This is a genomic window from Streptomyces sp. NPDC017676, from assembly GCF_044329325.1.
GTDB lineage: Bacteria > Actinomycetota > Actinomycetes > Streptomycetales > Streptomycetaceae > Streptomyces.
Genome location: NZ_JBIRJA010000032.1, coordinates 1 through 55519 on the forward strand (window position 1 = coordinate 1; position 55519 = coordinate 55519).

Below are 55519 nucleotides of genomic sequence, written 5' to 3' on the forward strand. Positions count from 1 at the left end.
CCCACCAACATCCCCACCGGCTGCCGCTTCCGCACCCGCTGCTGGAAGGCGCAGGAACGCTGCACCCACGAAGACCCACTGCTCGCGGTCCCGGCCGCCTTCAGCGACACGACCGACCCCGCCGCCCACCCCTCGGCCTGCCACTTCGCGGAGGAGAAACAAGTGGTGCCGCCGGAGGAGTCCCGGCTGAACGGCAACGGGCCGGGGTGACATGGCGCACCCCGGCCCGTTCACGGCACCCGCACGGCCGTACGCTGATCAGCCTCCCGTGTCCGTATATCGGTACCGCTTCGGTGAAGTTGCCTGCGTGTTAACGCAGTTCAGGCCCGCCCGCCCGGCTCGGGAGGGAGCGTCGGAGGAAGTCCAGCTGGAGCAGGAGCAGGTTCTCCGCGACCGTCTCCTGCGGGGTCATGTGGGTCACTCCGGACAGGGGCAGCACCTCGTGCGGGCGGCCGGCGGCCAGCAGTGCGGAGGAGAGGCGCAGGGAGTGCGCGACGACCACGTTGTCGTCCGCCAGCCCGTGGATGACCAGCATCGGGCGGTGCGGCTCGGCGGGGTCGACCAGGCCCGCGTCGTCGATCACCGAGTTGCGCCGGTAGACCTCCGGCTGCTCGTCCGGGTCGCCGAGATAGCGTTCCTGGTAGTGGGTGTCGTACAGCCTGAGGTCGGTGACCGGCGCGCCGACCACCGCCGCGTGGAAGACGTCCGGGCGGCGCAGCACCGCCAGTGCCGCCAGGTAGCCGCCGAAGGACCAGCCCCGGACGGCCACCCGGGTGAGGTCCAGCGGGAACCGCTCGGCGAGGGCGTGCAGCGCGTCGACCTGGTCCTGGAGGACGACCGCCGCCACGTCGTCCCGGATCGACTTCTCCCAGGCGGGCGAGCGGCCCGGGGTGCCCCGGCCGTCGGCGACGACCACCGCGAAGCCCTGGTCGGCGAACCACTGGGAGGTGAGGTGGGCGTTGTGGGCGGCGGCCACGCGCTGGCCGTGCGGACCGCCGTAGGGGTCCAGGAGGACCGGCAGGGGAGTGTCACCGGGGTAGTCCCGTGGCATAAGCACGGCGCACGGAATTCGGCGTGCGCCCCCTTGGGTGAGAGTCACCCGGGGGGACAAACCAGGATCTTCGGCGTACGACCGGACAGTGGCCGTCGGTTTTCCGTCACACAGCACCTCGACCCGGGCGCCCGGCCGGTCCAGCGCGGCGGACACGAGGACGGTCACGTTCCCGGAGCGCACCGCCGAGTGCACACCGGGTTCCCGCGACAGGCGCTCCACGCCCAGTTCGTTCACCCGGTACACATGGACTTCGCCAATTTCCGGCGCCTCGGCCTCCGGACCGGAAGAGGCGGAAACCAGTACGTCGTCCGCACCCACGTCCAGCACGGCGCGCAGATGCAACTGACCGCTGGTCAAGGGACGTTCGCCGACCGCCAGCACCCGTGCGCCGCCCTCGTCCGCGATACGGACAAGCTGCCCGGAGGGGTTCCAGCAGGGCACACCAGCGAACAGTTCCAGCCAAGTTGGATCTTCGTCGGCGTGCACCATCCGCGTGGCCCCGGAATCCGGTTCCACCGCCAGGTAGAGCTGGCTGCGCTGATCCCGCGCCTGGACCAGCAGCAGCGGCGCACCTGCCTCTGACCAGTGCACACGTGCCAGATACGGATAGCGCGCGTGGTCCCAGACCACCTCCGTGCGCGTCCCGTCCAGCCCGCACACGAACAGGCGGACGTCCGCGTTGGGGGTGCCCGCGGCCGGGTACCGGATGCAGACCGGCTCACGTTCCGGGTGGGCCGGATCGGAGATCCACCACCGCCGTACCGGCGTGTCGTCCACGCGTGCCACGAGCAGCCGGTCCGACCCCGGCGCCCACCAGAAGCCCCGCGCACGTGCCATCTCCTCCGCCGCGATGAACTCCGCGAGGCCGTAGGAGACGTCCGCCGACTCCGGCTCGGCCAGCGCCCGGTCGCCGCCGCCCTCGGCGTCCACCGCCCGCAGCGCGCCCCCGGCGACGTACGCGATGTGCCGGCCGTCGGGGGACGGACGTGGGTCGATCACCGGCCCGGGGACGGGCAGTTCACGTGCCGTGCCGGCGCGCAGGTCCGCCGCGAAAAGCCGCCCTGACAAGGCGAAAGACGCCAACTCCACGGCGCTGTCGGTGGCATAGCCGATGATCCCGGCGCCGCCCTCGCGGCTGCGCTCGCGGCGCGCCCGCTCCTCGGCCGAGAGTTCCTCGGCGGCGCCCCGGAGGAGTACGCGCGGATCGGCCGCCAGGCGCTCCGCACCCCCCGGAAGATCCATGACCCACAGGGAGTTGGCCCGGTCGGTGCCCGAGCCGGAACGCAGGAACGCGACACGCGAACCGTCGGGTGCCACGGTGAACGCACGCGGCGCGCCGAGCGTGAACCGCTGGGTCCGGGCGTGCCGACGGGGGAAGGAGTCAGCCTCGGTCGTCATACCCCGACCATATTGGCCATGCGCCCCCTTGTGCGGCTGTGCGCCGACCGATGCGCGAGCACGGATAGTTATGATCACTGCCGCAGAGTGGGTATGAACCTGCTGGTGTCTGCATGGATTTGCTCTACTGATCTTTGAACCCGCGTCCCTGGGATCTTTGGAGGTGAGCCGCCGTGGCACTCTCGATTTCGGCGGTGGTGCTGCTGGCGATCATCGTCTTCCTGTTGATCAAGAAGTCAGGGTTGAAGGGCGGCCACGCGGTCGTCTGCATCCTGCTCGGCTTCTATCTCGCCTCCTCGACGGTCGCTCCCACGATCAGCGAGCTGACGACCAACGTCGCGAGCATGATCGGCAGCATCAAGTTCTGACGGCCGGCGTCGCGGGGCCGGGCGCGGGGACCTCGTAGGGTGGTGGCCATGACGGAACTGCCCTCCCGGCGTCTTCTCCTGGTGCACGCGCACCCGGACGACGAGTCGATCAACAACGGCGCGACCATGGCCAGGTACGCGGCCGAGGGTGCCCACGTGACCCTGGTCACCTGCACCCTGGGGGAGCGGGGCGAGGTCATCCCGCCCGAGCTGCGGCACCTGACGGGCGCCGCGCTGGGCGCGCACCGGCGCGGCGAGCTGGCCGCGGCCGTGTCCGCGCTCGGCGTCACGGACGCGCGGCTGCTCGGCGGCGCCGGGCGGTACGGCGACTCCGGGATGATGGGCCTCGCCGACAACGACGACCCGGGCTGCTTCTGGCAGGCCGACGTCGACGAGGCCGCCGGGAGGCTCGCCGAGGTGATCCTGGAGGTCCGCCCCCAGGTCCTCGTGACGTACGACGACGACGGCGGCTACGGCCACCCGGACCACATCCAGGCCCACCGCGTCGCCATGCGCGCGGTCGACCTCGCGGCCGAGCGCGGCCACCGGATCGCCAAGGTGTACTGGAACCGCGTCCCGCGCTCCGTCGCCGACGCCGCCTTCGCCCGCCTTCAGGACGAGCTGCCCGGTCTGCCGTTCGACAAGGGTGCCGCCGTGGACGACGTGCCCGGCGTGGTGGCCGACGAGCGGATCACCACCACGATCGACGGCACCGCGTACGCCGCCGCCAAGGCCGCCGCCATGCGCGCGCACGCCACCCAGATCCAGGTCGCCGAGCCGTACTTCGCGCTCTCCAACGAACTCGCCCAGCCGCTGTTCACCACCGAGTACTACGAGTTGGTGCGCGGGCCCGGACAGCGCGGGGAGACCGACCTCTTCGCCGGCCTCGGCCTCGGGGAGACGTCATGAGCGACGGCGGGAACGGCTCCCTGCTCGCCCAGCCGCTGCGTCCGCCCTCCGCGGGACGGGCCGCCGCCCTCGTCGGCCTGCTCCTGCTCGGCGCCGTCACCGGCCTCGCCGGGGCCCTGCTCCAGGCCGCCTGGTTCCCCGGCGGACTGCTGCTCGCCCTCGCGGGCGCCGCCGGGCTCTTCCTCGGCGGCGCGTACGCCACCGGGGGCCGGGGCGGGGCGGTGGCGCCGGCGGCGGGCTGGGTGGTCGCCGTCATCCTGCTCACCACCACGCGCCCGGAGGGCGACTACCTCTTCGGCGCGGGCGGCAGCTCCTATCTGTACCTGCTCGGCGGCATGGCCCTCGCTGTGATCTGCGCCACCGTTGGCGCGGGGCGGCAACCGCGCGGCGGCTCCGCCCGACTTGGCAAGTGACGTACCACTTCGCCGTGCCGTGCGCGTGCGAGTCCGGTGTGGGTTTCCTCGGCGGTCATGGGATACGCGCCAGAAGTGGCCAGTATGGTGGTGCGCGCCGCCGAGCCTCCCCCAAGTTCTCGACTGCGCTCGAACAGGGGGTGCCCCCAGCTGAGGTCGAAACGGGCGGTGGAGCCAACCGGGAGAACCTGCCTTGAGTCGTGAAACTGACACTCCGTCCTCCGGGCCCAACGGGCGCGGCGGAGCCGCATACCCCTCCGGCACGCCGCCGTACGGGACCCCCATGGCTTCCGACGACGGTACGGGCGCGGGCCGTTCGGCCACGCGGCCGGAGGAGAAGAAGACCGAGACCACGCTGACGACCCGGATCCGGATCAACATCCCCGGGTCCCGGCCCATCCCGCCGGTCGTCGTGCGCAAGCCCGTCGGGGACGGCGAGGGCGCCGAGGAGGCGCCGGCCGCCGAGCCGCTGCCCGTGGCCGAACGGCCGTCCGCCGGCGCCGCCGAGGCCCCGGCCGAGCCCGCCGCCCAGGCGGAGGAGAAGACCAGCGACTGGTTCGCGCCGCGCAAGTCCGGCGCGCCCAAGGGCGGTCCGGGCGCCGGCGGCGCGAACGGCGCCGGAACGTCCGGCGGTTCCGCCGCCACCGCCTCCTCCGGCGGGTCGGGCACCCGTTCGAGTGGTCCGGGGGCTTCCGGTGCGGCCGGTACCACCGGCGCACGCCCCGGCGGCGGCCGTCCCGGTGGTGTGGTCGGCTCCATGAGCGTGCCGGGCGGTCCCCGCCCCGGCGGTACGAACGGCAAGGGGCTGCCCGGCGCCACCGGTGGCCCGGTCGCCCCGGGTCACGGCGGCGGCACCGGCTCCTTCGACGTGACCGAGGCCCTGACCGCGGGCCCCCTCGGCGGCGGCTCCCGCCCCGGCTCCACCGGCTCCGACGAGCCCCGCCGCGGCGACCTGCCGTACTTCTCGGAGAACGGCGGCCAGGACGACTTCGGCACGGGCCCGGCGGGCACCGGCGGCCGGGACGGCTACGGTGCCGGGGCAGCCGGGCACGACGGCTTCGGCGGCGCTGCCGCGGGCGTCGGCGGCCAGGACGGCTTCGGCGGTGCCGCGGGCGGTGCCCGTGGCAACGGCGGTCCCGGCGGCGCCAGCGGCTTCGACGGACCCGGTGGCCCTGGCGGCCCCGGCGGTCCGCAGGGCGGGCCGGCCGGTCCCACCAGCGGTCCGGTGACCGGTGACGGCACCCTCGTCCCGCCGGCCACCGGCGGCGTCGGCATGGGGCCGGGCGAGCCCTTCGACGGCCCGGCCGGCGCCGGCTTCGGCGGCCACGGCACCTCACCCGCGCGCAGCGCCCTCACCGACATCGCCGCTCTCGACGGGCCCGGCGCCGCCGGTGGCCCGGGCGGTCCCGGCGGCTTCGACGGACCCGGCGGTGCCGGCCGGCCCGGCGGTCCCGGTGCCCCCGGCGGTCCGGGTGCTCCGGGAGTCACCCCCGGCGGCCCGGCGGGCCGTGTCCCCGGTGGCGGGCTCAGCGACGACACCGCGATCCTCACCCCGCAGAAGCCGGCCCCTGAGCCCGGCACGCCCGGATACCGCTCCCCGTCCGCCGACAACGTCTCCGGACACACCGTCACCAGCGGCATCCCGGTCGTCCCGAACGCCGGGAAGCCCCCGTTCGGCACCCAGCCCGGCGGCCCGGCGGCGCCCACGGCGCCCAAGCCGGAGCCGGCCGCCGCGCCCAAGGCGGCGGGCAAGCCGAAGAAGAAGGGCCGCAGCAAGCTGATGCTGCTCGTCGTCGGCGTGTTCGTCGTGGCGGGCGGTGCCTACGGCGCCGGACTGCTGATGAACCGCACCGACGTGCCCAAGGGCACCACCGTGCTCGGTGTCGACATCGGCGGCGGCACCCGCGACGACGCCGTCAAGAAGCTGGACGACGCCTTCGGCAGCCGGGTGAACAAGCCGCTGAAGCTGGCCGTGGGCGGCAAGACGGTCACCCTCACGCCGGAGAACGCCGGTCTCCAGTTCGACTACCAGGCCACGGTGAGCGGGGCCGCGAAGAGCGACTACAACCCGGTCCACGTCGTCGGCTCCCTCTTCGGGCAGAAGCGCGTGGTCGAGCCGGTCATGCCGGTGGACGAGGAGAAGCTCCAGGCCGCGCTCCAGCAGGCCGGCGGTGGTTCGGGCTCGGCCACGGACGGCACCATCAAGTTCGAGGCCGGCGGCAAGGCCGTGGCGGTCTACGGCAAGGCGGGCAAGGCCATCGACGCCGGCCGTTCGACCACGGCGGTCGAGCAGGCGTACCGGGCGCTGGTGGAGACGGGCAGCACCTCCCCGGTCACCGTGCCGACCACCATCAAGCAGCCGACGGTCTCGAACGCCGAGGTGGACCGGGTGATGAACGACTTCGCGAAGCCCGCGATGTCCGGCATCGTCAAGGTGCAGACCGACGCGGCGCACGTCATCCGGTTCGGTCCGCTGTCGCTGCCGAAGATCCTCGGCTTCAAGGCCGTGGACGGCAAGCTCGTGGACACGTACGACCTCAACGCGCTCAAGGAGGCCTACGGCAGCACCTTCGACGGCGTACAGATCCAGACCGCGACCGGCAAGCGCGGCGTGCTGCCGCAGGACGTGGTCGGCGCGCTGCGCCAGGCCCTGCGGGGCAAGACGGAGGCGCAGCGGGTCGGGGTCATCGACACCAACCCCAGCTAGTCCGGCCGTTTCCAGGGGCGCTCCCGCCGAGGGGGCGCCCCTCGCCGTGTCCGTCACCTGATCCCCGTGACATCTGTCATGCGGCACTCAGGACCCCCGACACTGCCCGCTCCCCGGCCCCTGCCGCCAGCATGGACGGCATGACGACGACAGCGGCACCGGCCACCACCACCCCGGTGGTCGGGTTCGACCAGGTGACCAAGACGTACGGGAGCGTGCGGGCCGTCGACGGCCTCTCGCTCCGCCTGCACCCGGGCGAGACCGTCGCCCTCCTCGGCCCGAACGGGGCCGGCAAGTCCACCACCCTGGACCTGCTCCTCGGGCTCAAGCACGCCGACAGCGGCACGGTGAGCCTGTTCGGCGGCAGCCCGCGCGAGGCGATCACCGCCGGCCGGGTCGGGGCGATGCTGCAGAGCGGCGGCCTGATGGACGGGGTCACCGTGGCCGAACTGGTGAAGCTGGCCTGCTCGCTGCACCCGCGGCCGTACCCGGTCTCCGACGTGCTGGCCCGCGCGGGCATCGCCCAGATCTCCGGCCGCAAGGTCGACAAGCTCTCCGGCGGCCAGGCCCAGCGGGTCCGGTTCGCCCTCGCCACCGCCGGGGACAGCGATCTGATCATCCTGGACGAGCCGACCACCGGCATGGACGTCGCCGCCCGCCAGACCTTCTGGGCCACCATGCGCGAACAGGCCGACCAGGGCCGTACGGTCCTCTTCGCCACCCACTACCTGGAAGAGGCCGACGCCATCGCGGACCGGGTCCTGGTGCTGCACCGGGGCCGGCTCCTCGCCGACGGCACGGCCGCCGAGATCAAGGCCAGGGCGGGCGCGCGGCGGATCTCCTTCGACCTGGCCGGCGAGATCGACGAGACAGCCCTGCGCGGGCTGCCGTTCCTCACCTCGGTCGACGTCTCGGGCCAGACCGTCCGCATCCAGTCGTCCGACGCCGACGCGACCGTGCACGCCCTGTACGGCCTCGGTGTCTACCCCCGCAACCTCGAAGTCGCCGGGCTCGGTCTGGAGCAGGCCTTCGTCGCCATCACGGAGGCCGAGGAGGCCAAGCAGTCGTGAACGCACTCATCAAGCTCGAACTGGCCCGCGCCCTGCGGAACAGGAAATTCCTGTTCTTCTCGGTGCTCTACCCCTCGATCATCTACCTGATCTTCTCCAGCAGCGCCGGCGCGAACGAGCGGGTCGACGGCAGCGGCCTGACCGTCGCCACCTACCTGATGGTCTCCATGGCCTCCTTCGGCGCCCTGACCGCCGTCCTGATGGGCAACAGCGAGCGCATCGCCAAGGAACGCGAGAGCGGCTGGGTACGGCAGCTGCGGCTGACCCCGCTGCCCGGTCGCGGCTACGTCCTCGCCAAGACCGCGAGCGCCGCCGTGGTGAGCCTGCCGGCCATCGTCGTCGTGTTCGCCGTCGCCGCCGGCATCAAGCACGTACGCCTGGACGCCTGGCAGTGGCTCGCGCTCACCGGGGTCATCTGGGCCGGCAGCCTCGTCTTCGCCGCGCTCGGCGTCGCCCTCGGCTACCTCGCGTCCGGGGACGCGGTCCGCCCGATCACGATGATCGTCTACTTCGGTCTGTCGATCCTCGGCGGCCTGTGGATGCCGTCCACGACCTTCCCGCAGCTCCTCCAGGACATCGCCAAGTGGCTCCCCACGCACGCGTACGCTGCCCTGGGACGGGCGATCGAGCAGAGCCAGGCGCCCCACGCGGCGGACATCGCCGTCCTCGCCGTCTACTTCGTCCTCTTCGCGGGCGGCGCGGCCTGGCTGTACCGGAAGGACACGCTGAAGGCGTGAGCGCGATGACGGAAGACCCCCTGACCCGCGAGAAGCGGCCGGAACACCAGGTGCGGCTGGGCCAGGGCCCCCGCACCCGGCGGGACGTGCTGGCCAAGGTGCTGTGGATCGGCGTGTGGCTGGTCTTCCTCAGCTCACCGGTCGACGACCTGGTCAGCGGCCACCACACCGCGCGCGCCACCCTCGCCGGCTCCCTCGGCCTGGCCGCGTTCGTCGGGGTCTACCTGGCGCTGGTCTTCCGCAACGTGGGCCGGCCCTTCGCGCCCAGGACCGTCGTCGGCCTCATCGCGGTCCTGGCCGTCCTGGCCCCCGTCCTCGCCTACACCCTCGGCAGCGCCTGGCTCGGCCTCTTCGTCTACCTGTCGGTGGCCTGCGGGGCCACCCTGCCGGTCCGGGCGTCGTACTGGGCGATCCCGGCGACGGCCGCGCTGATGTACCTCGTGGGGCTGCACTCGAACGAGAAGGAGGCCCGTGGCCTGCTGCTCCTCGTGGGGCTCATCGGTTTCGCGATGGTCGGCGTCGGACAACTGGTGCGCACCACGATCGAGTTGCGCAAGGCGCGGGCCACCGTCGCCCAGCTCGCCGCCAACGAGGAGCGGCTCCGCCTCGCCCGCGACCTGCACGACCTGCTCGGCCACTCGCTGTCGCTGATCACGCTCAAGAGCGAGCTGGCCGGCCGGATGCTGCCCGACCACCCCGACAAGGCCGCCCGGCAGGTCGCCGACATCGAGCAGGTCAGCCGGCAGGCCCTGGTCGACGTCCGCGAGGCCGTCACCGGCTACCGTCGGCCCCGGCTCGCCGCCGAACTCGCCGGCGCCCAGGTCGCGCTGACGGCCGCCGGCGTCGTCGCCGAGGTGCCCGCCGAACCCGACCTCGCCGGCGTGCCCGAGGAGGCCGAGTCCGCTCTGGCCTGGGCGCTGCGCGAGGCGGTCACCAACGTGGTCCGGCACAGCGGCGCCGAGCGCTGCGCCGTACGGCTGCTGCGGCGGCAGACGCTGGACGGACCGGTGCTGGAACTCTCCGTCGAGGACGACGGGAGCGGGGGCTCCGGGAAGGGGCCCGGCAATGGACTGACCGGGCTGACCGAGCGCCTGGAGAAGGCCGGCGGCAGCCTGGAGGCGGGCCGGGTCAGGCACGGTTTCCGGCTCGTCGCCCGCGTGCCCACGGCCGCCGGGGCGGACGTAGGATCCGGGGCATGACGAGCATGATCAAGGTCCTCCTCGCCGAGGACCAGTCGATGGTCCGCGAGGCGCTGGCCGCACTGCTCGGCCTGGAGGACGACATCGAGGTCGTCGCCCAGGTGGCGCGCGGCGACGAGGTGCTCGCGGCCGTCGGCGCGCACGGCGTGGACGTCGCGCTGCTCGACATCGAGATGCCCGGCTGCACCGGCATCGAGGCCGCGGCCCGGGTGCGCCGGGAACACCCGCGGGTCAAGCTGGTCGTCCTGACCACCTTCGGGCGCCCCGGCTATCTGCGCAGCGCCATGGAGGCGGGCGCCGACGCCTTCCTCGTCAAGGACGCCCCGGCCGCGCAGCTCGCCGAGGCGATCCGCAAGGTGCTGGCCGGCGAGCGGGTCATCGACCCCACGCTGGCCGCCGCCGCGCTCGCCGAGGGCGCCAACCCGCTCACCGAGCGCGAACGCGAGGTGCTCCGCGCGGCGGCCGACGGCTCCACCAACGCCGAACTGGCCCAGGCCCTCCACCTGTCCCAGGGCACCGTCCGCAACTACCTGTCGACCGCCATCCAGAAACTGGCCGCGCGCAACAGGGCGGAGGCGGTACGGATCGCCCGGGACAAGGGGTGGCTCTGAGGAACCGGCTCAGTTGAGCTTGGACCTCGCCGTGCGCGCCTCCTGCCGGACCTTGTGGGCCGCCGACTCGTCCACCACCTCGATCAGGTCGGCGTAGTGCTGCAGTTCCTCGGCACCCGCTACGAACTCGCCGCGCTGCACCAGAAGTTGCCCGAGCTCGTAGCGCAGCCGCGCCGGGTGCGAGGGGATGAGCAGGGCCAGCTCCACCGCCCGCAGCGCGACGTCGGACCGTTCCGGCCGGGCCGCCGCCCACGCCCGCATGTTGTTCAGGATGCGCTGGACGACCTCCAGGGGCGCCGCCGGCTCCAGCATCGCGGGGTCGAGCGGTGTGCCCGTGGCACCCACGACCAGCAGCTCGGCGTCCGTCCCGGTGAGCACCCGGCCGCCGTCGAACGGATCGGCCAGCACCTGTTCCGCCGCCGCCCCGAACCCGACCACGAAGTGCCCCGGCAGTGCGACCCCGTACACCGGGGCGCCCGCCCGGCGCGCGACCTCCAGCCACACCACCGACAGCAGGATCGGCAGCCCGCGCCGTCGCCGCAGCACCTCGTGCAGCAGGGAGGACTCCAGCCGCTGGTAGTCGCCCGGCGTCCCGTGGAACCCGTAGCGGGTGCCGAGCAGCCGTCGTACGGCCTCCGCCCACGCCCGCGGCCCGTCCGGCCGGTACGGCAGCTCGCCCGCCAGCCGGTCCAGCTCCGCCTGCGCGGCGTCGATGCCGGCCTCGTCCAGCGAGCCGTCCGTCTCCGCGGCGATCAGCAGACACAGCGCCGACAGGTCGGGCCGCTCCGACCGCGCCTCCTCGGCGAACCGCCGCCGCAGCTCGGCGGAGCGGTCCTCCGGGGGCGGATACGGGGGCGGCAGATACGGATGACTCATGGCAGCCTCATGCCCTTCCACGGGGAGTTCTACGGCCCCCGAAGCGGGACGCCTGCGGCGCTCGGCACGCCGGCTGGCCGCCGCGCCGGTTCCGGTCGCCGGGGTGGTTGCTCGGCCGGGTCGGGGTGCTGGGTGTGTCGGCGGGCTGGGTTCGGTCGCCGGGGTGGCCGCTCGCGTGGGTCCGGCCGTTGGGCATGCCGCTCTGCTGGGGGCGGGTGCTGGGAGCGTCACTTGCCTGGGTCCGGGGTCTCGGGGGCGTTCCTGGGCAGGGCCCGGGGTTCAGGGCTGTCCTGGGGCAGGGGCCGGGGTTCAGGGCTGTCCTGGGGCAGGGGCCGGGGTTCAGGGCTGTCCTGGGGCAGCGACCGGGTTCCAGGGCCGTCCTGAGGCAGGGACCCGGTCTCAGGGGTGTCCTCCGGTAGGGAGCGCGTCCCAGGCGTGTCCCCCGGTGCCGGGCGGCCGGCGGAGGCGGGGGGTCCCTCCGGTGCGTCCTGCTCCTCGGGGGCCCGGTAATGGTGGTGGGCGTGGTGCGGGGTGAAGCCGAGGGCGCGGTACAGGGCTCGGGCGGAGTCGTTGTCCGTCTCCACCTGGAGCCAGGCCGCCGAGGCGCCCTCCTCCAGCGCGCGCCGGGCCAGCGCGGCCATGACCTCGGTGGCCAGCCCCTGCCGCCGCCGGCCGGGGTCGACCTCGACGGCGGCGAACCCGGCCCACCGCCCGTCCACGACACACCGCCCGATCGCCGCCGGCGGCTCGCCCTCCCCGCCGGGCACGGAGGCGAACCACACCGACGGCCCGGACCCGAGCACCCGCAGGGCCACCTCGCTCACCCCCTTGCGCTGGTACCGGGCGAGCCACGCCTCGTCCACCGCCCGGGACAGGACCACGCCCGCGCCTCCGGCCCGGTCCGCGACCGGCGCCAGGGGCCCGGTCCACAGCTCGGCGGTCACCTCCCGCACCCAGCCGCGCCGCTCCAGCTCCGCGCACAGCATCTCCTGCGTCCCCTCGGCGCCGGTCGCGGTCTGCACGTACGCGGGCAGGCCGCGCTCGCCGTACCAGCGTCGTACGGCCGCCAGGGCCGCGTCGAGCGGAAGCCCGGGGTCCCCGAGCGGCAGCACGCTGTTGGCGCGCCGGGTGAACCCGCCCGCCGCCCGCAGCTCCCACTCGCCCAGCCGCTCGCTCTCCACCGGCCGCCACGCCCGGGAGGCGACCCGTGCGAGCTCCGGGTAGGTGGCGGCGGGCCCCCTGCGCCGCGCCGGGGCGGCGGGCACGACCTTCCCGGCGACCAGCGCGGCTTGCGGGATCCGGACCCGTTCGCCGTCCCGCCGTGTGATCATGAGCACGCCCCCGTCCCATGATGTGAGAACACCCACCGTGTCAGTGAACTTCTCCGGTCCGTCACCGGGTTCGCCCAACCGCCGTACAGAGACCCGTTTCCCCACGTCAGCAGGGGTGATTCGGACCTCCGGGCGTCCTTTCGCCGAGATTTCCACTGGTCAGTTCACCCCTCCTGTTCGGATCATGCTCCGGAACGGAGATACTAGGGGCGGGCATCGACGACGCCGCGCTCCCGCGCGCCAGGCGGCGGAGCCTGAGGAGGCCCGCCAGCGCCCTATCGAGGAGGAACGACAGCGTGACCTACGTCATCGCGCAGCCTTGTGTCGACGTCAAGGACAAGGCGTGCATCGAGGAGTGCCCGGTCGACTGCATCTACGAGGGCCAGCGGTCCTTGTACATCCACCCGGACGAATGCGTCGACTGTGGTGCCTGTGAGCCGGTCTGCCCGGTCGAGGCGATCTTCTACGAGGACGACGTCCCGGAGGAGTGGAAGGACTACTACAAGGCGAACGTCGAGTTCTTCGACGAGCTCGGCTCGCCCGGCGGCGCCAGCAAGCTGGGGCTGATCGAGCGCGACCACCCCTTCGTCGCCGCGCTCCCGCCGCAGGGCGAGTGACCGTCTGAGCATCAAGCGGCCGCCCGCCACACAGCGCCGCGCCGCCTCGGTCCCGTACGGCCCGATCACCCTGATCACCGCCGCACGGGACCGAGGCGTTTGCCGCACCGTACGAAAGTGAGCCTGATTCCCGTGTCCGCAGTCTCCGACCGGCTTCCCACCTTCCCCTGGGACAAGCTGGAGCCGTACAAGAAGACGGCCGCGGCCCACCCGGACGGCATCGTCGACCTCTCCGTCGGCACCCCGGTCGACCCGGTCCCCGAGCTGGTCCAGAAGGCCCTGATCGACGCGGCCGACTCCCCGGGCTACCCGACCGTCTGGGGCACCCCCGCCCTGCGCGACGCGATCACCGGCTGGCTGGAGCGCCGCCTGGGCGCCCGCGGGATCACCCACCGGCACGTCCTGCCGGTCGTCGGCTCAAAGGAGCTGGTGGCCTGGCTGCCCACCCAGCTCGGCCTCGGCCCCGGCGACAAGGTCGCGTACCCGCGCCTCGCCTACCCCACGTACGAGGTCGGCGCCCGCCTGGCCCGCGCCGGGTACGAGGTCTACGACGACCCGCGCGACCTGGACCCGGCCGGCCTGAAGCTGCTCTGGCTGAACTCTCCGTCCAACCCGACGGGCAAGGTCCTGTCCCGGCAGGAGCTGACGGACATCGTCGCGTGGGCCCGCGCCCACGACGTCCTCGTCTTCTCCGACGAGTGCTACCTGGAGCTGGGCTGGGAGGCCGACCCGGTCTCGGTCCTGCACCCGGACGTCAACGGCGGCTCCTACGACGGCATCGTCGCCGTCCACTCCCTCTCCAAGCGCTCCAACCTGGCCGGCTACCGCGCGGCCTTCGTCGCCGGCGACCCGGCCGTCCTGGGTCCCCTGCTGGAGATCCGCAAGCACGGCGGCATGATGACCTCCGCGCCGACGCAGGCGGCGGTCGTGGCCGCGCTCGGCGACGACGTCCACGTCCACGAGCAGCGCGAGCGCTACGCCGCCCGCCGCGAGGCCCTCCGGGAGGCGCTCCTCGCCGACGGCTTCCGCATCGAACACAGCGAGGCGAGCCTCTACCTCTGGGCCACCCGCGACGAGTCCTGCTGGACCACGGTCGCCCACCTGGCCGACCGGGGCATCCTGGTGGCCCCGGGCGACTTCTACGGCGAGGCGGGGAGGAACCACGTCCGCGTGGCCTTCACGGCGACGGACGAACGAGTGCGGGCAGCGGTGGCCCGCCTGACCGCCTAGGCCACCCGTTCGTCCCGCCGGCGCACAAGCCGACGGGGCCCGGGAAAGGAACCCGGACCCCGTCGGCGTGCACAGCCGGGCGCTCAGCCGCCCAGCGGCAGACCCTTGGCCGGCAGGGAGGACGTCGGCAGGGACGCCGTCGGCAGCCCGCCCTTGGCGAGGGAGTCCGTCGGCAGCCCGCCCTTCGTGGCACCGGAGGCCGTGTCCCCCAGGACACCTCCGGCCGCTCCGACGGCACCGCCCACGGCCTGCTGCGCCGCGGGGGCCGCCTTCTTCACGGCACTGCCGCCGGTCGCGCCCGCGGCCGGCACCGCCTGCTCGAACGCCTTGCCGCCCGTGTGGCCCGCGGCGGCGGTGACGCTCTGCGCGGCACTGTCCACGGTGTTGCCGACCTGCGCGCCGTCCAGGGCGGTCAGACCACCCAGGTTCGGGGTGGCCACCGGCAGGTTCGTGGCCGCTCCGGCGGAGCCGGCCGCACCGACCCCGGCAGCCGCTCCCGCTGCGACGAGCAGCGCGGCACGGGCGATCCGGCGGGTCAGGGGGAGGGACATGATGCTCCATTCGACGGGAGAGAACGGTGTCTGTGTCCGAGCCCGTCTCCGGCTCGGACGCCGTGACTACCGCTCGAAGCCCGCGAAGGTTGCGGACGCCCCAGGTAAAGAATGGATAACGCGTCGCATTATCAGGTGTGGATAAAAACGGGCAAAGAGCGTCCGCCGGAAATCGCGCAGAATCCTTCCCGCCCTTGATTGCCAAGGGTTCCCGGGGCGGGCGCACCACCCGCCCGAGCCGTCGTGCGCCCCGGCGCGGCACAACCCGCCGGAGTGACCGTCCGTACTACTGTCCGGCCACGATCCGCACCGAGCCCGCGGACGTCTCCACGGTGTTCCCCGCGGAGCTCTGCGCGCCCCCGGCCCCGTCCGGCCCAGCCGTCCGCCACTCGTCGCCGTCGCTCCCCGCCGTCCACACCCGCCCGGCGTACGACACCCGCTCGATGTGCAGCGCCGAGGAGTTGGCCACCGCCCACTGCGCGAGCTGCCAGCCCCGCTGCCGCTCGCCACGCCCGGTCGCGTCCGTCTTCGCACCCTCCGGCACCGGAACCGTCACCGTCCGCCCGCGCGCGGTCGCGGTCACGCTCGGCGACGGGGACGGCGACGGCACGGGCGTCCCGCCCACCACCGCGCCGGTCTGCTGGAGAGCGTCCCGCCCGAAGTCCCGTACCAGCGCGGCCCGCACCGCGTCCGGACCGGTCGCCGAGTTCGTGCGCTGCGGGCGCCCGTCGCAGGTCAGCGTGGCCGCCGCCCGCCCGGTCAGGGCCGCCGCCAGCAGCGTGGCGTCCTGCTCGTGCTTGGCGTACGCCTCCGGGTAGCCGCTGCGCTGCACCCGCTGCGCGGCCACCGTCAGCGGCAGGTCGGTGTAGTCCGGCACCTTCGCCAGGTGCGCGTAGAAGATGCCCGCCGCGTAGGCCGGGTCCATGATCTGCCGCTCGGTGCCCCAGCCCTGCGAGGGCCGCTGCTGGAACAGGCCCAGCGAGTCCCGGTCGCCGTGCTCGATGTTCCGCAGCCCCGACTCCTGCAGGGCGGTCGCCAGCGCGATCGTCACGGCCCGCTCGGGCATTCCGCGCCCGGTGCCGACGGCGGCGATCGTCGCCGCGTTCACCGCCTGCTCGGGCGTGAACTCGTACGACGCCCCGTCGTCCGAGGCCGAGACCACCGTGCAGCCGCGCGCACCGCCGCCTCCGGTGACGTACTGCACCACGAGGTACGCGGCGACGCCGCACAGGACCAACAGGGCCGCGGCGTAACGGAAGAGGCGCCCGCGGCGCTTGGGACGGGTGGGGGACGGCTCTGACACGCGTACAAGGTACTGGAGCACCCCGGCCCCCTTACGCGGGGTCCGCGGGGACCGCGCCGTCCTCCGCGCCCCCGGCCCCGGCGGGCGGCGCGTTAGGGTCGTGGCCATGGCCGACACCTCGCTTGACCTCACGCTGGACGCCGCCGCGCTCACCGCGCGGCTCGTGGACCTCCCCTCCGAGAGCGGCACCGAGAAGCCGCTCGCGGACGCCATCGAGGCCGCGCTGCGCGCCCTGCCGCACCTGACGGTGGACCGCTACGGCAACAACGTGATCGCCCGGACGGACCTGGGCCGCGCCGAACGCGTCATCCTGGCCGGGCACATCGACACCGTGCCGATCGCGGACAACGTGCCCTCGCGGCTCGACGCGGACGGGGTGCTGTGGGGCTGCGGCACGTGCGACATGAAGTCGGGCGTGGCGGTGCAGCTGCGCATCGCGGCCACCGTCCCGGACCCCAACCGCGACCTGACCTTCGTCTTCTACGACAACGAGGAGGTCGCCGCCGACCTCAACGGCCTGAAGCACGTCGCCGAGGCCCACCCGGAGTGGCTGGCGGGCGACTTCGCGGTCCTGCTGGAGCCCTCCGACGGCGAGGTGGAGGGCGGCTGCCAGGGCACGCTGCGGGTGCTGCTGAGGACGAAGGGCGAGCGGGCCCACTCGGCGCGCGGCTGGATGGGCTCCAACGCCATCCACGCGGCGGCCCCGGTCCTGGCCCGGCTGGCCTCCTACGAGCCGCGCCGGCCGGTCATCGACGGGCTGGAGTACCGCGAGGGCCTGAACGCGGTGGGCATCAGCGGGGGAGTGGCCGGGAACGTCATCCCGGACGAGTGCGTGGTCACGGTCAACTTCCGGTACGCCCCCGACCGCACCGAGCAGGAGGCGATCGCGCACGTCCAGGAGGTGTTCGCGGACTGCGGGGTGGAGGAGTTCGTGGTGGACGACCACAGCCCCGGCGCGCTGCCCGGCCTCTCCCAGCCGGCCGCCGCCGCCTTCATCGAGGCGGTGGGCGGCACCCCGCGGCCCAAGTACGGCTGGACGGACGTGTCCCGCTTCTCCGCGCTCGGCATCCCCGCGGTCAACTACGGCCCCGGCAACCCGCACCTGGCGCACAAGCGGGACGAGCGCGTGGAGGCCGCGAAGATCCTCGCGGGCGAGGAACGGCTGCGGAACTGGCTCACCGCGTAGCCCGTGCGGGGCGCGCCGCTGCACGCCGGACACGCCCAGGTCCCCCCGCCGTAACCCGCGTAGATCTAGTCTGAGATCGAACTACCGGCAAGCGGAGGGAGCGCACATGCCTACCGGCAATCCCGAGGGGAAGAAGCAGCCGCCGGACGAGCAGCGGCTCGGACCGGTCCTCCGACGGCGGGGCCAGGTGACGGCCAGCACGACGGACCAGCGGCTGCTGGACGAGCGCGCCCCCACGGACTGGGTCCACACCGACCCCTGGCGGGTCCTGCGGATCCAGTCGGAGTTCATCGAGGGCTTCGGCACGCTCGCCGAACTCCCGCCCGCCATCAGCGTGTTCGGCTCGGCGCGGACCCCGGTGGACTCGGCGGAGTACGACGCGGGCGTGCGGCTCGGCCGGGGACTCGTGCAGGCCGGCTGGGCGGTCATCACGGGCGGTGGTCCGGGGGCGATGGAGGCGGCCAACAAGGGTGCCTGCGAGGCGGGCGGCGTCTCGGTCGGCCTCGGAATCGAACTTCCCTTCGAGCAGGGGCTCAACCCCTATGTCGACATCGGCCTGAACTTCCGCTACTTCTTCGTCCGCAAGATGATGTTCGTGAAGTACGCGCAGGGCTTCGTCGTCCTCCCGGGCGGCCTCGGCACTCTCGACGAACTCTTCGAGGCGCTGACCCTGGTCCAGACCCAGAAGGTCACCCGGTTCCCGATCGTCCTGTTCGGCAGCGAGTACTGGGGCGGCCTGGTGGACTGGCTGAAGAACACGCTGGTGGCCCAGGGCAAGGCGTCGGAGAAGGACCTCCTGCTGTTCCACGTGACGGACGAGGTGGACGAGGCGGTGGCCCTGGTGTCCAAGGAGGCGGGCCGCTAGGCGCCGGTGCCGGGGGCTGAGCGGGACGTCCACCCGGCTCAGCCCCCTGGTCGGTCAGGCCAGACCCCGGCGGGCCACGGCGGGGACCCGGTGGCCGGCGATGGACGCCACCATCTCCAGCACCTGACGGGTCTCGGCCACCTCGTGCACCCGGTACACCTGCGCTCCCAGCCAGGCGGAGACCGCGGTCGTCGCCAGCGTGCCGATCAGCCGTTCCTTCACCGGCCGGTCCAGCGTCTCCCCGACGAAGTCCTTGTTCGACAGCGACACCAGCACCGGCCACCCCGTGGCCACCATCTCGTCCAGCCGCCGCGTCGCCTCCAGGCTGTGCCGGGTGTTCTTCCCGAAGTCGTGTCCGGGGTCGATCAGCACCGACTCGCGCGGCACGCCGAGCGCGACCGCCCGCTCGGCCAGCCCCACGGTCACGTCCAGGATGTCGGCGACGACGTCGTCGTACGTCACCCGGTGCGGACGCGTACGCGGCTCCACGCCACCGGCGTGCGTGCACACCAGCCCCACCCCGTAGCGGGCCGCGACCTCCGCGAGCCCCGGGTCGACCCCGCCCCACGCGTCGTTCAGCAGATCCGCGCCGGCCTCGCACACGGCCTCGCCGACCTCGGCCCGCCAGGTGTCCACACTGATGATCACATCGGGGAACCGCCGCCGTACCTCCGCGACGAAGCCGACCGTCCGGCGCGCCTCCTCCTCGGCCGTGACCTCTTCCCCGGGCCCGGCCTTGACCCCGCCGATGTCGATGATCGCGGCGCCCTCAGCCACCGCCTGCTCCACACGCGCCAGGGCCGGCTCGTCGCGGAAGGTGGCTCCCCGGTCGTAGAAGGAATCCGGCGTCCGGTTCACGATCGCCATGATCACCGGCTCGTGCGGCCCGAATTCCCGCCTGCCCAGCCTGAGCATCCGCTGTGACCTCTCCTAGTACGTTCCGCAGTACGCCGCCTGCGACCCTAACTGTCAGACTCGCATGGCACGATCGGACCCTGACAGTTTCAGCTTCCGGCACAGCGTCCGGTAACGAGCGTGGGGACCCTAAGGCGATGGTGATGTTCTTGTTCCTGGTCGTCGCGCTGGCCGTCGTGGTCGCCGCGGTGACCCTGGCCGTGGTGGGCGGCGGGGAGAGCGCCCCGCTGCCCGAGGCGGCGCCCGAGCGGCTCCGCGACCCCCTCCCCGAGGACCGTCCGGTGGGCCGCGCGGACGTGGAGGGCCTGCGCTTCCCCCTCGCCCCGCGCGGCTACCGCATGGCCGACGTCGACGACGCGCTCGGCCGGCTCGCGGCGGAACTGGCGGAACGGGACGCCCGCATCGCCGACCTGGAGTCCGCGCTGGCCGGCGCGAGAGCCGCCGCCGCGCACGCGCACCACGCACAGCAGGACCGGAGCGAGGGCCCGGAGGAGCGGCGATGACCACCGGAGCGGCCGTTCCCGGGCCGGACGGCGCCCTGCGCTGCCCCTGGGCCCTGTCCACCGTCGACTACGTGTCGTACCACGACGAGGAATGGGGCCGCCCGGTCCACGGCGACGACGCCCTCTTCGAGCGGCTCAGCCTGGAGGCCTTCCAGTCGGGCCTGTCCTGGATCACGATCCTGCGCCGCCGCCCGGGCTTCCGCGCGGCCTTCGCCGGCTTCCGTATCGAGAAGGTCGCCGCCTTCACCGAGGCCGACCGCGACCGCCTGCTCGCCGACCCCGGCATCATCCGCAACCGGGCCAAGATCGACGCCACCCTCGCCAACGCCCGCGTCCTCGCCGACTGGGCCGAGGGCGAGCTGGACACCCTGATCTGGTCCCATGCCCCCGACCCGGCGACCCGCCCGGCCCCGAAGACCCTCGCGGACGTACCGGCGGTGACCCCGGAGTCGACGGCCCTCTCCAAGGCCCTGAAGAAACGGGGCCTGAGATTCGTCGGACCGACGACGGCGTACGCGCTGATGCAGGCGTGCGGCCTGGTCGACGACCACCTGGAGACCTGCGTGGCGAGAACCGCCCGGTGAACTAGCGCCCCAGGTACTTCGGCTTCTCCTTGTTCACGAACGCCTGGACGGCGATGGCGTGATCCTCGGACTGCCCCGCCCGGGTCTGGAGCTCGTCCTCCTTCTCCAGCGTCTCGGCGAGGGAGTGCGTCAGCCCGAAGGCCACCGCCTCCTTGATCGCCGCGTACGCCACCGTCGGCCCCGAGGCCAGCGCCCGCGCCACCTTCTCGGCCTCCGCGCGCAGCTCGGCGGAGGGGACGAGCCGGTTGGCGATGCCCAGCTCCAGGGCGTCCTGCGCGCTGATGCTGCGCGGGAAGAGCAGCAGGTCGGCGGCGCGGCTCGGGCCGATCACCCGGGGCAGCGTCCAGGAGATCCCGGAGTCGGCGGTGAGGGCCACACCGGCGAACGACGTGTTGAAGGAGGCGCTGTCGGCCACCAGCCGGTAGTCGGCGGCGAGCGCGAAGCCGAACCCGGCCCCCGCCGCCACGCCGTTCACCGCCGCGACCACCGGCTTCGGCGCCCCCGCGAGCGCCCGCACGATCGGGTTGTAGTGCTCCCTGACCGTGGTCATCGTCTGCCCGGCCCCGGTCTCCCGGTCACTGGCCAGCAGCCCGATGTGCTCCTTGAGGTCCTGGCCCACGCAGAACGCCCGGTCCCCGGCGGCGGTCAGCAGGACCGCCCGTACGGCCGTGTCGCCGGCCGCCGATTCCGCCGCCTCCCGGAGGGCGACCTTGGTCGCGATGTTCAGCGCGTTCATCGCCTCGGGGCGGTTCAGCGTGATCGTCGCCAGTCCGTCGCTCACCTCGTAGAGCACGGTGTCGGCCATGGCGCATCCCCTCCGGTTCGCGGCTGGTGACGTACTGCTCAGTACGTCCATCTCTGAGGACAGCATGGCGGAGATCACCGCCCGAGGACCGGACCGGACGTGTGACCTGCGTCAAAGAAAACCGGAGCGGAAGCCGTCGGCGGATCTTCGTGCGGGGGCGCAGTATCGCAGCCACATCGCCGAATTGGGTGGTTTTGCTCGCGCGCGTTGCCCAAGCGATGCCGACTGATGTTGGTCATCGGGTCCTGCGATGCGGGATAATGGCTTGGAAGCAATGTGTTCGATGCCGGTGTCGCGTGTCCGTTCCGGATGGCGGGTGCCCCCCTGGGGCCGTCGGCAGACGATGAGCTGGTTTCAGGAAGGGGAACGAGCATGGCGGCCATGAAGCCGCGGACGGGTGATGGCCCGCTCGAGGTGACCAAGGAGGGGCGGGGCATCGTCATGCGCGTTCCGCTCGAAGGCGGCGGTCGACTCGTCGTCGAGCTGACCCCTGACGAGGCCGAGGCGCTCGGCGACGCCCTGAAGAAGGTCGTCGTCTGACGCCCCAGCGATCAGTCCTTCCGGCTGCCCCGGCATCGTACGCGGTGCCGGGGCAGCCGCGTTCCCGCACCCCTCAGCGCGGCTTCAGCGCTTGACGGCGCACAGCAGGCCGTCGCCCACCGGCAGCAGCGAGGGGACCAGTTCCTGGCTCTCCCGCACGGTGCGCAGCAGCTCGCGCAGCCGCAGCACCTCGGTCGGCTGCGGCCCGGAGTCGACCGTACGGCCATTGGCGAACACGCCCTCGAAGACCACCAGGCCGCCCGGCCGCAGCAGGCGCAACGATTCAGCGAGGTAGTCGGGGTACTCCAGGCGGTCCCCGTCGCAGAAGACGAGGTCGTAGCCGGCGTCCGCGAGACGCGGGAGCACGTCCAGCGCGCGGCCGGGGATGAACCGGGCCCGGTTGCTGGCGAAGCCGCAGACGCGGAAGGCCTGCCGGGCGAACTGCTGGTGCTCCGGCTCCGGGTCCACCGTGGTGAGCACCCCGTCCGGCCGCATCCCGTGCAGCAGATGGATGCCGGACACCCCGCAGCCCGTGCCGATCTCCGCGACCGCCTTCGCGTCCACGGAGGCGGCGAGCAGTCGCAGCGCGGCGCCCGTGCTGGGCGACACCGAGCGCAGCCCTGCCTCGCGGGCCCGGTCGCGGGCCCAGCGCAGCGCTTCGTCCTCGGCGACAAAGGCGTCGGCGAACGCCCAGCTCGTCTGCCGGTTGCCGGTAATGACCCTCTCCTGTCCCCGTGGTTGCCTGGGCGTGACTGTATCCGTTGGCGGCGGGAACCCGCAGATGGGACCGCGCGTTTAGAAGGATGAGCCGGTGACCGGGGACGCGACGGGGGGCGAGAGGTGGATCAGGACGCCGAGCAACTGCTGACGCAGACGCATGAGCTGTATCAGCGTGTATCAAATTCTCGTAAAACCGCTTATCCGGAGCTAACGGGCGAGGTGGCTATGGTAGGGGCTCCACTGGACACCACCAGAGCCGACAGGGGAGGTGCGGCTGCGCCCGGGGATCGGGGAGGAGTGCTGCGGCGCTTCCTCGGGTCGGCGGGCAGGCCGAAATCCGTGACCGACACCGCTGCCGACAGCCACGCCGCCGGTCTCGCCGCAGGCGAGACCCAGACCGCGACCTTCGCCACCGACGCGGACGGGCAGGCGTGGACTCCGCCCGCGTGGGAGGAGATCGTCAGCACGCACAGCGGTCGGGTCTACCGACTCGCCTACCGCCTGACGGGCAACCAGCACGACGCCGAGGACCTCACCCAGGAGGTCTTCGTCCGCGTCTTCCGTTCCCTGTCGACGTACTCGCCGGGCACCTTCGAGGGCTGGCTGCACCGCATCACCACGAACCTCTTCCTGGACATGGTCCGGCGCAAGCAGCGCATCCGCTTCGACGCCCTCGGCGAGGACGCGGCCGAGCGTCTGGCCAGCCGCGAGCCCACCCCGCAGCAGCTCTTCAACGACGCCCACTTCGACGCCGACGTCCAGCAGGCCCTCGACACCCTCGCGCCCGAGTTCCGCGCCGCCGTCGTCCTGTGCGACATCGAAGGACTGTCGTACGAGGAGATCGCCGCGACCCTCGGCGTGAAGCTCGGCACGGTCCGCTCCCGCATCCACCGCGGCCGGTCCCAGCTCCGCAAGGCGCTCGCGCACCGGTCCCCGGAGGCCCGCGCGGCCGAGCGGCGCTCCTTCCTGGCTCCCCGTGTCCCCGCTCTGGGGGGAGGGGGCGCGACCGCGTGAGTGGATCTCGGCCGAAACCTGTCGAGGAGGCGCGCCTCGCAGAGCAGCACCTGGGAGACCGGCTCTCCGCCCTCGTGGACGGAGAGCTCGGTCATGAGACGCGTGAGCGCGTCCTCGCGCACCTGGCGACCTGCGCCCGGTGCAAAGCGGAGGCGGACGCCCAGCGCGCGCTGAAGAACGTGTTCGCGGAGGCGGCCCCGCCCCCGCCCTCGGCGAGCTTCCTCGCCCGCCTCCAGGGGCTCTCCGGGGGAGGTGACCTGGACGGCGGCGGCACGCCGTCGCCCGGGGGCGGATTCCTCGGCGGCACCGCCGACGGCCCGTCCGGCGCGTCCGACGCCTCCGGGCCGTTCGGAGTGAGCCGCGGCGAGCGCCTCCCGTTCGGGTACGTCCCCGCCCGCACCCCCGGCCTCCTCCCGGCCCGCGCGGACCGCGTCGCCGCACCCGAGGACCGCGGCTTCCGCATCCATCCCGTCGGCCGCCCCGACGACGGCCGCTCCGCCTCGCGCGGACTGCGGTTCGCGTTCGCCGCCGCCGGCGCGGTGTCGCTGGCCGCGGTCGCCCTCGGCGGCGTCACCACCTCCCTCCCCGGCGACCTCACCACGGACGCCCGCGGCGGCACCGGCGCCGGCAGCAATGTGACCCCGGGCCGCTCGGCCGGCACCGGCGCGGGCGGAGGCGCGGCCACGCCGGACACCCAGCGCCGCCGCCCGGTGGGGCCGCTGCTCGCCCAGGGCGGTGCGCTGCCCGGACCGGCCCCGGCGGCGCCGACCACCCTGTCCGCCCCGCTGCTCCCCGGAGTGCCGTCCCCCGCCGCCGGGCAGGACCGGGCCGAGCCGGCGCGCGCCGTGACCGCGCCGGTGCTGGCCGGTGTGGCCGCCGTCTCCCCGCTGATACGCAAGCTCGACGAGACCGTCGCCCTGCCGCTCGCCGACTGGTCCACCACCCCCGGAGCCGCCGGCCCCGGCCTACTGTCCGCCCCCGTCCCCGACACCGCCCCCTCCGCCGTTCCGGCTTCCCCGGCCGCTCCCGCCGTGCCCCACCAGTCGCCCTGACCGGCCACTGCGCCCCGGCCCGCGAACCTGGTTGAATCCAGTGAGACCGCTCCCGCGGCGATGACCCGGGGGCGGTGGACAACGTTCCATGGCCGCGGCAGCGCGCGGTCGCGGCCCAGCCGTGGGGAGAGCATGAGCGAGGGGAACCGTGTCCCGCCGGTGGACGGACCGGAGGGGACGGCGGGCGTCACACCGGCCGACCGCACCGAGGCAGCCGAGTGCGCCGTACCGGAAGCCGCCGGGTCCGACGGCGACTTCGAGCTGGCCAAGCCGACGCGCCGGCCGGCCGACGCGGACGTCGGGCGGCCCAAGCCGCTGCACGACCCCGACCCGTACAGCACCCCGCCGTACGGCGAACCCGGCCCCTGGGCGCCCGCACCGCCGGTGCAGCATCCGGCGGCGACCCCGGCGCACGGGACGGCCGTATCCGCGCCGACGGCTCCGCCATCGGCCGTGCCCACGGCGCCCGCGCCCGCGGCCATGGCACACGCACCGGCACCCGTTCCCTCCGCGCCCGTGCCGCACGTACCCGGCCCCGCACCGGCCGCCGCCGCGCCGGTCGCTCATGGCTCGGCGTCCGCCGCCTCCGTCACTCCCGGGACTTCGCCCGGCCTCGCCGGCCCCGCCCCGCAGGTCACCGACCCGTGGAGCCAGTACGACCCCTGGGCCGCCGGCTCCGCCAAGGAGCAGGTGATGGCCCAGGGGCCGTTGCAGCAGACCGGTGAGGGCGTGCCGACGGAGCAGCAGCGCAAGAGGAGCGCGCGGCGCATCCTGCTCGCGTGGACCCTGGTCGTCGCCCTGTTCTCCGCGGGCGTCGGCGGAGCCGCCGGCGCCTACGTCCAGCGCGAGGGCTTCGGCGACGACGTGCGGCTGCCGCAGGCCGGGAGCGTGCCGGCCGGCCGGGCGCCGGACAGCGTGGCCGGGATCGCCGCTCGCGCCCTGCCCAGCGTGGTCACGCTGCACGTCCGAGGGGCCGACGCGGCGGGCACCGGCACCGGCTTCGTGCTCGACACCGAGGGGCACATCCTCACCAACAGCCACGTGGTCGAGCCCGCCGGGACGGGCGGCGAGATATCCGTGACCTTCAGCAGCGGCGACACTGTCAAGGCCAAGGTCGTCGGCCGGGACAGCGGCTACGACCTCGCCGTGGTCCAGGTGCACGGTGTCCACGGGCTCACCCCGCTGCCCCTCGGCAACTCGGACGACGTCAAGGTCGGCGACCCGGTCGTCGCCATCGGTGCCCCCTTCGACCTCGCCAACACGGTCACCTCCGGCATCATCAGCGCCAAGGAGCGGCCGATCACCGCGGGTGGGGAGAAGAGCGACGGCAGCGACGTGTCGTACGTCGACGCGCTCCAGACAGACGCCCCCATCAACCCGGGCAACTCCGGCGGCCCGCTGCTCGACTCCCGGGCCCAGGTCATCGGCATCAACTCCGCCATCCGCTCCGCCGGCGACGGCACCGAGACCGACGGCGGCCAGGCGGGGTCCATCGGCCTCGCCTTCGCCATACCCGTCAACCAGGCCAAGCGCGTCGCCGAGGAACTGATCAACGACGGCCGCGCCACACACGCTGTGATCGGCGTCACCCTCGACATGGGCTACACCGGTGACGGCGCCCGTATCGACGCCAAGAGCGCGAGCGGAGGCTCCGCCGTCACCCGGGGCGGCCCCGGCGAGCGGGCCGGGCTCCGGGCGGGCGACGTCATCACCGAGGTCGATGGCGAGCGGGTCCACACCGGTGACGAGCTGATCGTCAAGATCCGCGCCCACCGGCCGGGGGACCGGCTGCGGCTGACGGTCGAGCGGGACGGCATCGAGCGGGAGGTGTCACTCGTGCTGGGCGCGTCGGAGCAGAACTGACAGAAGTCTCACCTCGGGACGGTACCGGTCGGACAGGAACGCCGGGTACCGTTGAGCGACCGAGGACATCGCAAGGAGCGTCAGGTGTTCAATGACATAGGACCACTGGAGCTGGTGACGATCATCGTGCTCGCCGTGCTCGTCTTCGGTCCGGACAAGCTCCCGAAGGTCATCCAGGACGTGATGCGCACGATCCGGAAGATCCGCGAGTTCTCGGAGAGCGCCAAGCAGGACATCCGTAGCGAACTGGGTCCCGAGTTCAAGGACTTCGAGTTCGAGGATCTCAACCCCAAGACGTTCCTCCGCAAGCAGCTGGACAACGACGAACTGGGGCTCAAGGAGATCCGCAACGGCTTCGACCTGAAGAAGGAGATGGCGGAGGTCACGGACGCGGTCCACGGCCGCGACGGTTCGTCCTCCTCGTCCTCTTCCCCGTCGCCCTCGTCGTCCCCCTCGTCCTCCGGCGGGCGCGTCGACATGACCAAGAAGCCCGAGACGCCCGGGGGCGATGAGCGCCCGCCCTTCGACGCGGACGCCACGTAAGCGCGTCCACCGGCGCTCCACCTCGCCGACACGCGCACGCGTGCGTACGCCACGCACGTGACGCGTTTCATAACGCACGCCCGTCGTACACGGCCTGAACAGGCCGTTCGCGCGACCCACGCATCCAGCGCCTGCCCTGCTGCCTCCAGCGGTGTGGATATGCTGCCGAGTTGTTGTGCGGACCGGACGCGTACGCCCGAATGGGGGGCGGGCCACCCCGGTCCGACGAGAGCGAGGAGGCGTCCGGGCAGATGGAGACGACGAGTCGGGTGGGCGCGCAGGTGCCGGCCGCGGAGGGCGGACAGCAGCTCCCCTCCGCCCGGCGTACGGTCGACGGTTACCTGCGGGCGCCCTTCCCGTGGTACGGGCTCGACGAGGCGTTCACGGGGCCGCGTTGGCTGATGCAGGTCGGCACGGCCGCCGACGGCGCCGTCGAGCACGGTTCGATCGGGCACGGCGACGAGCCCTCGGTGCGGGGCGAGACCGGCTCCGCCGGTGAGCCCCGGGAGAAGTTCGCGGTCGTGGTCACCGTCGCCGCGCAGCCGTCCCGGCGCAGCGCCGACGGTACGGGGCTGCTGGAGGCCACATCGGTGTCCTCGGCGGCGTGGCTGGCCGGAGTGGGGCTGCTGTCGTTCACATGGCCCGGGCAGATGGACCACAGCCTGCGGGACGACTGGCTGGACCAGCAGACGGAGACGGCGTGGGCCCTGGCCGACGACCTGGAGGGCCCGGAGTGGTCCCGGCTCTCCCTGCCCGTCGACGGGGTGTCCGCCTCGTTCCACTACCGGGAGTCCGAGTACGGCTGGGTGCTCGCCGGCACCACGGAGGCGGGGGTCCACCTGGGCGCGTACGGGCGGGGGATGAGCGCGTACGGCCTCGGCTTCGCCGCGATCAAGGACATCGCCGCCTACGCCTGACGTGCCGGGCCCGGGGGTGGTCGCCGCCCGGGCCGTGCCGTCCGCTCAGTGGGTCAGGCTCTTGAAGATCGTCACGACGGCCACGAGCTGGGCCATGATCCAGGTGACCCCCACGGACAAGCCGCGCAGCTGGTGGATGGACAGCAGCAGGGCGAAACCGCTGGGCCAGTACTTCCGTTCCCTCCGGAACGTCGCCAGGTCCATCCAGATGCTGGTGAGGGTCAGGACGACGAGCAGGAGCGCGGCGTACAGGAGGAGCTGGCGAGGGTCCGTGTCCATGATGTGGATGAGCGCGGCGGCCAGCACCGCGGGGAATCCGTAGGCAGCGGTGAGGAGCCAGGCCCGCGCCTGGCTCCGGCGTCCGGGCAGCAGACGCCACAGCGCCCCCAGCGTGAAGCCGGCGATCGTCCACCCGAGCTGGTAGAGGATCAGGTCCGCCGCGAACTCCGGAAGGCCGATGGGGGAGTACAGGGCTTGCTGTCGCCCGTAGGGATCCTGTGCCTCGTAGTAGACGAGCAGCGCGGTGGCCGGCGTTCCGAACCAGAACGCCAGACGCGCCGCGCGGACCGCGTTGGACCACCAGTGTCCCTCCGGCCCCCAGGCCAGGGCGATGTCCAGCACCGAGATCTGCTCCGGCGGGTCGGCTCCTTCGTACGCGGTGACCACCCACTGGTGGAGTCCGCCCAGCTTCTCCTCCAGCTGCTCGCAGGTCACTCCGGCGGAGCGGCCCTGATCCAGCAAGTGCATCTGATGGTTCGCGGTCCGGTACTGGCGGGCCTTCTCCAGCAGTTCGCTCCGGTCCTGCTCGCCGGTCAGCCGCAGCCGGCAGAACTGCTCCCCCATCCGGCTCAGCACGGACCACCGACGCCCCAGGGCGAGAAGGGCGTACAGGGCGAGGATGTTCAGCCCGAGCCAGACGCCGTACAGCGCGCCGGCGCCCGCGAACCGCGCGGCCCGGACGCCGACGAAGAAGGCGAACAGGGAGAACGTCAGCAGCAGATCCGGCTTGCTCGGCCCCAGGGCGAACCGCTCGTGTCCGGGGCGGCCATGTGCCCGCGGCCCGCTGCGAAAGCGCAGCAGGGCCAGCAGGGCGATTCCGGTCAGCACCCAACTGTAGGCGAAGAGCCATCTCAGGTCGGTGTAGAAGAAGTTCGCGAACATGTGGCTCAGTGACGCGTCGTGAGCGGAAGGGTCCGGTTGCCCGACGAGCCAGTTGACGCGCTCCCACCGTCGTTCGCCCACCCACCAGGCGCATGCGAGGAGCGCCACGGCGACGGCGGCCAGCAGGCTTCCGACGACGGCCACGCACCGGGCCGGGTCATCGTCCCACCGGCTGGCCCAGCGCCCGGGGAACAATCCTCCTTCGCGCACGAAGCGCCAGGCCCAGGCGGCCATCGCGGCCAGCCACAACCACACGGTCACCAGCCCCAGCAGGACGAGCCCGATGCGGCCGAAGTCGGTCGTCGTCTTCGCTCCCAGGCCCGCGGGGAGCCCGAAGACATCGTGGGCCAGGATCACCAGCAGGCCGATGGCCGCCACCGCACACGTGGTCGCCATGACGGCGAGTGCCTGACGGCGCCGGATCTCCGCCGGCCGGGCCGGCTCGTCCGGGCCGGCGTCCGCCGAGGCCCGTGACACGCCCACGCTCCACGGGCGGGCGGCGAAGACAAGGGCCACACCCGCGGGGATGCACAGAAGGGCGTGCGACCGGGGGGAGAACCGGCCCTGCGGGACGAACAGGAGCAGTGCCAGAGCGACCCCCGCGCTGAGCCCGGCCCACTCCAGCAGCGTGCGCGTGAAGCTGACGTCCTGTCCGGCGTCGGTGTCCGAGGCGTCCGCCGTGGGCCGCTGGGGCCCCTCCCCCTCCGCTGGTCGCCGTGCCGCTCCGCCCCCGGTGGCTGCCTCGGCGGGCTCGGTACGGAGTGCGGCCACAGCGATCAGGACCGAGGCGCACACCCACCACGAGGCAATGCCCGCGGTGGCCCAGAGCGACTGGCCGAGCTTCACCGGCAACCAGCGCTGCCAGGGCGGATCGACCTCGACCTGCACCTCTTCGGGCAGCTTGTCCTTCCACACCAGGCGGTCCTCGGTGGACGACGAGGCGTGCTCCACGAGGTCGTTGAAACTGAGGCCGCCCAGGTCGACCTCGATCTGCTTCCACCGGATGGTCTGAAGCGTCGGCGGCCACAGGTAGATCATCCATGTCCTGCCCGTGGGGATGACCTCCCACGGACCCACGAGGACGGGATTTTCCGAGGTGATCCAGTCGTAGGCGACGTAGTGCACCATGACCGAGTCGTCGGTCGCGGTCACCACGGGGTCGTGGGGGCGCCATTCGCTCCGTTCCCCCGGGGCCTCGTCCCCGAGCAGCAGGCATCGCATCGCCTGGCGGTACTGCGGGGAGTTCTCACCGAACGTCAGATGCCTGGCGTGCGGCCACTGCCTGGGCACCCGTACCGTCATGTCGGAAGTGAGCCGGGGAATCGAGCGCTTGTGCTGCTCCAGCCGCAGGGTGGCGCTGACGGTGCTGCCCCTGAGGCCGTCCGACAGACAGTCAGTTCCGGCGTCCCGCTGCCGTGCCTGCGCCGTGTCGCACCCACCCACCCATGCCACCAGCACCAGGAGTGGCAGCAGCAGCCGCCACCACCGAGTCATCGCCATAGGGTCGACACCTCTCATGTCCCCGGCGAATGTAGACAAAGCGGTGTATATGTCATGCTCAGACACACGGCGGTTCGCTGACACGCACCTGCTTGGGCGTGCCAGGGGCATTTGCGAGGGCGGGTTCGGCGTCCGACAATGGAAGCCGGTGACCGTCAGTCGATTGACGGAGGACCCATGACCGACACCGAAACGGGCGTCCCGCGCAATCCGCTTCCCCGATTCGAGGAAGCCGAAGGACTGGGGCCCGAAGACGCCGAGTTCGTCGAGGATCTGGTGGCGGTGCTGGCCAAGCACGGGAATCTGGACCGGTTCGGCCTCTGCCTGTTGCACGACCACTTCCCGCTCCGCGCCGGCGAAGTGCTGGTGGAGACGAACGACCCGGTGGCCCGCACCCTGCACGCCCATGTCGAGAAGGCGGACAGCACGCGGCACGCCAAAGCGTCGCAGTGGCGGTTCGTGCCGCATGACGGCCGAGAGCCCGGCGCGGGGTCCGCGGGCGGCTCCTGTCAGGAGATCATGCTCTGCACCACGCTCGATCTCTGCCCCGGGCGCACGGACGACCGCGACGGCCGTTGAGCGCGCCGCTGCGACGCGGGGGTGCCACCCTGACCGCGCCGGTGGGGCGCAGGGAGACCGTCCTGTGCCCGCCCCTGCGACGCGGGGACGCCGTCCTGAGCGCGCCCCTGCGACGCGGGGACGCCGTCCTGAGCGCGCCCCTGCGACGTGGGGACGCCGTCCTGAGCGCGCCCCTGCGACGTGGGGACGCCGTCCTGAGCGCGCCGTTACGGCACAGGGGCGCCGTCCCGAGCGCTCCGGCTACGACGAAGGGGCGCCGTCCGTGAAGACGACGCCCCTTGGCCGCGGCAGACCTGGGAGCAGACCTACCGCGGCAGACCTGCCGTGGCAGACCTGGAGGCGGCCCTAGAACGACCTAGAACTTGTTCTTCGGCGTGATCCCCAGCGACAGCCCCGCCAGCCCCCGCTGCCGCCCACCGAGCTTCCCGGCGATCGCGCGCAGCGCGGAGCCCGCCGGGGAGTCCGGGTCGGTCAGGACGACCGGCTTGCCCTCGTCGCCGCCCTCGCGCAGGCGGACGTCGATCGGGATGCTTCCGAGGACGGGAACGGACGTGCCGGTGGCGCGGGTGAGGCCGTCGGCGACCAGCTGGCCGCCGCCCGTGCCGAAGACGTCGACCATCTCGCCGCAGTGCGGGCAGGGCAGGCCGGACATGTTCTCGACCACGCCGACGATCTTCTGGTGGGTCTGTACGGCGATGGAGCCGGCCCGCTCGGCCACCTCGGCCGCCGCCTGCTGCGGGGTCGTCACGACCAGGATCTCGGCGTTCGGGACGAGCTGCGCGACGGAGATCGCGATGTCACCGGTGCCGGGCGGGAGGTCCAGCAGCAGGACGTCCAGGTCGCCCCAGTAGACGTCCGCCAGGAACTGCTGGAGGGCGCGGTGCAGCATCGGGCCGCGCCAGACGACCGGGGCGTTGCCCGGGGTGAACATGCCGATGGAGATGACCTTCACGCCGTTCGCGGACGGCGGCATGATCATGTTCTCGACCTGGGTGGGCCGGCCGTCGGCGCCCAGCATGCGCGGCACGCTGTGGCCGTAGATGTCCGCGTCCACGACGCCGACCTTCAGGCCGTCGGCCGCCATCGACGCGGCCAGGTTCACCGTCACCGAGGACTTGCCGACGCCGCCCTTGCCGGACGCGACCGCGTAGACCCGGGTGAGGCTGCCCGGCTTGGCGAAGGGGACCTCGCGCTCGGCCTGGCCGCCGCGCAGGGCCGCCGCCAGTTCCTTGCGCTGCTCGTCGCTCATCACGTCCAGGGTGACGTCGACCCGCGTGACGCCCTCGACCCGGGAGACCGCCTCGGTGACGCGCTGCGTGATGGTGTCGCGCATCGGGCAGCCGGACACCGTCAGGTACACGGTGACCGCGACCGCTCCGTCCGCGCCGATCTCCACCGATTTGACCATCCCGAGTTCGGTGATCGGGCGGTTGATCTCGGGGTCGTTCACCGTCGCCAGTGCCTCGCGCACCGCGTCTTCCGTAGCCATAAGGTCGATGGTACGGCCCGCTGAGGGGCGTCCGGGATGCCCCTCAGCGGTCGTCTGTGTCACGTCCCGGCGGTCGTTCCGTCCGTTCCGCCGGGAATACGACGTGACCTGGGTGCCCGTCGTGGCGGCGGCGCTCCTCCAGCTCCTTGACCAGGTCCTGGAGCTCCGAGCGGATCCAGTCGCGGGTGGCCACCTCGCCCAGGCCCGTGCGCAGGGCGGCGACCTCCCGGGTCAGGTACTCGGTGTCGGCGATGGACCGCTCGTTCTGCTTGCGGTCCTGCTCCAGGTTGACCCGGTCGCGGTCGTCCTGCCTGTTCTGCGCGAGCAGGATCAGCGGGGCCGCGTAGGACGCCTGGAGGGACAGCATCAGGGTGAGGAAGATGAACGGGTACTCGTCGAAGCGCAGATGGCGGGGTGCGGCGACGTTCCACACCACCCACACGATGATGACGACCGTCATCCAGACGATGAAGCGCCCGGTGCCCAGGAACCGGGCGATCTTCTCCGACAGCCGGCCGAAGGCCTCCGGGTCCCACTCGGGCAGGATCCGGCGGCGTGGCGAGCGTGGCTGGTCCAGCCGGGTGGCCCGGGGCCGGCCGGCGGCCGTGGCGCCCGCCGGATGACGCTCGCGGGTCGCGGTCTCGCGCTCAGGAGCCATGCGTGGGCGCCTCCTCTCCCTGATCGAGGTGGAACTCGGTCTCCCGCCAGTCCTCGGGCAGCATGTGGTCCAGTACGTCGTCCACGGTCACCGCGCCGAGCAGCGACCCGGACTCGTCCACCACGGGCGCCGCCACCATGTCGTACGTCGCGAAGAACCCGGCGATGATCGGCAGGGACGCGTCCGGGGACAGCGGCTGCAGATCGTCGTCCACCAGCGAGCTGACCAGCGTGTACGGCGGGTCGCGCAGCAGCCGCTGGAAGTGGACGGTGCCCAGGTACTTGCCGGTGGGGGTCTCGTCGGGCGGGCGGCAGACGTAGACCTGGGCGGCGAGGGCGGGGGACAGGTCCGGGTTGCGGACCCGGGCGAGCGCGTCGGCGACGGTGGCGTCGGGCCGCAGCACGATCGGCTCCGTCGTCATCAGACCGCCGGCCGTGTGCTCCTCGTACGACATCAGGCGGCGCATGTCGGCCGCGTCGGCGGGCTGCATCAGGCTCAGCAGCCGCTCCTTGTCCGCCTCGGGCAGTTCGGCGAGCAGGTCGGCCGCGTCGTCCGGGTCCATCGCCTCCAGCACGTCCGCCGCGCGCTCCTCCTTCAGCTTGCCGAGGATCTCGATCTGGTCGTCCTCCGGCAGCTCCTCCAGCACGTCGGCGAGCCGGTCGTCGTCCAGGGCGGCGGCGACCTCGGCCCGCCGTTTCGGGGAGAGGTGGTGCAGGACGTTGGCGAGGTCGGCGGGGCGCAGCTGCTCGAAGGTGGCGAGCAGGCTCTCGGCGCCCTGTCCGTGCTCCTCCAGGGAGAACCCGGTGACGGCCGACCACTCGGCGGTCAGCGTCTCCCCCCTGGCCCGCCGGAAGGCGCCGCCCTTCCTGCCCTTGCGCAGGAAGACGCGGTCGACCTCCCAGTCCCGGCGGGCGGGCAGCTGCTGCACGGACACGTCGAGGACGGTGACCTCCTCGCCGGTCTCCACCAGCGTCACGCGCCGGTCCAGCAGCTCGCCGAAGACCAGCCGCTCGGTGGGCCGCTGCTCGAACCGGCGGACGTTGACCACGCCGGTGGTGATGACCTGGCCGGACTCGATGCCGGTGACCCGGGTCATGGGCAGGAAGATACGGCGCCGGGTGGACAGCTCGACGACCAGCCCGAGGACGCGCGGGGGCCGTCGGCCGACGCGCAGCATGACGACCAGGTCGCGGACACGACCCACCTGGTCGCCGGTCGGATCGAAGACGGGAACCCCGGCGAGGTGCGAGACGAAGATCCGGGGGGCGCCGGCTGCCATGGCTCTGCTTCCTTTGCCTGGGAGTCGCTGGGAATCTGCCTGGGAGTCGCTGAGGACTGCTGTGGGTGGAATTTGCTCGGATTTGCCCGCGCGGGTGCGCTTCAGGCTAGCCCGTACCGCTCGGATACGCCCTGGTGGGGGGTCCGGACGGACTGGCTCCGCCGGGCGGGCGGGGCACCGGTACGCTGCGGTACGCCGCTCAGGAACCGTCAGGAAGGCGATCCCACCTGTGACTGCGATGCCCCGGGCCTGTACCCGCCGGACCGCGCTGCTGACCGCGACCTGCGCACTGGCCGTGACGGGAGCGATGGCGTTGTCGGGGTGCGGCGGCGACGACCCGGACGCGGGTACCAACGGGGTGGGCAAGCTGCCCGCCGGCAGGATCCAGGCGAAGACGCGGGCGGCGGCACAGGCGGCGTCGGCCGTCCGGCTGGCCGGGACCGTGGTCACCAGCGGCCGTACGTACCGGCTGGACATGCGGCTCAAGGACGCCGGCGGGACCGGGTCCGTGACCTCGCAGGGGGCGACCTTCAAACTGCTGCGGATCGGCGAGGAGCTGTACCTCAAGGCCGACGCGGACTTCTGGAACCACGCCGACGGCAGCGACGGCGCCGCGGGCAAGCTGGACGGCAAGTACGTGAAGGTGCCGCAGGGGGATCCCTCGTACAAGAAGTTCAGCGGTTTCACGGACAAGGACGTCCTCCTCGACGGTCTCCTCACGCTGCACGGCACGCTGGCGACGGACGGCCACCACACCGACGGGGCGGGCACCCGCACGATCCGCATCACCGGCGACAAGGGCGCCGGCGGCACGCTGGACGTGTCCCTCCAGGGCACGCCCTATCCCCTGCGCCTGGTCCGCGCCGGCGACGCGGGGACGCTCCGCTTCTCCGACTGGGGCAAGAACTTCTCCGTCGAGGAACCGGCCAGGTCGGAGACGGTGGACTACGGCAGACAGCTGCCGACGTCGTAGGGGAGTGGTGGGGGCGTAGGTCGGTTGCCGGGAGGGCGGCCGGTCACTTGCCCTTCCGGCGTCGGAGCAACAGCTTCGGCAGGCCCGCCGGCACCGGTCTGCGGGTGGTCGCCGGTGTCGTGACCGGGCGCTGCGCCAGGTTTCCGTCCGGCAGCGGGGCCACCGACCCGGTCGGTGCCAGGCGGAGCACCCGGCACTCGCGGGCCCAGCGGGCCGGCATCCGCTCGCCGTCGGGGGCGTTCAGCCGCTTGCCCTTCAGCTCGGCGACGGCCGCCTCCCACTCCGGCGAGCCGGCCGCCAGCTCGGACACGGTCGCCGTGAACGTCACCAGCCGGCCGCCCTTGTCCTTGCTGCGCACGCTCACCTCGGCGGAGCCCCCGTCGGCCAGCCCCTCCAGCGGCTGCTCACCGGGACCGTCGCCGACCACGCACACCGCGCCCTCGTGCCACACGTGCCACAGCGCACGCGCGGCCGGGGCCCCGGCGCCCCTGACCCAGATCAGGCCGGACTTCTTCGCGGCCTCCTCGATGAGGGCCCGGTCGAGCAGCTCGCTTGTCATACGCCCCAGCCTAACCAGGCCGTACCGGCCCGCTCACAGCCAGCCGTTGCGCTTCAGCGTGCGGTGGATGCCCAGACACAGCGCGGCCGTGATGCCCATGATCACCGGGTAGCCGTACTTCCAGTGAAGCTCGGGCATGTACTGGAAGTTCATGCCGTACACCCCGCACACCATCGTCGGTACGGCGATGATGGCAGCCCAGGCGGTGATCTTGCGCATGTCCTCGTTCTGCGCGACGGAGGCCTGCGCGAGGTTGGCCTGGAGGATGGAGTTGAGCAGTTCGTCGAAGCCCAGCACCTGCTCCTGGACCCGGGCGAGGTGGTCGGCGACGTCCCGGAAGTACTTCTGGATGTCCGGGTCGATCAGCCGCATCGGCCGCTCGCTCAGCAGCTGCATCGGCCGCAGCAGCGGCGCCACCGCCCGCTTGAACTCCAGCACCTCGCGCTTGAGTTGGTAGATCCGCGCGGAGTCCACACCGCGCGAGACCCCGCCCCGGCGGCCGGGCGAGAAGACCTCGGTCTCCACCTCGTCGATGTCGTCCTGGACGGCGTCGGCGACCGCGATGTAGCCGTCCACGACATGGTCGGCGATGGCGTGCAGCACGGCCGAGGGGCCCTTGGCGAGCAGCTCCGGGTCGTCCTGGAGGCGGTGCCGCAAGGCGCGCAGCGAACCCTGGCCGCCGTGCCGGACGGTGATGAAGAAGTCCCGGCCGGTGAAGCACATCACCTCGCCGGTCTCCACGACCTCGCTGTTGGCGGTGAGCCGGTCGTGCTCGACGTAGTGGATGGTCTTGAAGACGGTGAACAACGAGTCGTCGTACCGCTCCAGCTTCGGCCGCTGGTGGGCCTGCACCGCGTCCTCGACGGCCAGCGGGTGCAGTCCGAACTCGCTCGCGATACCTGCGAATTCGCCCTCCGTCGGCTCGTGCAGCCCGATCCAGACGAAGCCGCCGTCGCGGCGCACCAGCCGCATGGCCTCCTGCGGGCTGAGCGCCCCCGTGCTCTGCACGCGGGCGCCGTCGCGGTAGACGGCGCAGTCGACGACGGCCGAGGGCGTGCCGGGGGCGCGCGTGGCGTCGTACGACGTGCTCGTGTCCTTGCGCAGCGAGACACGGGACGACGGGCGGACCACGGCGCGCAGGTCGCGGATCATCGACATGGGCAGGCTCCTTCGCGGGCGGGCAGCGAGGGCACGCGGCGACGGGTGGAACTACCCGGAATGGGGACGTCCTGAGTGCGTGTGTTCGGCACGTCCACAAAGCGGGGAGCACCGCACCGTCACGGTGGCGACTTCGCTGCTGACGCAGAACTGATTCAGGTCAGACAGATCAGGCAAAGCGAAACGAAGTGCTCTTCCGAACGACGGAGCGCAAAGGAAGGCGGCGGCCAGCCGGTAACTACATCAGCAGCCGGAAGAGCGAGTGGTACTGCACGGTCGACTTCGATCCATGACAGCCCCACCTCCTCCGGCCGGTCCCTCGTAAGGGAGTCCCATCGGCGTCGGGACCCGACGGCACGCTTCGGCGTGCTGGCCCCGAACCACCGGCTCAGAGTACCAGCCGCCCGTACTGTCAAGGCGCCGCTTTGCCCGCTGCTGACGAGTTCTATGCTCAGCGCATGGCTGATGTTCTTCCTCTGGTCGAGGCCCGGTTGACCACCGCGCTGGGCGAGCCGGACGCCCGTGCCGCGGTCACCTTCCTCGGTACGGACCGCATCGAGGTGCTCCGCTTCCAGGAGGGGGACGTCGTCCGGTACGCCACCCTCGGCATGTCCCAGCACCCCATGACGGACCCCTCGGCGATGCTCGCCGACCCGGTCAAGGGCCCCCGCGCCGAGCTGGTCCTGTCGGTCCGCGCGGGCCTCGCCGACACCGACAAGGTGCTCCGCCCGCTCGCTGTGCTGGCCGCGACTCCGCAGGTGGAGGGCCTGGTGGTGACCCCGGGCGCCTCGCTGGACGTGGGCGAGCCGCTGTGGCCCGGCGCCCCCTTCACCTCCGTGCTGGTGGGCGAGCCCGGCGGGCTGGTGGAGGACCTGGAGCTGGACGCCCCGATGGACCCGGTGCGGTTCCTGCCGCTGCTGCCGATGACCCCGAACGAGGCCGCCTGGAAGCGGGTGCACGGCGCCCAGGCCCTCCAGGAGCGCTGGCTCGGACACGGGACGGACCTGAGGGACCCCGCCCGCGGATCCGTCCCGCTGGACTGACACGGCACCGGCCGCGCGTGACCGATCTCACCAACACAAGGCCGGATCCGGTCAGTTGGCGAAGACGCCGACACCGTCCTCGGTGGCGTGTCCCGGCTCCAGCTCCTCGGCCTCGTGGGTGAGGGCCTTGCGCCGTACGACGACCACGAGCGCGCCCAGCACCGCCGTGACGGCCGCGACCACGAAGGGGACGTGGATGTCGGTCCACTCCTCGATCTTGGGTGCGAAGTAGGGCGCCGCGGCTGCGGCGAACCAGCGGACGAAGTTGTAGCCCGCGCTCGCTACCGGGCGCGGGGCGTCCGACACGCCGAGGGCCAGCTCGGTGTACACGGTGTTGTTCACGCCGATGAAGGCACCGGACAGGATCGTGCAGACGACGGCCGCGGTGTGGTTGCCGTAGCCGAGCACGAGCACGTCCGCCGCGAGCAGCACCAGCGAGCCGCCGAGCACCCTCAGCGAGCCGAACCGGGCCTGCATGCGAGGGGCGACGATCACCGAGAAGACGGCGAGCAGCACACCCCAGGCGAAGAAGACCGCGCCCGAGCGGTACGGCGTCATGTTCAGCACGAACGGCGTGAAGGCCAGCACGGTGAAGAACGTGTAGTTGTAGAAGAACGCCGAGACCGCCGCCGAGGCCAGGCCGCCGTGGCCGAGCGCCTTGAGCGGGTCCAGGACCGAGGTCTTCCGCGCCGGCTTCGGCTGCTCCTTCAGGAACGCCGTGATGCACAGGAACCCGATCGCCATCAGCGTGGCCGTGCCGAAGAAGGGATAGCGCCAGCTCACGTTGCCGAGGACCGCGCCGAGCAGCGGGCCGCAGGCCATGCCGAGGCCGAGCGCGGACTCGTAGAGCAGGATCGCCGCCGCGCTGCCGCCGGCCGCCGCTCCGACGATCACCGCGAGGGCGGTGGAGACGAAGAGCGCGTTGCCGAGCCCCCAGCCCGCCCGGAACCCGACGAGCTGGCCGACCGAGCCGGAGGTGCCGGCCAGGCCCGCGAAGACGACCACGAAGGCGAGACCGAGCAGCAGGGTCCTGCGGCCGCCGATGCGGCTGGAGACGAAGCCGGTCAGCAGCATCGCGACGGCGGTGATCAGGAAGTACGAGGTGAAGAGCAGGGACACCTGACTGGGGGTGGCGTGCAGGCCCTGCGCGATCGACGGCAGGATCGGGTCGACGAGGCCGATGCCCATGAAGGCGACGACGGAGGCGCCGGCCGTGGCCCAGACCGCCTTGGGCTGTCGCAGGAGGCCGCCGGCTCCCGCGTCGAAGGGGTCCATGTGCTTCTCCCATCCTCACGTAGATAGTTGGGTTATGCACATAGTAAGTTAGCCCCGCTAATTAATGCAAGATGCATCTATCGCTCTGGACGGGGCATCGGGGCGGCTCTTCGGTCCGGACGGGTGATCGTCCTTGACGTGGGCGGGCAGGGGTAGGACCGTGGAGCCCTATGAGGGGCGAACCCAGTTGCCCGAGGTGTGGTGGCCGGGTCAGGGCTCCCGGACTCTTCGCCGATGCGTGGCAGTGCGACGTGCACGGCACGGTGTATCCGCTGCAGCCCGTGATCCCGCCCAGCGTCGAGGCGCTCAACGTCGTGGTCCACCGCACGCAGGTGCCGGTGTGGATGCCGTGGCCGCTGCCGGTCGGCTGGCTGTTCACGGGTGTGGCGTACGCCGGTGACGACCGCAGCGGCGGCCGGGCGACCGCGGTGGCCTGCTCCGGCCCCGGACCGCTCGGCGGGCCCGGCGAGCTGATCCTGATCGCCGAGGAGCTGGGCGTCGGCCTCGGCGCGCACTACGCCGGCATCGACGGCCCGGACCCGGGGTCGTATATGAACGTGGAGAAGCCGCCGGAGGCCAAGGTGCTCGCCGCGGGCCGCCCCACCCCGCTCTGGCACGTCTACCGCACCCCGGACGACCGTGCCGTCTTCGCCGGTGAGGCGCTCGGGATGTGGCTGTGGGCGGTGATGTGGCCCGAGCAGTCCGGTCTGCTGATGTACGACGAGCTGGTGCTGACCGACCTGCGGGAGGCGGGGGCGGAGCTGGATCTGGTGCCCTGCGGAGCGTTGTCGCCGCGCTTGCTTCGGCCGTAGCGCCCATGGGGGTGCCGGGTTCTGTGCGTTCGCGGCTGCGGGAGAGTGGTGGTTGCTCGCGCCGTTCCCCGCGCCCGCCCCTTCCGGGGCGCTGAAGTAAAGGGCGCTCACCGGTTGCGGGTGTGACAGTGGGGGGTGGAAACACCGCTATCCTTAGGTGTCCCCTTGCCTCCGTCCGTGTCCTGGAGTTGTCGTGCGTATTGATCTGCACTGTCACTCCACGGCGTCCGACGGTACGGACAGCCCGGCCGAGCTGGTGCGGAACGCTGCCGCCGCCGGCCTGGACGTCGTCGCGCTGACCGATCACGACACCACGCGGGGGTACGACGAGGCGATCGGCGCGCTGCCCGAGGGGCTGACCCTGGTCACCGGGGCCGAGCTGTCCTGCCGGGTCGACGGGGTCTCGATGCACCTGCTGGCCTATCTGTTCGACCCCGAGGAGCCCGCTCTGCTCGCCGAGCGCGAGCTGGTCCGGGACGACCGGGTGCCGCGGGCCAAGGGGATGGTCGCCAAGCTGAACGAGCTGGGCGTACCGGTCACCTGGGAGCAGGTCGAGCGGATCGCCGCCGGAGGGTCGGTGGGGCGCCCGCATGTCGCCTCGGCGCTGGTCGAGCTGGGCGTCGTACCCACGGTGAGCGACGCGTTCACCGAGGAGTGGCTGGCCGACGGCGGGCGGGCCTTCGTGGAGAAGCACGAGACCGACCCCTTCGAGGCGATCCGGCTGGTCAAGGCCGCGGGCGGGGTCTGCGTGTTCGCGCACCCGGCCGCCGCCAAGCGCGGCCGCACCGTGCCCGAGTTCCGGATCGCGGAGATGGCCGAGGCCGGTCTGGACGGCGTCGAGGTCGACCACATGGACCACGACGCCGATGCCCGGGACCGTTTGCGGGGCCTGGCGAAGGAGCTGGGGCTGCTGGTCACGGGCTCCTCGGACTACCACGGCAGCCGCAAGACCGTGGCGCTGGGTGCCTTCACGACCGACCCCGAGGTGTACGGGGAGATCACCCGGCGGGCGACGGGCGCGTTCCCGGTGCCGGGGACCGGCGGAGCCTGAGGCCCCCCGGGGGCCGACCCGCCGTACCGCTTCACACCCGCGGTCCGTAGTGCCTCATGCCCGCGGTCCGGACCGCCTCACGCCCAGAGTTCCTCTTCCCGCAAGGCCTGTACTTCCCCCATGTTCGACATCGCCGTCTTCGGCTCTCTGTTCCTGACCCTCTTCGTCATCATGGATCCCCCCGGGATCACCCCGATCTTCCTCGCCCTGACCGCCGGGCGGCCGGCCAAGGTGCAGCGGCGGATGGCCTTCCAGGCCGTCTGCGTGGCGGGCGGGGTCATCGCCGTCTTCGGCGTCCTGGGCCACCAGATACTGAACTACCTGCATGTGTCCGTGCCCGCCCTGATGATCGCGGGCGGGCTGCTGCTCCTGCTGATCGCGCTGGATCTGCTGACGGGCAAGACCGACGAGCCGAAGCAGACCAAGGACGTGAACGTGGCGCTCGTGCCGCTGGGCATGCCGCTGCTGGCGGGGCCCGGTGCGATCGTGTCCGTGATCCTGGCCGTGCAGAAGGCCGACAGCGTGTCCACGCAGCTCTCGGTGTGGTCCGCGATCCTCGCGATCCACGTGGTGCTGTGGCTGGTGATGCGCTACTCGCTGCTGATCATCCGGGTCATCAAGGACGGCGGTGTCGTCCTGGTGACGCGGCTCGCGGGCATGATGCTCTCCGCGATCGCCGTGCAGCAGATCATCAACGGGGTCACTCAGGTGATCCGGGGGAGCTGAGCCGTCGGCGGCTCGGCTCCCCCGGAAAGCTTGAGTGGCGGGGTGATCCCGAGTGCGGGTTACGAGGCCGGGGTCTCGGCCGGGCGGATCCACAGGCGCTGCCCGATGGCGGCGGCCTGCTGAACGATCCGGTTGACGGAGGCGGCGTCCACGACGGTGCTGTCCACGGCGGTGCCGTCGACCTCGTCGAGTCGCATGATTTCGAAGCGCATGGCTTCTCCCTTCGTCTGGTCATCCTCCTGCGGAGAACTACTTGGTGTGACCTCTGGTGTATCCAGCGTCGTACGTAGTCAACGCGCCGCTTGTTACGAACATTCCCTACGCTAAAGAAATTTTTCGAACAACTAATTACCGACCGGTAAGTGACATGTCCTGGGCTGGGCAGGACCGACCGGGACCGGTTGTGTTCGCACTGTGACGACCAGGACAATGGAGGTGATGAACGACGACCTGGCCGCCCTCGGCGCCCGTATCGACCGCACGAACGAGCTGCTGGAACGCATGCTCGCCGAGGTGGCCAAGACACCCTCGACCCATGCGATCTTCGTCGACGCGGGCTACCTGTACGCGGCCGTCGGCCGACTCGTCGCCGGGACCGAGGACCGCCGCGCCTTCGACCTGGACGCCGAGGGCCTGATCGACGCCCTCATCGACAAGGCGCGCACCATCTTCGCGGACAGCCGGCTGCTGCGCGTCTACTGGTACGACGGCGCCCGGCGCCGCATCCACACCGCCGAGCAGCAGGTCATCGCCGAACTGCCCGACGTCAAGGTCCGCCTCGGCAACCTCAACGCCAACAACCAGCAGAAGGGCGTCGACTCGCTGATCCGGACCGACCTGGAGTCACTGGCCCGGCACCGCGCGATCAGCGACGCGGCCCTCCTCGGCGGCGACGAGGACCTGGTCTCGGCGGTCGAGGCGGCCCAGGGCTACGGCGCCCGCGTCCACCTCTGGGGCATCGAGGCGCCCGAAGGCCGCAACCAGGCCGAGCCGTTGCTCTGGGAGGTCGACAGCCAGCGCACCTTCGACCTGGAGTTCTTCAAGCCGTACGTCTCCCGGCGCACGGCCGCCGCGTTCGAGACCACCGGCGGAGCCCGCCCCAGCCGCGAGGACGTGCGCTTCGTCGGCGCCCAGATCGCGGCGCGGTGGCTCGCCTCCCGGGGCCGCGAAGCGATGGTCGAGCTGTTCCCCGGCCACCCCTATCTGCCCGGCTCCGTCGACCAGGACCTGCTGGTCGAGGCCGAGGAACTGCTCCAGTACTCCCTGCGCGGCCAGGCGGACCTGCGACGGGCGCTCAGGGACGGGTTCTGGGAACATCTGCAGTCGCAGTACTAGGCGTTCGCCCTACCGCCGGGTGCCCGGGGCGTCGTCCCAGAAGTCGGCGAGCGCGCGGGCCGTCTCCAGCGGGCGGTCGGTGTTGGGGGAGTGCTCGGCGCCCTCGACGACCGTGCGGCGCGCCGTCAGCCGCACCGCCATGTCGTCGAGCAGCGGCAGCGGCCAGGTGTCGTCCCGCGCCCCCGACAGCACGTGGAACGGCAGCGGTACGGTCGCCAGTTCGGCGACGCGGTCCGGCTCGGTGCACAACTGGCGGCCCGTGGCGAGCAGTTGCGCGGGCTTGGTGCCCAGCCAGCGGCGCCGCAGGTCGTCCCGGTCGTCCAGGCCCGCGTCGAGCGCCGGCGTCTCCGTCTCCTCCGGCGGCTCCATCGCCTGGATCGTCTCCCAGACCTCCGCCATGCTCAGCACCGCGAGCGCGTCCCGGAGCAGCTTCACACGCTCCTGCTGGGGCGTCGAGATCTGCGCCGGCCCCGAGGCCATCAGGGTGAACGACAGGAAGGGCGTGTGGTCCAGCAGTACGGCCGCGCGCGCGACCTGGCCGCCGAGGGAGTGCCCCAGCAGATGCACCGGGCCGCCGATCGCCTCCACCTGCGCGAGCACGTCCCGCGCCAACTCCTCCTGCGCGTAGGCGGACTCGTCCGTCACCGGTCCGTCCGACTCGAACTGGCCCCGCCCGTCCACGGCGACGGTCCGGTATCCGCGCTGGGCGAGCGGGACGTGCAGGGGATTGAAGTCCTCCTTGCTGCCGGTGAACCCCGGCAGCAGCAGCGCGACACCCTTCGGCTCGACACCGACGGCCACGGGCGCGTCGACCACGGCGAATTCACCGCGCGCCGTCCGAAGGGCGTACGCACGGGCGCCCGGGGGCGGGACGAAGGTGGGGGGCCGGCTCATGGGGAGAGGTTATCGGGAGTGGCGGGGTCGGCTGATCGGGAGGGGGCGGGATCGGCTGATGGGGAGTGGGCGGGTGAGGGGGGTGGACGGTGGCGCGGGGACGGAGTCGGAGCGCGGGCTGGGATGGTGGCGCGGGGACGGGGTCGTGGCGCGGGGTGGGATGGTGGCCCGGAGACGGGGTCATGGCGCGGGGTGGCGCCAAGTACCTCTGAAGACGCCGATGGCCGGGTCCACTGTCGTGAACCCGGCCATCGGACCGGCACTTACGCTGCCGCACACGCGGCGTGCGGTCAGGCCTCGGGAGCCTCCACGGCCGCCGTGGCCTTACGGGTCCGGCGCGGCTTGGGCGTCGTCTCGACGCTCTCACCGGCCGTCTCGGCAGCGGACGCCGCGGTCTTGCGGGTCCGGCGCCGCGGCTTGACCTCCGGCTCCTCGGTGGCCTGCGCCGGAATCTCCGGAACAGCCGCCTCGGCGACGGCCTTACGGGTGCGTCGCGCCTTGGGAGCGGGGACCGCCTCCCCGTCGACCGCGTCCACGGCCGGGGTGGCCGTCTTGCGGGTGCGGCGCGGCTTGGCCTCGGCCTCAGCCGTCTCCGGCTCGGCAACCGTGGCCTTGCGGGTCCGGCGGGGCTTGGCCTCGGTGGCCTCCGCGGTGTCCACGGCGGCCTCGGCGGCAGCAGTGGTCTTGCGGGTCCGACGCGGCTTGGTCTCCGTGCCCTCGGCGGTGTCGACAGCGACCTCGGCGGCTGCGGTCTTGCGCGTGCGGCGCGGCTTGGCCTCGGCCTCGGGGGCTTCCGGCGCGGCTGCGGCGGTCTTGCGGGTGCGGCGCGGCTTGGCCTCGGCCTCAGCCGTCTCCGGCTCGGCAACCGTGGCCTTGCGGGTCCTGCGCGGCTTGGCCTCGGTCGCCTCAGCGGTGTCCACGGCGGCCTCTGCGGGAGTGGCCGTCTTGCGGGTCCGGCGGGGCTTGGCCTCGGCCTCAGCCGTTTCCGGCTCGGCAACCGTGGCCTTGCGGGTGCGGCGCGGCTTGGCCTCGGTCGCTTCCGCGGTGTCCACGGCGGCCTCGGCGGCTGCGGCGGTCTTCCGGGTCCGGCGGGGCTTGACCTCGGCCTCGGCCTCAGGGGCGTCGGGCGTGGCCGGCTCCGCCGCCTTGCGGGTACGGCGGGGCTTCACCTCGGTGGCCTCGGCCGTCTCCGGCTCGGCAGCCGCGGTCTTGCGCGTGCGGCGGGGCTTGGCCTCGGCCTCGGGGGCTTCCGGCGCGGCTGCGGCCGTCTTGCGGGTGCGGCGCGGCTTGGCCTCGGTCGCTTCCGCGGTGTCCACGGCGGCCTCGGCGGCAGCCGCGGTCTTCCGGGTTCGGCGGGGCTTGGCCTCGGTGGCCTCGGCCGTGTCCAGCGCCGCCTCCGCCGGGGTGGCGGGCTCGGCCGCCTTGCGGGTGCGGCGACGCGGCTTGGTCTCCGCGGCCGGGGCGGCCTCGGCGGCGGGCTCCGCCACCGGGGTGTCCGCGATCACGGGCGAGGTGACGGGCTCGGCCACCGGGGCCTTGGCCTCGGTCTGCTCGGTCGCCGGGGTCTCGGCCTGAGCCGGGGCCAGGGCGGACTCGGTCACCGGGGCCTCGGTCACCGGGGACTCGGCCTGGGCCGACCGGCGGGTGCGGCGGCGGCGCGGCTTCTCCGGGGTGTCGAGGGCAGCGGGGCCCTCGGCCGTGGTCACCGTCTCGACGGCGGCCTCGGGGGCCGTCGTCGGCGTGGCTGCGGCCGTCACCGGCTCCGCCGACGCTCCGCCGCGAGTACGGCGACGGCGACGCGGGGTCCGGGTCGCGGCCTGCGTCTCCTCCGTACCGGAGGTCTCCGTGGCGGGCGCGGCCGGGGAGGCGTCCAGCGGGGTGCCACCGCGCGTGCGGCGACGGCGGCGCGGCGTACGCGCCGGACGCTCGCGCTCGGCCGGGGCCGACTCGGCACGGCCACCGCGGCCGTCCCGGCCGTCCCGGCCACCACGGCCGCGACCGCCCCGTCCGCCGGTCTCGCCCAGGTCCTCCAGCTCCTCCGCGTCCAGCCCGGCACGGGTCCGCGCGGCGCGGGGCAGGGTGCCCTTGGTGCCCTCGGGGATGCCGAGGTCGGAGAACAGGTGCGGGGAGCTCGAATACGTCTCCACCGGGTCGTTGAAGTCCAGCTCCAGCGCCTTGTTGATGAGCTGCCAGCGCGGGATGTCGTCCCAGTCGACGAACGTGATCGCCGTACCCTTGGCGCCCGCGCGGCCGGTGCGGCCGACGCGGTGCAGGTACGTCTTCTCGTCCTCGGGGGACTGGTAGTTGATGACGTGGGTCACGCCCTCGACGTCGATGCCGCGCGCGGCGACGTCGGTGCAGACGAGGACGTCGACCTTGCCGTTGCGGAAGGCCCGCAGGGCCTGCTCGCGGGCGCCCTGGCCGAGGTCGCCGTGGACCGCGCCGGAGGCGAACCCGCGGCGCTGGAGCTGCTCGGCGATGTCGGCGGCCGTGCGCTTGGTACGGCAGAAGATCATCGCCAGCCCGCGGCCCTCGGCCTGGAGGATGCGGGCGACCATCTCCGGCTTGTCCATGTTGTGCGCGCGGTAGACGAACTGCTTGATGTTCGCGACCGTGGCGCCCTCGTCGTCCGGCGCGGTGGCGCGGATGTGGGTGGGCCGGGACATGTAGCGGCGGGCGAGACCGATGACCGCACCCGGCATCGTGGCCGAGAACAGCATCGTCTGGCGCTTGGCCGGCAGCATGTTGACGATCTTCTCGACGTCGGGCAGGAAGCCCAGGTCGAGCATCTCGTCGGCCTCGTCGAGGACCAGGCACTTGACGTGCTTCAGGTCGAGCTTCTTCTGGCCCGCGAGGTCGAGCAGCCGGCCCGGGGTGCCGACGACCACGTCGACGCCCTTCTTCAGGGCTTCCACCTGGGGCTCATAGGCCCGGCCGCCGTAGATCGCGACCACGCGCACGTTACGGACCTTGCCGGCCGTCAGCAGGTCGTTGGTGACCTGGGTGCACAGCTCGCGCGTGGGGACGACGACGAGCGCCTGCGGGGCGTCCGTGAGGGCCTCGGGGGCGGCGCGCCCGGCCTCGACGTCGGCGGGGACGGTGACGCGCTCAAGGAGCGGAAGACCGAAGCCCAGCGTCTTGCCGGTGCCGGTCTTGGCCTGGCCGATGACATCCGTGCCGGAGAGGGCGACGGGGAGTGTCATCTCCTGGATGGGGAAGGGGGTGGTGATGCCGACGGCCTCCAGGGCCTCGGCGGTCTCGGGGAGGATTCCGAGTTCTCGAAACGTCGTAGTCAGGGTGCTGCCTCTTCTGTGTGCGCGGTGCGAGGCGAGCGAGCGGGGGTCATGTCTGACCGTGCCGGGGACGTCGGCTGCCGTACGGACGAGCCACTCGGGCAAGCCGTATGACACGGGACCTCTGCCGACGCTCTAGCGCTCGTACCGCTGAGGGTCCCTCCTGTCGTCGTACGATCACTGCCGTACGGCCTTGGAGGGCTGTCGGGTCGGAGCCGATCGGGCCACCGACCGGGCATCCTCATGCGTGCGGCCTGTCGGGAACGTCGAACATCGTCGACGCACTCTGGCAGGCGCATTACCACCATACCCCGGAATCGCGCACATGCGATGGCCGATTTGGTCACGTAGTCGTGGTCACACTCGTTGACCAGGGCTTGAGCGGGGCGTCGAGCGGGCTATTGTGCGCCTCATGACTAGCTCTGACAAGCCTGAGAACGCGTCCGCCGAACCCGCCGAACCCACCGGTGTCGCCGCCCAGGACTGGGCGCAGGCGTCCGCCGACCCGCAGTACCGCGCCGCGGTCGTGGATCTGCTCGGCGCTCTCGCGTACGGGGAGCTGGCGGCGTTCGAGCGGCTCGCGGAGGACGCCAAGCTGGCGCCGACCCTCGCGGACAAGGCGGAGCTGGCGAAGATGGCCTCGGCCGAGTTCCACCACTTCGAACAGCTGCGGGACCGGCTGACCGAGATCGGCGAGGAGCCCACGGCCGCGATGGACCCGTTCGTCGCCGCGCTCGACGGCTTCCACCGGCAGACCGCGCCCTCGGACTGGCTGGAGGGCCTGGTCAAGGCGTACGTCGGCGACTCGATCGCGAGCGACTTCTACCGGGAGGTCGCGGCCCGGCTCGACTCCGACACGCGCGAGCTGGTGCTCGCCGTCCTCGACGACACCGGGCACGCCGGGTTCGCGGTGGAGAAGGTGCGGGCCGCCATCGACGCCGACCCGCGCGTGGGCGGCCGGCTGGCGCTGTGGGCGCGGCGGCTGATGGGGGAGGCGCTGTCGCAGTCCCAGCGGGTGGTGGCCGACCGGGACGCGCTGTCCACGATGCTGGTGGGCGGGGTGGCCGACGGGTTCGACCTCGCCGAGGTCGGCAGGATGTTCTCGCGGATCACCGAGGCGCACACGAAGCGGATGGCCGCGCTGGGCCTGGCGGCCTAGCGCTTCGTCGGGGGCGGTTGCGGGGTGCTGCGCGGCCGCGGGTGCGTCGTGGTTGATCGCGCAGTTCCCCGCGCCCCTTGCGGGGCGCCCGGCTCCGGCCCGCTGGAAGGGCTCAGGCCGTCGCTGATCGGCGGCGGAGGCGGCCCGCGGGGCGGAGCAGCAGGGACAGGGACGCGACCGAGATCACCGCGGCGCCCAGGAGGCTCAGCAGGGCCGTGCCGGGGCCCAGGGCGGTGTGGGTGACGAAGTCACCGAAGAGGGCTCCGGCGATGCCCGTGCAGAACACCAGCGGGCGGGCCGGCAGCCGGTGGGCGAGGCGTTGGGCCGCCGCCCAGGCGAGGATCAGACCGAGCACGGCGGAGCCGAGTGCTTCGAGGATCATGTCGGGGGTCCCTCCCACGGCCGGTCTGGCTCGACGGTCGTAGCCCGTCATACCCGTGACCTGCGGATTGCAATCCTGCCCTGTGAGGGACCTGTGCTCCATCCGTGTGCACGTCACGCGGAAGGGCCCGGCGGCACACGGCCGCCGGGCCCTTCTCACGACTGCGGCCTAGAGCGCGCCGAACCCGACCTTGCGCACGGTCGGCTCGCCGATGTCCACGTACGCCAGACGGTCCGTCGGCACGAGGACCTTGCGGCCCTTCTCGTCCTGGAGGCTGAGCAGCCCCGTCTTGCCGGTCAGCGCCTCGGCAACCACGCGCTCAAGCTCCTCGGCGCTCTGACCGCTCTCCAGAACGATCTCGCGGGGCGCGTGCTGCACGCCGATCTTGACCTCCACGGCTATGTCCCTCCGACGGTCAGTGATGTGCGCGATCTTCCGCGCCCTACGCTGCACACATTAGCCCGGTGAGGGGGGCGTACACGCTGCGGGCCCGAACGCCAGGAGCGAACACCGCACGGGAACAAACGGCCGTCAGTGGTGCTCGCTGCCGTGCAGGCCGTCAGTGGTGCTCGCTGCCGTGCAGCGGGAAACCGGCGATGCCGCGCCAGGCCAGCGAGGTCAGCAGCTGCACCGCCTGGTCGCGCGGCACGCTGCGGTCGCTGTGCAGCCAGGAGCGGGCGACCACCTGGGCGAGTCCGCCGAGACCGGAGGCGAGCAGCATCGACTCCGCGCGCGAGAGGCCGGTGTCCTCGGCGATGACGTCGCAGATCGCCTCGGCGCACTCGTTGGTGACCTTGTCCACGCGCTCGCGCACCGCGGGCTCGTTCGTGAGGTCCGACTCGAAGACCAGGCGGAAGGCGCCGCCGTCGTCCTCCACGTAGGCGAAGTAGGCGTCCATCGTCGCCCGGACGCGCTGCTTGTTGTCGGTCGTCGACGCCAGCGCGCCGCGCACCGCCTGGATCAGCGACTCGCAGTGCTGGTCCAGCAGGGCGAGGTAGAGGTCGAGCTTGCCGGGGAAGTGCTGGTAGAGCACCGGCTTGCTCACGCCGGCCCGCTCGGCGATGTCGTCCATCGCCGCCGCGTGGTACCCCTGCGCGACGAAGACCTCCTGGGCGGCGCCCAGCAACTGGTTCCGCCGGGCCCGGCGCGGCAGCCGGGTGCCCCGTGGGCGTGCCGCCTCAGTTTGCTCGATGGCTGTCACGCCGCCTCCCAAAGTCGTCCACATGCGGTGTCGGCCGCGCGGCCATCGTACTTTTCGGTAACCGTGGTGTGCGCGGTGCGAGCGCAGAATTTCACGTACCGGACGGATGGCGAAAGCCGTACGGCCCGCCGAACAGGGTCGGGCGGGGGCATGCGGTCCTGCGAGGTCAGCCGTGGGCCGCCCCTCGACGGCGCACGTGATCGCCCCTCGCCGACGCGGCGGTGGCCGTCCTCGGCGCGGCTAGCGGTAGTCGTCCTCGTCGAGCGAGACCACGCGTGCCTGTTCGACGAGATCGGCCTCGTTCCCGCGCGCGGGGTCCACTCCGGTCAGGGGGTCGTCACGGTCCGGCGCGATGTCCGCGTGCTGCTCGGCGGCGTCCACCTCGGGCGCCTCGACGTCCCTCTCCACTGCCGCGTCGGCCTCCAGGTCCTCGATGTCCTCGATCGCGTCGGGTTCGGTGGGGTCATAGGCCATGGTGGGCTCCCTTCCTACGAACGTCCCTGGAAGCGGCAGGGGCCACACGCGGGTGCCCTCTGTACGAGCCTAGGAGACGGCTGATCCGGACGCCATGCCGTCGGGCCCGTTCGGTGCCCGGTTCTCCGGATCCGCACGGTTCAGTCTGTGACGGCGAACACATCAATCGTGACGTGATCACCTCGTAACATTGCCGCATGTCTTCGACCGAGTCGCCCTCCGTGCCGGCCGCCAGTGTGCTCCCCAGGGTGGCGCCCGTCCGGGTCGGCGAGGGCGAGCGGCTGCGGTCCGTGGGCCTGCCCGGCGTCACCCTGACGGTCCGTTCCCGGCCCCCCGCGCGCGAGGACCTGCCGCGCGCGCTGTACGTGCACGGGCTCGGCGGCTCCTCGCAGAACTGGTCGTCGCTCATGGCCGAGCTGGACGGCGTCGTCGACAGCGAGGCGCTCGACCTCCCGGGCTTCGGCGACTCCCCGCCCCCGGACGACGGCGACTACTCCGTCACCGGGCACGCGCGCGCGGTGATCCGCTACCTCGACGCGGTCGGCCGCGGCCCGGTCCACCTCTTCGGCAACTCGCTGGGCGGCGCGGTCGCCACGCGCGTCGCGGCCGTACGCCCCGACCTGGTCCGCACGCTCACGCTCGTCTCGCCCGCGCTGCCCGAGCTGCGGGTGCAGCGCAGCGCGGTGCCGACCGCCCTGCTCGGCGTACCGGGCATCGCCGCGCTCTTCACCCGGCTCACCAGGGAGTGGACGGCCGAGCAGCGCGTACGCGGTGTCATGGCGCTCTGCTACGGCGACCCGGGGCGGGTCTCGCCGGAGGCGTTCCGGTACGCCGTGGAGGAACTGGAGCGGCGGCAGCGGCTGCCGTACTTCTGGGACGCGATGACCCGCTCCGCGCGCGGGATCGTCAACGCCTACACGCTCGGAGGGCAGCACGGGCTGTGGCGCCAGGCCGAGCGGGTGCTGGCCCCCACGCTGCTGATCTACGGCGGCAGGGACCAGCTCGTCGGCTTCCGCATGGCCCGCAAGGCCGCGCGCGCCTTCCGCGACTCCCGGCTGCTGTCCCTGCCGGACGCCGGGCACGTGGCGATGATGGAGTACCCCGACGTGGTGGCGGGCGCGTTCCGGGAGCTGCTGGCGCACACGGCCGGCGCCGGCGAGGGCGCCCACGCCGCCGTCACGGACGCGAGGAGCTGAGGTCCGGGGTGGGACGCCACAGCCGCCGCGGACCGGCCCCGAAGGGCGAATCCGCGGACATAGCCGCACGGCGGGGGGAGCGCCGCGGCGCGCGCTCCGAGGACGGGCGCGCTGCGCGCGCGGAGGGCGACAGGGGCGACGGGGGCAGCGCGGCCCGGCTGCCGGGAGGCGGCCCCGCGGGTGCGTCTCGCCCGTCCGACGGCACTCCGGCGCGCGGTGTGCCGAGGGTCGCCGACGGCACCCCGGCGCAGGGTGTGCCGAGGTTTGCGGACGGTACGCCGGCGCGGGGGGTACCGGGGGTCGCCGACGGCACCCCGGCCCACGGCGTGCCGGGGTTTCCCGGTGGCGCGTCGGCGCGCGGTGCGCGAGGTGGGCATCCCGAGCAGCGGGAAGCCGGCGGGGGCTGGGGGGAGTTCGCCGGACGGCGGGCGGGAACCGGCGGGCCCGGTGTCGTGTTGCCCCGGCAGCGACAGGCGGAACCGGGCGCCCCGGGTCCGGGCGGGGCGCGGCGCCGCTCCGGGCCCCGGCAGGAGTACCTGGAAGCTTTCGACGGCTCCGACGGCTCCGACGGCTCCGGCGGCTGTGGAGACGGCCCGCGGGACACCGGGAACGCCGAGGCCCCGGCGCCCCGCGCCGGTGTGCCCGCGCAACGCGGCGGGACCAAGGGGTGGGCGTTCACCGGCATCGCCGCGGCCGCCGTCACCACCGTGCTCGCGGTGGTCGTCGCCGGACAGGTGACCAAGGGGCAGGACGACACCGGTGCGCGGTCGCGGTCGGCCGCCGACCAGGCCGGTGAGGCGCGTCTCCCGGGTGACCTGTCGGGTGCGCCGACGCCTTCCGCCGCACCGAGCGCCGTGACGCTGACGTACGACCAGAAGATGGGCCTGAAGTACCCGCTCGGCGCCACGTCGAAGGGCTCGGGGAGGTTCGACACCGTGCCCGGGTTCGACAAGGCACCCGGCGCCGGGCAGAAGTACCGGTACCGCGTCGACGTGGAGAAGGGGCTCGCACTGGACGGCGCGCTGTTCGCCGAGGCCGTGCAGCGGACCCTGAACGACAAGCGAAGCTGGGCCCACGGCGGCGCCCTCACCTTCGAGCGGGTCTCCTCCGGCAAGCCGGACTTCGTGATCACGCTGGCCAGCCCCGGCACCACGGCGAAGTGGTGCGCCAAGTCGGGCCTGGACACCACGGAGGACAACGTTTCCTGCGACTCGGCCGCGACCGAACGCGTCATGATCAATGCGTACCGGTGGGCTCAGGGAAGCAAGACGTACGGTGACCGGATCCATGCGTACCGGCAAATGTTGATCAACCACGAAGTCGGCCACCGGCTCGGCCACGGACACGTCAGCTGCCAGAAGGACGGCGAGTTGGCGCCCGTCATGCAGCAGCAGACCAAGTTCCTGGACCACGACGGGATCCACTGCCGGCCCAACCCGTGGCCTTACCCCGGTAGTTGACAGGCACCGCTTATGTCACATTGACATCAGCCTCATGGTCGTCCATATTTCTGCCCATGTGGTCTAGTCATGCCGTCTGCAGCAGCGCCGCCATCGAGCTGGCGCTCATCGGCGTGACCGCACTCTGCGTGGCCGACATCCACTGTCGCTGACGCCGCCTCCCCGGCGTTCGCGTCGCGACCGTTTCCTCCCTTTCGTCCGTGACCGTGTCACGGATTTTTTCGACGACCCGACGCCGGGGCCGACGTCTGTCCGCAGACGTCTCACTCCTCGTCCACATGTCTCATCAGTCGAGAAACCCTCGACCAACCCCGCCACGTCACCCCGAGAGGTCGTCATTCCGATGCGTCAACCGTCCGTCATAGCGCGCCGCGTGGCAGCGGCATCCGTCAGCCTGGTCGTGGCAGCGGGCGCCGCCGCCTGCGGCCCGGAGGACAACGATGCCAAGGGCTCGGGTGGCGACTCCACGCCCCACAAGGGCGGCACGCTCACGGTCCTGAACTCCCAGCCGCAGTCCGACTTCGACCCCGCGCGCCTGTACACCTCCGGCGGTGGAAACGTTCCCTCGCTGGTCTTCCGCACCCTCACCACGCGCAACCGGGAGAACGGCGCGGCCGGCGCCAAGGTCGTCCCCGACCTCGCCACCGACACCGGGCGCCCCAACAAGGACGCGACCGTGTGGACGTACACCCTGAAGAAGGGCCTGAAGTACGAGGACGGCACGCCGATCACCTCGGCCGACATCAAGTACGGCATCGAGCGCTCCTTCGCCCCCGAACTCTCCGGCGGCGCCCCCTACCTGCGGGACTGGCTGGTCGGTGCCGCCGACTACCAGGGGCCGTACAAGGACAAGAAGGGCCTGTCCGCGATCGAGACGCCGGACTCCCGGACGATCGTCTTCCACCTGAACAAGCCCGAGGGCGAGTTCCCGTACCTCGCCACGCAGACGCAGTTCACCCCGGTGCCCAAGAGCAAGGACACCGGCACCAAGTACGAGTCGCACCCGGTCTCGTCCGGCCCGTACAAGGTCGTGAAGAACGAGAACGACGGCGAGCACCTCGTCCTGGAGCGCAACACGCAGTGGTCGGCGGCGACCGACCAGGAGCGCAAGGCGTACCCGGACCGCATCGACGTGCGTTCCGGCCTGGACTCCTCGGTGATCAACCAGCGGCTGTCCGCGTCCCAGGGTGCGGACGCCGCCGCCGTCACCACGGACACCAACCTCGGTCCGGCCGAACTCGCCAAGGTGACCGGCGACAAGGAACTGGCCGCGCGCGTGGGCACCGGCCACTTCGGCTACACGAACTACCTCGCCTTCAACCCGAAGGTGAAGCCGTTCGACAATCCCAAGGTGCGTCAGGCCGTCGCCTACGCCATCGACCGGTCCTCCGTGGTCAACGCGGCCGGCGGCAGCGCCCTCGCCGAGCCCGCCACCACCTTCCTGCCGAACCAGAAGTCCTTCGGCTACACGCCGTACGACCCGTTCCCGGCGGGCGCCTCCGGCAACCCGGCGAAGGCCAAGGAGCTGCTGAAGCAGGCCGGCTACGCGGGCGGCCTCACCATCACGCTGACCCACTCCAACAGCAAGGACTTCGAGACCAGCCCGGAGATCGCCACGGCCGTCCAGGACGCGCTCAAGAAGGCCGGCATCACCGTCAAGCTGCAGGGCCTGGAGGACAACGACTACCGGGACAAGATCCACAGCGTGAAGACCGAGCCCGGTCTCTTCCTCGCCCACTGGGGTGCCGACTGGCCCTCCGGCGGCCCCTTCCTCGCCCCCATCTTCGACGGCCGGCAGATCGTCAAGGACGGAGCGAACTTCAACACGGGCCAGCTCAACGACAAGTCGGTCAATGACGAGATTGACGCGATCAACAAGTTGACCGACCTTGACGCCGCCGCACAGCGCTGGGGCGCACTGGACAAGAAGATCGGTGACAAGGCCCTCGTCGTGCCGCTGTTCCACCCGGTCTACAAGCGC

Annotated in this window: 53 protein-coding genes and 2 pseudogenes (1 of these 55 cut by a window edge); 33 read left to right on the forward strand and 22 right to left on the reverse strand. The window is 72.5% G+C overall.

Translation table 11 applies throughout. The annotated features are described in order from the left end of the window. Window positions 1–210 (forward strand): annotated as a pseudogene (locus ACH4LD_RS40630) (peptide ABC transporter ATP-binding protein); the annotation flags it as partial. A 100-nt stretch (window positions 211–310) separates the two neighbouring features. Here ACH4LD_RS40630 and ACH4LD_RS40635 read toward each other — a convergent pair. Continuing rightward, entirely contained in the window at window positions 311–2452 is a 2142-nt protein-coding gene (locus ACH4LD_RS40635) for a prolyl oligopeptidase family serine peptidase (protein ID WP_398056181.1), read from the reverse strand. Between the two features lie 173 nt (window positions 2453–2625). Between ACH4LD_RS40635 and ACH4LD_RS40640 the strand changes: the two genes are divergently transcribed. The 8 genes from ACH4LD_RS40640 to ACH4LD_RS40675 all read left to right on the forward strand — a co-directional run bounded on the left by ACH4LD_RS40640 (window position 2626) and on the right by ACH4LD_RS40675 (window position 10466). Next, window positions 2626–2820: a hypothetical protein gene (locus ACH4LD_RS40640; RefSeq protein WP_030649813.1), complete on the forward strand. Its 195-nt coding sequence runs from the start codon at window positions 2626–2628 to the stop codon at window positions 2818–2820. Between the two features lie 48 nt (window positions 2821–2868). Further along, window positions 2869–3729 (forward strand): N-acetyl-1-D-myo-inositol-2-amino-2-deoxy-alpha-D-glucopyranoside deacetylase, encoded by an 861-nt coding sequence (gene mshB / locus ACH4LD_RS40645; protein ID WP_398056180.1) that lies wholly within the window; start codon window positions 2869–2871, stop codon window positions 3727–3729. Continuing rightward, the gene (locus ACH4LD_RS40650) at window positions 3726–4142 is read left to right on the forward strand and encodes a DUF6113 family protein (protein WP_398056179.1); all 417 of its coding nucleotides are present in this window, start codon (window positions 3726–3728) and stop codon (window positions 4140–4142) included. The genes mshB and ACH4LD_RS40650 overlap by 4 nt, the downstream gene beginning before the upstream one ends. A 193-nt stretch (window positions 4143–4335) precedes the next feature. Then, window positions 4336–6849, forward strand: a complete 2514-nt coding sequence (locus tag ACH4LD_RS40655) for a hypothetical protein (RefSeq protein ID WP_398056178.1) — start codon at window positions 4336–4338, stop codon at window positions 6847–6849. 140 nt (window positions 6850–6989) lie between these two features. Continuing rightward, window positions 6990–7919 (forward strand): ABC transporter ATP-binding protein, encoded by a 930-nt coding sequence (locus ACH4LD_RS40660; RefSeq protein ID WP_398056177.1) that lies wholly within the window; start codon window positions 6990–6992, stop codon window positions 7917–7919. After that, complete coding sequence (locus ACH4LD_RS40665) at window positions 7916–8656, forward strand: ABC transporter permease (protein WP_132792325.1); 741 nt, start codon at window positions 7916–7918, stop codon at window positions 8654–8656. The genes ACH4LD_RS40660 and ACH4LD_RS40665 overlap by 4 nt, the downstream gene beginning before the upstream one ends. Before the next feature lie 5 nt (window positions 8657–8661). Then, entirely contained in the window at window positions 8662–9855 is a 1194-nt protein-coding gene (locus ACH4LD_RS40670) for a sensor histidine kinase (protein WP_398056176.1), read from the forward strand. Continuing rightward, entirely contained in the window at window positions 9852–10466 is a 615-nt protein-coding gene (locus tag ACH4LD_RS40675; RefSeq protein WP_171153116.1) for a response regulator transcription factor, read from the forward strand. The genes ACH4LD_RS40670 and ACH4LD_RS40675 overlap by 4 nt, the downstream gene beginning before the upstream one ends. A 9-nt stretch (window positions 10467–10475) precedes the next feature. Here the strand turns inward: ACH4LD_RS40675 and ACH4LD_RS40680 are convergent, their stop codons facing one another. Both ACH4LD_RS40680 and ACH4LD_RS40685 read right to left on the reverse strand, forming a co-directional pair. Next, entirely contained in the window at window positions 10476–11342 is an 867-nt protein-coding gene (locus tag ACH4LD_RS40680; protein ID WP_398056175.1) for a tetratricopeptide repeat protein, read from the reverse strand. Window positions 11343–11836: 494 nt separating this feature from the next. Next, window positions 11837–12829: pseudogene (locus ACH4LD_RS40685) on the reverse strand (GNAT family N-acetyltransferase); the annotation flags it as partial. Window positions 12830–12969: 140 nt separating this feature from the next. On the opposite strand from ACH4LD_RS40685, the gene fdxA reads away from it, so the two are divergent. After that, window positions 12970–13290, forward strand: a complete 321-nt coding sequence (gene fdxA, locus ACH4LD_RS40690; RefSeq protein ID WP_014674796.1) for a ferredoxin — start codon at window positions 12970–12972, stop codon at window positions 13288–13290. A 132-nt stretch (window positions 13291–13422) separates the two neighbouring features. Further along, window positions 13423–14520 (forward strand): bifunctional succinyldiaminopimelate transaminase/glutamate-prephenate aminotransferase, encoded by a 1098-nt coding sequence (locus ACH4LD_RS40695; RefSeq protein ID WP_398056174.1) that lies wholly within the window; start codon window positions 13423–13425, stop codon window positions 14518–14520. An 83-nt stretch (window positions 14521–14603) separates the two neighbouring features. Here the strand turns inward: ACH4LD_RS40695 and ACH4LD_RS40700 are convergent, their stop codons facing one another. Next, the gene (locus ACH4LD_RS40700; RefSeq protein WP_103817602.1) at window positions 14604–15071 is read right to left on the reverse strand and encodes an ATP-binding protein; all 468 of its coding nucleotides are present in this window, start codon (window positions 15069–15071) and stop codon (window positions 14604–14606) included. A gap of 286 nt (window positions 15072–15357) precedes the next feature. Further along, window positions 15358–16374, reverse strand: a complete 1017-nt coding sequence (locus ACH4LD_RS40705) for a heavy metal transporter (RefSeq protein WP_398056173.1) — start codon at window positions 16372–16374, stop codon at window positions 15358–15360. A 106-nt stretch (window positions 16375–16480) separates the two neighbouring features. Here ACH4LD_RS40705 and dapE point away from each other — a divergent pair, with 106 nt between their 5' ends. After that, window positions 16481–17560 (forward strand): succinyl-diaminopimelate desuccinylase, encoded by a 1080-nt coding sequence (gene dapE / locus ACH4LD_RS40710; RefSeq protein ID WP_398056172.1) that lies wholly within the window; start codon window positions 16481–16483, stop codon window positions 17558–17560. A 106-nt stretch (window positions 17561–17666) separates the two neighbouring features. After that, complete coding sequence (locus ACH4LD_RS40715; protein ID WP_398056171.1) at window positions 17667–18425, forward strand: TIGR00730 family Rossman fold protein; 759 nt, start codon at window positions 17667–17669, stop codon at window positions 18423–18425. Between the two features lie 54 nt (window positions 18426–18479). On the opposite strand, the gene folP is transcribed toward ACH4LD_RS40715, so the two are convergent. Next, window positions 18480–19340: a dihydropteroate synthase gene (folP, locus tag ACH4LD_RS40720; protein WP_132792305.1), complete on the reverse strand. Its 861-nt coding sequence runs from the start codon at window positions 19338–19340 to the stop codon at window positions 18480–18482. Window positions 19341–19477: 137 nt separating this feature from the next. Here folP and ACH4LD_RS40725 point away from each other — a divergent pair, with 137 nt between their 5' ends. After that, window positions 19478–19843 (forward strand): DivIVA domain-containing protein, encoded by a 366-nt coding sequence (locus tag ACH4LD_RS40725; protein ID WP_398056170.1) that lies wholly within the window; start codon window positions 19478–19480, stop codon window positions 19841–19843. Next, a complete protein-coding gene (locus ACH4LD_RS40730) occupies window positions 19840–20427 on the forward strand; it encodes a DNA-3-methyladenine glycosylase I (protein ID WP_132792299.1) in 588 nt (195 codons plus the stop codon). Before ACH4LD_RS40725 ends, ACH4LD_RS40730 begins: the two co-directional genes overlap by 4 nt. Window position 20428: 1 nt before the next feature. Here the strand turns inward: ACH4LD_RS40730 and ACH4LD_RS40735 are convergent, their stop codons facing one another. Further along, complete coding sequence (locus ACH4LD_RS40735) at window positions 20429–21232, reverse strand: enoyl-CoA hydratase-related protein (RefSeq protein WP_398056169.1); 804 nt, start codon at window positions 21230–21232, stop codon at window positions 20429–20431. Between the two features lie 372 nt (window positions 21233–21604). Here ACH4LD_RS40735 and ACH4LD_RS40740 point away from each other — a divergent pair, with 372 nt between their 5' ends. Then, the gene (locus ACH4LD_RS40740; RefSeq protein ID WP_018544333.1) at window positions 21605–21772 is read left to right on the forward strand and encodes a DUF3117 domain-containing protein; all 168 of its coding nucleotides are present in this window, start codon (window positions 21605–21607) and stop codon (window positions 21770–21772) included. 84 nt (window positions 21773–21856) lie between these two features. Here ACH4LD_RS40740 and ACH4LD_RS40745 read toward each other — a convergent pair whose 3' ends face one another. Further along, a complete protein-coding gene (locus ACH4LD_RS40745; RefSeq protein ID WP_103817595.1) occupies window positions 21857–22555 on the reverse strand; it encodes an O-methyltransferase in 699 nt (232 codons plus the stop codon). Between the two features lie 234 nt (window positions 22556–22789). Between ACH4LD_RS40745 and sigE the strand changes: the two genes are divergently transcribed. The 5 genes from sigE to ACH4LD_RS40770 all read left to right on the forward strand — a co-directional run bounded on the left by sigE (window position 22790) and on the right by ACH4LD_RS40770 (window position 27881). Further along, window positions 22790–23506, forward strand: a complete 717-nt coding sequence (gene sigE, locus ACH4LD_RS40750) for an RNA polymerase sigma factor SigE (RefSeq protein ID WP_078611813.1) — start codon at window positions 22790–22792, stop codon at window positions 23504–23506. Beyond that, window positions 23503–24558, forward strand: coding sequence for a zf-HC2 domain-containing protein (locus tag ACH4LD_RS40755; RefSeq protein ID WP_398056168.1), 1056 nt, complete (start codon window positions 23503–23505; stop codon window positions 24556–24558). The genes sigE and ACH4LD_RS40755 overlap by 4 nt, the downstream gene beginning before the upstream one ends. Window positions 24559–24690: 132 nt before the next feature. Next, window positions 24691–26421 carry a S1C family serine protease gene (locus tag ACH4LD_RS40760; protein WP_398056167.1) on the forward strand — a complete coding sequence of 577 codons (1731 nt, stop codon included), beginning with the start codon at window positions 24691–24693 and terminating at the stop codon, window positions 26419–26421. Window positions 26422–26505: 84 nt separating this feature from the next. Next, on the forward strand, window positions 26506–26964 hold the full coding sequence (locus ACH4LD_RS40765) for a sec-independent translocase (RefSeq protein WP_398056166.1): 459 nt from the start codon (window positions 26506–26508) through the stop codon (window positions 26962–26964). Between the two features lie 251 nt (window positions 26965–27215). Further along, window positions 27216–27881, forward strand: a complete 666-nt coding sequence (locus ACH4LD_RS40770) for a hypothetical protein (protein WP_103817593.1) — start codon at window positions 27216–27218, stop codon at window positions 27879–27881. A gap of 45 nt (window positions 27882–27926) precedes the next feature. On the opposite strand, the gene ACH4LD_RS40775 is transcribed toward ACH4LD_RS40770, so the two are convergent. Further along, window positions 27927–30542 (reverse strand): DUF6185 family protein, encoded by a 2616-nt coding sequence (locus tag ACH4LD_RS40775; protein WP_398056165.1) that lies wholly within the window; start codon window positions 30540–30542, stop codon window positions 27927–27929. Window positions 30543–30719: 177 nt separating this feature from the next. Here ACH4LD_RS40775 and ACH4LD_RS40780 point away from each other — a divergent pair, with 177 nt between their 5' ends. After that, window positions 30720–31121, forward strand: a complete 402-nt coding sequence (locus ACH4LD_RS40780; protein WP_132792287.1) for a hypothetical protein — start codon at window positions 30720–30722, stop codon at window positions 31119–31121. A gap of 355 nt (window positions 31122–31476) precedes the next feature. On the opposite strand, the gene ACH4LD_RS40785 is transcribed toward ACH4LD_RS40780, so the two are convergent. The 3 genes from ACH4LD_RS40785 to ACH4LD_RS40795 are packed head-to-tail and all read right to left on the reverse strand — an operon-like array spanning window position 31477 to window position 34547. Next, window positions 31477–32610, reverse strand: coding sequence for an Mrp/NBP35 family ATP-binding protein (locus ACH4LD_RS40785; RefSeq protein WP_398056164.1), 1134 nt, complete (start codon window positions 32608–32610; stop codon window positions 31477–31479). Between the two features lie 43 nt (window positions 32611–32653). Then, window positions 32654–33268 carry a DUF1003 domain-containing protein gene (locus ACH4LD_RS40790; RefSeq protein WP_388585508.1) on the reverse strand — a complete coding sequence of 205 codons (615 nt, stop codon included), beginning with the start codon at window positions 33266–33268 and terminating at the stop codon, window positions 32654–32656. Continuing rightward, a complete protein-coding gene (locus ACH4LD_RS40795; RefSeq protein ID WP_014674817.1) occupies window positions 33258–34547 on the reverse strand; it encodes a magnesium transporter MgtE N-terminal domain-containing protein in 1290 nt (429 codons plus the stop codon). Before ACH4LD_RS40795 ends, ACH4LD_RS40790 begins: the two co-directional genes overlap by 11 nt. A 238-nt stretch (window positions 34548–34785) precedes the next feature. On the opposite strand from ACH4LD_RS40795, the gene ACH4LD_RS40800 reads away from it, so the two are divergent. Next, complete coding sequence (locus ACH4LD_RS40800) at window positions 34786–35520, forward strand: hypothetical protein (protein ID WP_398056193.1); 735 nt, start codon at window positions 34786–34788, stop codon at window positions 35518–35520. A 43-nt stretch (window positions 35521–35563) separates the two neighbouring features. On the opposite strand, the gene ACH4LD_RS40805 is transcribed toward ACH4LD_RS40800, so the two are convergent. Both ACH4LD_RS40805 and ACH4LD_RS40810 read right to left on the reverse strand, forming a co-directional pair. After that, window positions 35564–36079 carry a hypothetical protein gene (locus tag ACH4LD_RS40805; RefSeq protein WP_398056163.1) on the reverse strand — a complete coding sequence of 172 codons (516 nt, stop codon included), beginning with the start codon at window positions 36077–36079 and terminating at the stop codon, window positions 35564–35566. A 33-nt stretch (window positions 36080–36112) separates the two neighbouring features. Next, window positions 36113–37237 (reverse strand): magnesium and cobalt transport protein CorA, encoded by a 1125-nt coding sequence (locus tag ACH4LD_RS40810; protein ID WP_398056162.1) that lies wholly within the window; start codon window positions 37235–37237, stop codon window positions 36113–36115. A 458-nt stretch (window positions 37238–37695) separates the two neighbouring features. On the opposite strand from ACH4LD_RS40810, the gene ACH4LD_RS40815 reads away from it, so the two are divergent. Further along, complete coding sequence (locus ACH4LD_RS40815; protein ID WP_398056161.1) at window positions 37696–38280, forward strand: suppressor of fused domain protein; 585 nt, start codon at window positions 37696–37698, stop codon at window positions 38278–38280. Between the two features lie 51 nt (window positions 38281–38331). Here the strand turns inward: ACH4LD_RS40815 and ACH4LD_RS40820 are convergent, their stop codons facing one another. Continuing rightward, on the reverse strand, window positions 38332–39555 hold the full coding sequence (locus ACH4LD_RS40820) for an MFS transporter (protein ID WP_398056160.1): 1224 nt from the start codon (window positions 39553–39555) through the stop codon (window positions 38332–38334). A gap of 170 nt (window positions 39556–39725) precedes the next feature. Here ACH4LD_RS40820 and ACH4LD_RS40825 point away from each other — a divergent pair, with 170 nt between their 5' ends. The 3 genes from ACH4LD_RS40825 (at window position 39726) to ACH4LD_RS40835 (ending at window position 42144) form a co-directional block, all read left to right on the forward strand. Beyond that, window positions 39726–40367 carry a DUF6758 family protein gene (locus ACH4LD_RS40825; RefSeq protein WP_041665487.1) on the forward strand — a complete coding sequence of 214 codons (642 nt, stop codon included), beginning with the start codon at window positions 39726–39728 and terminating at the stop codon, window positions 40365–40367. 193 nt (window positions 40368–40560) lie between these two features. Beyond that, the gene (locus tag ACH4LD_RS40830) at window positions 40561–41418 is read left to right on the forward strand and encodes a PHP domain-containing protein (protein WP_398056159.1); all 858 of its coding nucleotides are present in this window, start codon (window positions 40561–40563) and stop codon (window positions 41416–41418) included. 120 nt (window positions 41419–41538) lie between these two features. Further along, window positions 41539–42144, forward strand: a complete 606-nt coding sequence (locus tag ACH4LD_RS40835) for a MarC family protein (protein WP_014674825.1) — start codon at window positions 41539–41541, stop codon at window positions 42142–42144. Between the two features lie 59 nt (window positions 42145–42203). Here ACH4LD_RS40835 and ACH4LD_RS40840 read toward each other — a convergent pair whose 3' ends face one another. Then, window positions 42204–42356 (reverse strand): hypothetical protein, encoded by a 153-nt coding sequence (locus ACH4LD_RS40840; RefSeq protein WP_014674826.1) that lies wholly within the window; start codon window positions 42354–42356, stop codon window positions 42204–42206. A gap of 217 nt (window positions 42357–42573) precedes the next feature. Here ACH4LD_RS40840 and ACH4LD_RS40845 point away from each other — a divergent pair, with 217 nt between their 5' ends. After that, complete coding sequence (locus ACH4LD_RS40845; RefSeq protein ID WP_398056192.1) at window positions 42574–43479, forward strand: NYN domain-containing protein; 906 nt, start codon at window positions 42574–42576, stop codon at window positions 43477–43479. 9 nt (window positions 43480–43488) lie between these two features. Here ACH4LD_RS40845 and ACH4LD_RS40850 read toward each other — a convergent pair whose 3' ends face one another. Both ACH4LD_RS40850 and ACH4LD_RS40855 read right to left on the reverse strand, forming a co-directional pair. Next, window positions 43489–44373 carry an alpha/beta fold hydrolase gene (locus tag ACH4LD_RS40850; protein WP_398056158.1) on the reverse strand — a complete coding sequence of 295 codons (885 nt, stop codon included), beginning with the start codon at window positions 44371–44373 and terminating at the stop codon, window positions 43489–43491. Between the two features lie 290 nt (window positions 44374–44663). After that, window positions 44664–47576 (reverse strand): DEAD/DEAH box helicase, encoded by a 2913-nt coding sequence (locus ACH4LD_RS40855; RefSeq protein ID WP_398056191.1) that lies wholly within the window; start codon window positions 47574–47576, stop codon window positions 44664–44666. A 502-nt stretch (window positions 47577–48078) separates the two neighbouring features. On the opposite strand from ACH4LD_RS40855, the gene ACH4LD_RS40860 reads away from it, so the two are divergent. Beyond that, entirely contained in the window at window positions 48079–48825 is a 747-nt protein-coding gene (locus tag ACH4LD_RS40860) for a ferritin-like fold-containing protein (protein WP_398056157.1), read from the forward strand. A gap of 112 nt (window positions 48826–48937) precedes the next feature. Here the strand turns inward: ACH4LD_RS40860 and ACH4LD_RS40865 are convergent, their stop codons facing one another. The 4 genes from ACH4LD_RS40865 to ACH4LD_RS40880 form a co-directional block, all read right to left on the reverse strand. After that, a complete protein-coding gene (locus tag ACH4LD_RS40865) occupies window positions 48938–49207 on the reverse strand; it encodes a hypothetical protein (protein WP_103817678.1) in 270 nt (89 codons plus the stop codon). A 168-nt stretch (window positions 49208–49375) separates the two neighbouring features. Next, window positions 49376–49603, reverse strand: coding sequence for a DUF3107 domain-containing protein (locus ACH4LD_RS40870; RefSeq protein ID WP_212768354.1), 228 nt, complete (start codon window positions 49601–49603; stop codon window positions 49376–49378). A 163-nt stretch (window positions 49604–49766) separates the two neighbouring features. Then, the gene (locus tag ACH4LD_RS40875; RefSeq protein WP_030649695.1) at window positions 49767–50408 is read right to left on the reverse strand and encodes a TetR/AcrR family transcriptional regulator; all 642 of its coding nucleotides are present in this window, start codon (window positions 50406–50408) and stop codon (window positions 49767–49769) included. A gap of 240 nt (window positions 50409–50648) precedes the next feature. Continuing rightward, window positions 50649–50882 (reverse strand): hypothetical protein, encoded by a 234-nt coding sequence (locus tag ACH4LD_RS40880; protein WP_103817681.1) that lies wholly within the window; start codon window positions 50880–50882, stop codon window positions 50649–50651. Window positions 50883–51079: 197 nt separating this feature from the next. Here ACH4LD_RS40880 and ACH4LD_RS40885 point away from each other — a divergent pair, with 197 nt between their 5' ends. The 4 genes from ACH4LD_RS40885 to ACH4LD_RS40900 all read left to right on the forward strand — a co-directional run. Next, window positions 51080–52078: an alpha/beta fold hydrolase gene (locus ACH4LD_RS40885; protein ID WP_398056156.1), complete on the forward strand. Its 999-nt coding sequence runs from the start codon at window positions 51080–51082 to the stop codon at window positions 52076–52078. 8 nt (window positions 52079–52086) lie between these two features. Beyond that, the gene (locus ACH4LD_RS40890; RefSeq protein WP_398056155.1) at window positions 52087–53538 is read left to right on the forward strand and encodes a DUF3152 domain-containing protein; all 1452 of its coding nucleotides are present in this window, start codon (window positions 52087–52089) and stop codon (window positions 53536–53538) included. Window positions 53539–53594: 56 nt separating this feature from the next. Continuing rightward, window positions 53595–53690: an Ms4533A family Cys-rich leader peptide gene (locus ACH4LD_RS40895; RefSeq protein WP_309550493.1), complete on the forward strand. Its 96-nt coding sequence runs from the start codon at window positions 53595–53597 to the stop codon at window positions 53688–53690. 191 nt (window positions 53691–53881) lie between these two features. Further along, window positions 53882–55519, forward strand: the 5' portion of a protein-coding gene (locus tag ACH4LD_RS40900) for an ABC transporter substrate-binding protein (RefSeq protein WP_398056154.1). The gene runs 81 nt beyond the window's last position; 1638 of the gene's 1719 nt are visible here — the first part of the coding sequence; it begins with the start codon at window positions 53882–53884; its stop codon lies beyond the right edge, outside the window.

Coding starts and splice junctions, on each gene's coding strand:
- ACH4LD_RS40635 (WP_398056181.1), bottom strand. CDS start 2,452: ATGACGACCGAGGCTGACTCCTTCCCCCGTCGGCACGCCCGGACCCAG.
- mshB (WP_398056180.1), top strand. CDS start 2,869: ATGACGGAACTGCCCTCCCGGCGTCTTCTCCTGGTGCACGCGCACCCG.
- ACH4LD_RS40650 (WP_398056179.1), top strand. CDS start 3,726: ATGAGCGACGGCGGGAACGGCTCCCTGCTCGCCCAGCCGCTGCGTCCG.
- ACH4LD_RS40660 (WP_398056177.1), top strand. CDS start 6,990: ATGACGACGACAGCGGCACCGGCCACCACCACCCCGGTGGTCGGGTTC.
- ACH4LD_RS40670 (WP_398056176.1), top strand. CDS start 8,662: ATGACGGAAGACCCCCTGACCCGCGAGAAGCGGCCGGAACACCAGGTG.
- ACH4LD_RS40675 (WP_171153116.1), top strand. CDS start 9,852: ATGACGAGCATGATCAAGGTCCTCCTCGCCGAGGACCAGTCGATGGTC.
- ACH4LD_RS40680 (WP_398056175.1), bottom strand. CDS start 11,342: ATGAGTCATCCGTATCTGCCGCCCCCGTATCCGCCCCCGGAGGACCGC.
- ACH4LD_RS40700 (WP_103817602.1), bottom strand. CDS start 15,071: ATGTCCCTCCCCCTGACCCGCCGGATCGCCCGTGCCGCGCTGCTCGTC.
- dapE (WP_398056172.1), top strand. CDS start 16,481: ATGGCCGACACCTCGCTTGACCTCACGCTGGACGCCGCCGCGCTCACC.
- ACH4LD_RS40715 (WP_398056171.1), top strand. CDS start 17,667: ATGCCTACCGGCAATCCCGAGGGGAAGAAGCAGCCGCCGGACGAGCAG.
- folP (WP_132792305.1), bottom strand. CDS start 19,340: ATGCTCAGGCTGGGCAGGCGGGAATTCGGGCCGCACGAGCCGGTGATC.
- ACH4LD_RS40725 (WP_398056170.1), top strand. CDS start 19,478: ATGGTGATGTTCTTGTTCCTGGTCGTCGCGCTGGCCGTCGTGGTCGCC.
- ACH4LD_RS40730 (WP_132792299.1), top strand. CDS start 19,840: ATGACCACCGGAGCGGCCGTTCCCGGGCCGGACGGCGCCCTGCGCTGC.
- ACH4LD_RS40735 (WP_398056169.1), bottom strand. CDS start 21,232: ATGGCCGACACCGTGCTCTACGAGGTGAGCGACGGACTGGCGACGATC.
- ACH4LD_RS40740 (WP_018544333.1), top strand. CDS start 21,605: ATGGCGGCCATGAAGCCGCGGACGGGTGATGGCCCGCTCGAGGTGACC.
- ACH4LD_RS40760 (WP_398056167.1), top strand. CDS start 24,691: ATGAGCGAGGGGAACCGTGTCCCGCCGGTGGACGGACCGGAGGGGACG.
- ACH4LD_RS40770 (WP_103817593.1), top strand. CDS start 27,216: ATGGAGACGACGAGTCGGGTGGGCGCGCAGGTGCCGGCCGCGGAGGGC.
- ACH4LD_RS40775 (WP_398056165.1), bottom strand. CDS start 30,542: ATGGCGATGACTCGGTGGTGGCGGCTGCTGCTGCCACTCCTGGTGCTG.
- ACH4LD_RS40780 (WP_132792287.1), top strand. CDS start 30,720: ATGACCGACACCGAAACGGGCGTCCCGCGCAATCCGCTTCCCCGATTC.
- ACH4LD_RS40785 (WP_398056164.1), bottom strand. CDS start 32,610: ATGGCTACGGAAGACGCGGTGCGCGAGGCACTGGCGACGGTGAACGAC.
- ACH4LD_RS40790 (WP_388585508.1), bottom strand. CDS start 33,268: ATGGCTCCTGAGCGCGAGACCGCGACCCGCGAGCGTCATCCGGCGGGC.
- ACH4LD_RS40795 (WP_014674817.1), bottom strand. CDS start 34,547: ATGGCAGCCGGCGCCCCCCGGATCTTCGTCTCGCACCTCGCCGGGGTT.
- ACH4LD_RS40800 (WP_398056193.1), top strand. CDS start 34,786: ATGCCCCGGGCCTGTACCCGCCGGACCGCGCTGCTGACCGCGACCTGC.
- ACH4LD_RS40805 (WP_398056163.1), bottom strand. CDS start 36,079: ATGACAAGCGAGCTGCTCGACCGGGCCCTCATCGAGGAGGCCGCGAAG.
- ACH4LD_RS40810 (WP_398056162.1), bottom strand. CDS start 37,237: ATGTCGATGATCCGCGACCTGCGCGCCGTGGTCCGCCCGTCGTCCCGT.
- ACH4LD_RS40815 (WP_398056161.1), top strand. CDS start 37,696: ATGGCTGATGTTCTTCCTCTGGTCGAGGCCCGGTTGACCACCGCGCTG.
- ACH4LD_RS40820 (WP_398056160.1), bottom strand. CDS start 39,555: ATGGACCCCTTCGACGCGGGAGCCGGCGGCCTCCTGCGACAGCCCAAG.
- ACH4LD_RS40825 (WP_041665487.1), top strand. CDS start 39,726: ATGAGGGGCGAACCCAGTTGCCCGAGGTGTGGTGGCCGGGTCAGGGCT.
- ACH4LD_RS40835 (WP_014674825.1), top strand. CDS start 41,539: ATGTTCGACATCGCCGTCTTCGGCTCTCTGTTCCTGACCCTCTTCGTC.
- ACH4LD_RS40840 (WP_014674826.1), bottom strand. CDS start 42,356: ATGCGCTTCGAAATCATGCGACTCGACGAGGTCGACGGCACCGCCGTG.
- ACH4LD_RS40845 (WP_398056192.1), top strand. CDS start 42,574: ATGGAGGTGATGAACGACGACCTGGCCGCCCTCGGCGCCCGTATCGAC.
- ACH4LD_RS40850 (WP_398056158.1), bottom strand. CDS start 44,373: ATGAGCCGGCCCCCCACCTTCGTCCCGCCCCCGGGCGCCCGTGCGTAC.
- ACH4LD_RS40855 (WP_398056191.1), bottom strand. CDS start 47,576: ATGACACTCCCCGTCGCCCTCTCCGGCACGGATGTCATCGGCCAGGCC.
- ACH4LD_RS40860 (WP_398056157.1), top strand. CDS start 48,079: ATGACTAGCTCTGACAAGCCTGAGAACGCGTCCGCCGAACCCGCCGAA.
- ACH4LD_RS40865 (WP_103817678.1), bottom strand. CDS start 49,207: ATGATCCTCGAAGCACTCGGCTCCGCCGTGCTCGGTCTGATCCTCGCC.
- ACH4LD_RS40880 (WP_103817681.1), bottom strand. CDS start 50,882: ATGGCCTATGACCCCACCGAACCCGACGCGATCGAGGACATCGAGGAC.
- ACH4LD_RS40885 (WP_398056156.1), top strand. CDS start 51,080: ATGTCTTCGACCGAGTCGCCCTCCGTGCCGGCCGCCAGTGTGCTCCCC.
- ACH4LD_RS40895 (WP_309550493.1), top strand. CDS start 53,595: ATGTGGTCTAGTCATGCCGTCTGCAGCAGCGCCGCCATCGAGCTGGCG.